This is a genomic window from Flammeovirga aprica JL-4, from assembly GCF_012844305.1.
In the GTDB taxonomy this organism is placed as follows: domain Bacteria; phylum Bacteroidota; class Bacteroidia; order Cytophagales; family Flammeovirgaceae; genus Flammeovirga; species Flammeovirga aprica.
The window spans coordinates 1-57,671 of the sequence record NZ_JABANE010000022.1 but is presented as its reverse complement, the minus strand read 5'-3'; the positions used below and the strand labels follow the sequence as shown (position 1 = coordinate 57,671).

The window sequence follows — 57,671 nt, the reverse complement described above, 5'->3', positions numbered from 1 at the left end:
TCTTTAGATTTGATGTCAGCTTTAGAATATTTTTTAGTAAAAAGAGCAATCTCATAGGTAGGCGATTCTGAAATCATCGTACCGTCCATATCAAATGTAGCCACTCTACCTTTTTTAGGTGCTTTTTTGACCATTTTGATCAACTCACTACGCATTGGTTCATTCCAGCTCTGTAATTCCTGTGCACTTACCATATTTGATACAAGTAAGGAAAATAATGCTACTAGGAAAAATTTCATTTTATTTATCATATCTCAATAATTGGGTAATTAAGTTACAATCAAACTAAACGTTTAATATCAAACAAAGTTTCATTTTATTGATAAAATTTACCAAATGAAATGTTTTCTATCTCAAAATGCGTGAATTGTTTATAGTATCTCTAAGGAAATTCACATAATTCAGTAAATAATCCACTTTTATCAAATTAGAACAAATCAGCTCATTTCATGAACAGATAAGTACATTCCACAGGATTACTATACCCGTTTTATCTAAGTGTATTATTTGTACAAACGTGATTTAATTATTCATTTTTAAATACGGAAATGAGAAAAGTATTATTATCTATCCTTTCATTTATCACTGTCCTTCCGGTATGGGCAGGTGATAATCCAACAAAAAAATCGCCAAAGAAACCCAATATCGTGATTCTTTGGGGTGATGATATCGGACAATTCAACTTGTCATTCTGGAACAGAGGACAAATGGGGTATATGACTCCTAACATCGACAGAATCGCTGAAGAAGGTATTGCATTTACAGACTACTATGGCGAGCAGTCGTGTACAGCAGGTAGATCTGCATTTATGACAGGTCAAAGCCCTATCCGTTCGGGTTTATCTAAAGTAGGTTTGCCTGGCGCACCTGCCGGATTCAAAAACGAGCACCCTTCTATTGCTTGGTTATTGAAGAGAGAAGGATATTCTACGGCACAATTTGGTAAAAACCACTTTGGTGATAAAGATGAGCAGTTGCCTACAAACCACGGTTTTGATGAGTTCTTTGGTAACTTATACCACTTGAACGCTGAAGAGGAGCCAGAGCACGAGGACTATCCTAAAGAGGAGTGGTTCAAAGAAAAGTTTGCACCAAGAGGTGTAATCCACTCTTTTGCTGATGGTAGAGTTTCTGATACAGGTCCATTGACAAAGAAAAGAATGGAAACTGTTGACCGTGAAATCACTGACAGAACTTTAGAGTGGTTAGACGAGAAAGCAGATGACGATAAGCCATTCTTCTTATGGTACAACACTGTAGGTATGCACTACCCTACTTACCCTGCGGAAGATATCAAAGGTATTTCTGGAATGGAAGGTGATACTTTCTATGCTGACGCAATGGTAGATCACGATAGAAACATCGGTAAGGTATTAGCAAAATTAGAGGAATTGGATATGATGGAAAACACGATCATCATGTACTCTACTGACAACGGTCCTCACTACAACGAATGGCCTGATGGTGCTGTAACTCCATACAGATCAGAGAAAAACACCAACTGGGAAGGTGCCTACAGAATCCCTTGTCACGTAATGTGGAAAGGCACTATTCCTGAGGGAAAAGTATTAAACGGTATTGTTTCTCACCAAGACTGGTTGCCAACATTATTATCAGCAGCAGGAGTTGAAAACATCAAAGAAGAAATTGAATCAGGTATTTCTTACATGGGAAGAGACGTTCAAACTACAATTGATGGCTACAACATGCTTCCTTACTTCAAAGGTGAAGTAGCTGAATCTCCAAGAGAAACTTTCATTTATACTTCTGATGATGGTGATATCACGGCAATCAGAATGGGTGATTGGAAAGTAGTTTACATGGAGCAAAGAGCGAAAACTTTAGCGTTATGGTTAGAGCCATTTGTAGAGTTAAGAGCTCCAAAAGTATTCAATATCAGAAGAGATCCATACGAACGTGCAGATACAGATTCGAACTCGTACTGGCATTGGATGTCAAAAAGACCATTCTTCTTATACAAAGGTGGTTATACTGCAGGACAGTTTATCCAATCATTATATAAATATCCACAAATCCAATCTATTGACAGTTTCACTATCGATAAGGTAATGGATCAGTACAATAAGTGGAATGAGGATAGATTAAAATCTCAAAAATAGCTTAGAACATGTTTGGAGCCTTGATTTCTAGAAATTAAAGGTTCCAAACTAAAGCTTCGCTAATTGTAGAATAAATGACTACTTAACTAAAAACTGAAACCAATTATTAGTACATAACTGGAACCTATATTTTAGAAATGAGGTTATAAACATTCTCTCAACAAAGAGCCTCTAGTTTTAATAACTAGAGGTTTCTTTATAAATTGGAAATATGAAAGTCTTAAACTTTAAAGAAGGTTCTATGAGGGGATTGATCGACCAACTACAAGAATTAGTTGGTGGCAATTACCACAAGCAACTTTTTACTGTAAATAGTAAATACTTAAAATGTAAAATCAGGTATTTTCAACTTCATCCAGGACTTGAAGTTTCGACCAACTCGTATACCTTTGATGAAGACACAAAGATTGTTTTCAAAGGAGACAAAGAATCGCAACGTTACCTATGTTTTCGTTTTTCTTACACTGGCGATCTTGTAAAAAGTAAAATATCAGAACAACCCGAACTTTCTCCTTCTGGTGGAATGATTGCTTATGACACTACCGTAAGTACTGAAATATTTATCAAAAAAGGGTTTCATTATCAATGGGTAGGTGTACGCATCAAAAAAGATATAGTCGACAATGAAGAACATCTATTTAAAGAGTTTTTGGGAGATTTCTTTTCTAATGATGAAGGACAGGAGTGGCTGATCTACGATAATATCCCTTTGGAAACTCATGTACTCTTAAAAGATACTTTTGCTATAGATGAAACAAAACCTAACCTTGTCATCAACCCTTTATTAGTGGCTAAAGCAAGTGAGATGCTGAGTATTTTTTATGATAGAATACTTAGCAGAAAGCATAAAATCACTTCTAAAAATCTGCATTCAGAAGATTTTGAGCAATTGATGAAAGTAAAAGATTACATCCTATCATCATTAGATTATGTCCCAACTCTTCAAGAACTTGCAGAAATGTATGGTTATTCTATTTCAAAACTCAGAAGAGATTTCCAGCAAGTTTTTGGAACTTCAGTGATTAAATTTCACCTTAATTATAGGCTGGAGAAAGCTAAAATCCTTTTGGCATCAGAGGCCAATAATATTCAGAATATTTCAAGAATGTGCGGATTTAAATCGAGCTCAAAATTCTCTTTTTATTTCAAAAAGAAATATGGCATCACACCAAAAGAGGTAGCTAAAAGGTATCAGAGTAATCTTCTCTAATTTATTAATGTCAATAATTCTTTCATGTCTTTAAAGACTTTAATGCCTTTAGAAGTGTACTTTTCTTCTTCTTGATGTCCCACATAAACCATCACATCAAAACCTCCATTTTGAGCGGCCACTACACCAGACATGCTGTCTTCAATCACTACACAGTCTGACGGTTGCATGCCTAAGTGCTGTGCTGCGGTTACAAAAACCTTTGGATCAGGCTTCCATGCTTGCAGGTCATAAGCACTAAACATGTTTCCTTCAAAATAAGGATATAATCCAGTAGTTTTTAAATTCAACTCCATTTTACGCATAGGACCATTAGAAGCTACCGCAAAAGGTACTTTCAAGTCTGCTACTACTTCCTTTATCCCATCAATAGGCTGAATATCGTTCTTGAAGGCTTCAAATGTTTTCTGGCGGAACTGCTTTTCAAAATCTTCGTTGAGTGTGATTTGATACTCTTCCTGCACATATTCCACAATTTGATCAAACGCCTTTCCTGTCAACGTTTTAATCGCATAATCATAGCTCATTTCCACTCCATAAGCACTAAAAAGTTCGATGAAGACATTCATAGTGATCGACTCTGAATCTACCAACACCCCATCGCAGTCAAAAATTATAGCTTTGTATTTCACGCTTCAAAAAAATAGTTATCAAAAAAAAGAGACTGACTCAATCTTATATTGAATCAGTCCCCATATTAAAAATCCTCTCAAAAAAGGATTATAGTTTCTTTACTTCCGGCAATTCAGCGTCACCTTCTTCTTTGATGATCTCAATAGAAAGGATCTTGTCGTTCGCACGGATATCGTCTACTACTTCAACACCTTCAACTACTTTACCGAAACAAGTGTGATTACGGTCTAAGTGAGAAGTTTGAGTACGGCTATGGCAAATAAAGAACTGAGAACCGCCAGTGTTTCTACCTGCATGCGCCATTGATAAAACACCACGGTCGTGGTATTGGTTATCACCATCTAATTCACAAGCAATTCTGTAGCCTGGTCCACCTGCACCTGTACCGTCAGGGCAACCACCTTGAATGACAAAATTAGGAATTACTCTGTGGAAAGTTAATCCATCATAGTAGTTATGCAACGCTAAGTCTACGAAATTCGCTACCGTGTTTGGAGCATCATTTTGGTAGAACTCTACTGTCATATCTCCTTTTTCAGTTTTAATGATTGCTTTCATCTCAATGTTTTTATGAATGATAAATTAATCAACGTGCAAATGTAATCAATTCAAGCGTTGAATAATAAGTACTTGGTCAAAATATCACCTAAACTGTTTTCTGATGATTAGGTCTTAATGGAGTAATATTGATTAAAGCTGAAATAACAACTTCCTCTCCTTCTAAATCTGTATACACTGAGTTGCCTTTCTCCAATACAAGAATCTTCTTTCCTTCTCTGAGTGTCAATGTGTAAGTTTCATAATACGACTTCCCATTTTTGACAGCTTCTTGGATATTTTGCATCGCCTTATCATATTTTTCCTCATCACCCACTTTTACAAATGGCTTCAAGTCAGAAGAACCTCCAAAATAGCTTTGCCATACTCCAGTAGTCTTTTTGATATCACTGATATCACTTACAGACCTATAAGCAATAGAAACTGGTACTTTATCAATACTTTCTTCAGCAAAATCTTCAAATTCCAATTGGGAAGCTATACTACACATCGCATAAATTTTACCCGATGAATTGACCATTGGGAATTTAACGTACTTGTATTTAGTACCATCTTCTCTTTGTTCTACATAAGAAACTTCTGTTTCCTGTTCAGAAATACCTTGGTCCAATTCCCAAATCAAGCTTCCTTCTTCTTCTCCAAAGATTTCAACGTCTGTTTTTCCTATGATGTCATAACCCAAGTTCAAGCGTTTTGTCAGCGTCTGATCTACCATGATGTACCTTCCTTCAAGGTCTTTCATATACACCTCGGCTTCATAAGTATCAAAAATAGCTTTCAACTGTCTTCTTGATTCTTCTAGCTCTTCCTCTCTCTTCTTTCTGCCTGTAATATCATGGAACATCACCGTAGCACCAATGGTCTCCCCATCTTCTCCATGAATTGGATAATAACGAGTATCCATAATTCTTTTAGAAGACCCGAACTGGAATGTCATTTCATCTGTAAATGCATGTCCTTCCAGTGCTTTCTTACAGTTCTCTTTATAACGAGCCTTGTTTTCCGAACGCACTAAATCAAGCATCACAGTTTCGCCTTCTACAATGATCATCCCTCTTCCTTTAAATACTTCCTTGATCGCATTGTTGGCTAGCGTAATGATCATTTTTTGATCTATGGCCACTACAAAATCACTTGTTACATCTAAGAATGCTTTTAAGTTGGCCTCTCTTATACTTAACTGCTCTTGTGATATTTTTAATTCTATCGTACTTGATATATCATTAATAGCACCTGCAAAACGTTGGGCTATTCCGTTGTCGTTGTGTTTTACTGCTCCTGTCACATAGAACCATTTAAAGGCTCCTGATTTCAATCGAAGTCTAACCTCTAAAGAGTTTGGAGCTATGCCTAAGTGATCTGCAATCAGTCCATTAAATAGTTTGATAGCTTTATCTCTATCTTCAGGGTGAATGTTACTGATAAACGACTCGAAATCATTTTGCAATTCACCTTCATCATATTCCAGCAACTCCTCAAATCGGTGCGACCACCAGAAGTTAGTAGTTTCATCCAGAGTGCCATTCACGAGAACTGCATCCCAAATACCTTCTGAAGTTCCTTGGAAAGCTAAATCAAAACGCTCTAATGTTTTGGCTAACTGCTCTGTTCTATCTTTTACTTGATTTTCAAGGCTAGTACGCAAAGCTTCCAATTCGTTCTGCCTTCTTTCCATCTCCTCCTGCGTCGCCTGAAGTTCTTCGTAGTTCTGACGCATCTCTTCCTCTTGGCTTCTCAAGTGATCTCTCTGCTGTTGAGAAGATAATAAGAGCTCTTTGGTACGTTGGTTGTTTTTGGCAGTTCTTAAAGTAGAAGCAATACTCTCTGCTACTCTTTCCACAAACTCAACTTCAAACGGCTCGATTTCTTTGAAACTAGCAATCTCCAATACCCCTTCTACTTCATCATTGATTTTTAAAGGAACAATCAAAACAGAACGAGGTGTAGAATCACCTAAACCTGATGTAATTTCTGTATAACCATCAGGTACGTCATTCAAATAAATCGTTTCACCTAAAAGGTAGGCTTGTCCTAACAGCCCTTCACCAAAACGGCCGTCAATATGTATTTTCTTATCAATAATTCTTTTTCTCTCAAAAGCATAAGTCGCTTCAAGATTTAAGAACTTCTGCTGATCTTCTGTTTCGTCTAAGAAGTATAATTCACCTTGGTTGGCATTGAGGTAAGCAACCAATTCACTAATAATGGCATTGGATAATTCTTTTAGATCTTGATTTGTTCTCAAGATTTCGCCAAAGTGGGCCATACCCTTTGTAATCCAGTTTCTTTTTTCATCTTGGTAAGCAACATCTTTCAGCTTATTTCTCATCTGCACCAACGCATTACCTAGAATGTCATAATCACTGGCAGGTTTGAATTTCGCTTCAAAATGACCTTCACCAATACTCAAGGCAAACCTACTGGCCCTGCCCAAGTTATCCCTCAGCTTATTACTCGATAAGATAATATCATTCATCTCATCGGTGGTTTCATCAATATCCTGTCCTAAATCACCTACTGACAAACGGTCCAATTGATTCACTGGTCGCTGAAGTGAGGTATTCAAGGTTCGGATTACAAGTAATGAAGAACCGATGGCTAAAATGGAGAAGAAAAATGTTACGAAGGCAATAGAGGAGTTGGCTGATGCAATATCTTCGTTGATTCTTTTCACATCATCCAGCATGGCTTTACGTTGCTGTTGTGATAAAGGACCTAAATAATCTCTGATTTCGGCTTTTAGAGGTGAAATTGTGGTCAATAGATAATCTACAATGTATTCGTCAACCTCTGATTTCTTTTTAAAGCTTTCCAATTTCAGACGCAGCGTAAGTGAATCATAAGTATCTACATCTTCCTGAATGGCCGCAAAGTCTGTGATGTGTTGTTCAAAGTAAAGCTCTAAATCATCCTGACCGTGTTTGTATTCTTTCAAAAGGATACCAAGGGCATCGATTGATCTACGGTCCTGTGATGTAAGTTGCTTTCCTAGTTCTTCCAATGTTTCTAATGCAGGAAGAATATCTGTATCCCATAAAGAGTTTCTTTCATCTTTATAGGAATCATCTTTCGTAATAAAATAACCTCGTTGAGCAGCAGAAACACGGTCCAAGCCCGCGTTGATTCTAGCAGTCATGACAGTGATAGGGTTTCTCGTTTGGATTACCCTATCACCTACATCACTGACCAAGTTGTTTTGATAAACAACCAGGATGGTAAATGTTATTAAGATAAATAAGTAGGAAGTAGTTAATAAAACATTTCTTCCTTGTATAGTTTTGAAACTAAAGTAACGCGAAAATTGACGTCCTAAATTATCTGTATCTATTCTTTTCTGCATCGAGAAGTTTATTTTTCTGCCAAGTCAGTGTAGAGAGCAAAGCATAAAATAACTTCAATATCTCTACAAATCAAGAGTTTGCACTTCGAGAGGACATGCCTTTTTGATAACATTTTCGACATCTCGCCTCATAAGAATCCGTTTCTCCTAAAAGCACTTGTTCATCTGAAGCGGATAGTCGGTATGAATATAGCGCAGGTTCACCACATTTTACACAAATAGCGTGCAATTTTGTCACATATTCTGCAATTGCCATCAATTGCGGCATAGGTTCGAAAGGTTTTCCTTGAAAATCCATATCCAAACCACAAACTATGATACGGTGCCCGGCATTGGCCAATTCAACACAAACATCTACTAATTTGTTGTCAAAAAACTGTGCCTCGTCAATAGCTATAACTTCATTTTTGCCAACATATTGTGTGATTTCCTCAGCAGATTTGACTGGAGTTGAAATAATTGAGTTGGCATTATGAGAAACCACATTTTCCTCATGATACCTTGTATCTACAGCTGGCTTGAAAATATGAACTACTTGTTTGGCGATAGTGGCTCTGTTTACTCTTCGGATTAACTCTTCTGTTTTACCCGAAAACATTGATCCACAGACCACTTCTATCCATCCGATGGGTTTGTCTTCGGTACGGTCTTGAAATCTAGGTTCTACAAACATGATCTTTAATTTATACTAGGATCGCAAAGGTAAGTTTTGTTTTCTTCTTTCCCTACTCTGTTTAGAATTGCTATCTTAAAAATTTAACCTGCCGGCTATGGTCTTGGTGTTAACCTTTGTATCTTTGTAACAAATTATTCAGGATATTGGAAAAAGAAAAAATATTAGTAGTTGTTGTTGGTCCTACCGCTGTGGGTAAAACCGACTTTTGTGTAGAATTAGCACGTAAATTATCCACGGAAATTGTTTATGCCGATTCCCGTCAGTTTTTTAAAGAAATGCAGATCGGTACGGCACGCCCCACGGAAGAGGAAATGCAGGAAATTCCGCATCACTTTGTCGGGCACTTGTCCATCGAACAGGAATACAGTTTCGGGCACTATGAAAAAGATACTTTACAACTACTAGAACAACTTTTCCAAAATCATAAATATGTCATCCTTTCTGGCGGTTCAGGAATGTATGTCGATGCGATCTGTAATGGCATTGACCCTATGCCAACCAGCGATCCTAACGTCAGAGAAGTACTGAATAATCGTTATAAGCAAGATGGAATAGCACCTTTGCTAGAAGAACTGCAACAAAAAGATCCTGAGTATTATAACCAAGTAGATAGAGCCAATTATCAGCGTGTAATCAGAGCACTTGAGGTGATTGAGATTACAGGCAAAAAGTATTCTGGACAGCGCAGTCAGTACAAAGCGAACCGTCCTTTTAAAATCATAAAAATTGGCTTGAACAGAGACCGGCAGGAGCTTTATGACCGTATCAATATGCGTATGGATATTATGCTCAACAATGGCCTTCTTAAAGAAGTGGAAAGTCTTTTTCCTCACAAGGATAAAAACGCGCTGCAGACTGTAGGCTACAAAGAGATTTTTGACTTCTGGGATGGAAAGCAGGACTGGAACACCACCGTTGAACTCCTTAAGCGAAACAGCAGAAGGTACGCTAAAAAACAATTGAGCTGGTTTAAAAGAGATACTTCCACCCATTGGGTACACCCTTCTCAATTAGAAGATGTAATTAAATATATCCACTCCCTCAACTTATAAACCATGTCATCAAAAATATTAGAACAGAACAACTTCCTCTCCCCTTTATTTTTCGCTGCTTCAGAGGGTATTATTATTTGTAATAAGAAAGGGGTAATCGTAGCCATCAATCCCATGGGATGCAAAATATTTGACTACAAAGAAGAAGAACTTATAGGTCAGGAACTGGAAGCACTGCTTCCTGATGCTATCAAAAATATGCATAAAGGGCTTAGAAATTCTTATTTTGAAAATCCTGAGGTGAGACCTATGGGACTCGGAAAAGAATTTATTGCCCAGAAAAAAAGTAAAGAAGTTTTCTACGTGGAAGTCAGCATCAGTCATATGATGATTGAAGAGGAATTTCATGTGGCCGCTTTTGTGCACGATATCACCAAAAGAAAAAATGGTGAACTTCAGGTCGTAAAGCAACAGCAATTACTGGAATATTACGCTGACTATGCTCCTGCCGCTATTGCTATGCTGGACAAAGATTACACTTATCTGATTGCTAGTAACAGGTGGAAGAAAACTTTAGGAGTAAATACCAATCTAGAAGGAAAAACAATCCAAGAAACACTGCCTAGTTTTAAAGACTCATGGTATAATGTGTTTGAAAGAGTACTGCAGGGTGAAAAGTCAGGTGTTCAGATGGACTATATTGAACGTATGGACCTCAGCAGTATCTGGATTGAATGGGAAGCACACCCTTGGTATAACAGTGACAATCAAATCAGCGGTACCATTATTTTTGCTGAAGACGTTACAGAACGACTTGAAAATGAGCAAAAGGTAAAACAGTACATGCAGGAATTGATTCTCAAAAACAGAGAACTAGAAGATTTTGCTTACGTCAGCTCACATGATTTGCAGGAACCGCTAAGAAAGATTCGTGCTTTTGGTGACCGTTTAAGTAAAAAAGAGAAAGAAAACCTTTCACCTAAAGGACAAGACTACATCAATAGAATGCTGAATTCGGCGGAAAGAATGCAGCAATTGATTACCGACCTTTTACGCTTCTCAAGAATCTCTTCCAAGGCCAAACCTTTTGAAGAAATTGATCTCAACGAAGTATTAAAAGATGTAATTTCTGACCTTGAAATTGCCATTAATGAAGCGGAAGCGATAATCCGTGCAGTTGAATTGCCAACTATAAAAGGAGATATTACGCAGTTAAGACAGCTTTTCCAAAATTTAATTTCAAATGCAATCAAATTTAGAAAAGATGATACTGCACCAATAATAAGAATCAGCTGTGAAGTTAATGATTCCAAATCCAATGAAATTGAAATTTCTGTAACGGATAATGGTATTGGTTTTGATGAAAAATATAATGAACGTATCTTCCAGATCTTCCAGAGACTAGAAGGACGAAAATACGATGGTTCAGGTATTGGATTAGCTATTTGTAAGAAGATCACACAACGTCATGGCGGTGACATTACAGCAAGCAGTAAAGTCGGAGAAGGAACCAGTTTCACCTTTACTTTAAGAACTGATTTAGAAGAAGAATAAATACATCATTTCAGACTAATTTTTTTATTTAATATTCACTTTATGACAACCACTATTCTTTACGCTGACGACGACCCGGAAGATAGAATGCTGACCGAAGAAGCTTTTGAGGAAAGCAACTTATCCGTTCAGCTCCGCTTTGTAGAAGATGGAGAACAATTAATGGACTATCTTTCTCATAATGGTGCGTTTTCAGATCAAGACAAATTTCCATTGCCCGATTTAATTCTACTAGATCTTAATATGCCAAAAAAAGACGGAGTAGAGTGCCTGAAAGAGATCAAAGACAATGATCTTTTAAGAAAAATACCTATAGTTATATTAACAACTTCAAATGATGAAGAAGATGTCGTAAAAACTTATAACTTAGGGGTCAGCTCGTTTATTACTAAGCCGGTAACTTTTGAATCCATGGTTGAAGTTGTGGAATCAATCAATAAATATTGGTTTCAAGTGGTAAGATTACCGAATTTATAGTTTTCAGAATTTATGCCTTTTTCGCAACATACGGATCAACATAATCAAATCGTGAAGGTACTCCTCATTGATGACGATGAGGATGATTATATCATTACTGAAGATGTATTAGATGATATTCCTTTCAGAAGTTATGAACTTGACTGGGTGTCTAGTTATGATGACGCCATTAAGATTGTTCATGAAGGAAATCATGATGTCTATATTGTCGATTATTTGCTGGGTGCTAAAAGTGGTTTAGATCTCATCATCGAGTGTTTAGAGGACCATCCTTTTAAGCCGTTTATCTTACTGACGGGACAAGGTGATGTGAAAGTCGATGAGCAAGCCATGGTAGCGGGTGCTTCTGATTATCTTGTAAAAGGTCAGATTACCCCTCAGCAACTGGAAAGAGCTATCCGTCATAGTATCCTGCACAGTAAACACCTGAATCACATTCAGGAACTCAACGAGAAACTTGAACAAAGGGTACAGGACAGAACACGACAGCTTGATAATGCCATTAAGACTTTACAGCGTTCCAATGAAGATTTGGAATTACAGATTTTCGAAAGAAAAAAAGCAGAAGATGAGCTTCTGAAAAGTCAAGCTATTTATAAAATCATTGCCCATAACTTCCCTTATGGTCTTATTGCCGTATTGGATGAAAACCTGCACTACCTCTTTGCTGATGGTACTGGATTTAAAGACTTAGATCTTGATGCAGATAAAATTGTAGGTGCTAAATACTTTAAATTTCTTTCAGAAAATGACCCTTCAAGAGCCGAGGAATATCAGAAGTGCTTTAAACTAGCACAAGAAGTGATCGAGACAGGTGAAGAGGCTATTTTCGAGTTTAAATATAAAAACCTCAACTATTCTACGATCATCGTTCCGATCAAGAATAGCAGGCAACAAACCAAACAGGTGCTTGTGGTGATGCTCAATGTCACACAGCAGGCTAAAGCAGAAGAAGAGATACGAAAAGCATTGACCAAAGAGCGTCAGTTGAATGAGTTGAAGAGTAGATTTGTTTCTATGGCTTCACATGAGTTCAGAACTCCTCTGAGTACAATTATGTCTTCTGTTTCATTGATTTCCCGCTATAATTCACCTGAACAGGAAGAGAAAAAAGAGAAACACATCAAACGTATCAAGTCAAGCGTTAATAATCTTACACAAATCTTGAATGATTTCCTTTCTATTAGTAAATTGGAGGAAGGTAAGGCGTTTGTACATCGATCGACTGTTGATGTGGATTCTTACATAGATAATTTGTGCGATGAGATGTCTTCTGTTACGAAGCAGGGACAGAAAATTATCATCAGTCATGAAGGGGAATCACAGTTTAAGACTGACCCTCAGATACTGAAAAATATTATTATAAATTTACTATCAAACGCCATCAAATACTCTGGTATAGGAAGCCGAATCTGGATCAGTTCCAGCATTGATGAAAATGAACTGAGTGTAAGCATTAAAGATGAAGGAATGGGAATTCCACAAAAAGATCAAGTACATTTATTTGATCGATTCTTTAGAGCTGAAAATGCGATTAATATTCAAGGCACAGGCTTGGGACTAAATATTGTCACAAAATACTTAGAAATGCTGAGCGGATCTATATCCTTCGAGAGTAAAGAAGACGTGGGTACAACATTCTCAATTAAAATACCGAAAAAGTTTATTCCAAATGAAAAAAATACTGTTGATAGAGGATAATTTAGAGATGCGTGAAAACACATCAGAAATTCTGGAATTATCAAATTACGAAGTAATTACAGCTGACAATGGTAAGGTGGGCGTTGAAAAAGCAAGAACTTCCAACCCTGATTTAATTATTTGCGACATTATGATGCCTGAGTTAGATGGCTACGGTGTATTGTTCGCTTTATCTAAAGACCCTAATACAGCTAGTATTCCTTTCATTTTCCTTACAGCGAAAGCCGAAAAGTCTGATTTCAGAAAAGGAATGAGCCACGGTGCTGATGATTACATTGCTAAGCCATTTGATGATGTTGAGCTTTTGGACGCTATTGAAAGCCGTCTGAAGAAGTCTGACACTGTTCGTAAGCATTATGAGCAATCTCCAGAAGGTTTTGATTCATTTATCAGCGATGCTAGAGGAATGAATAACTTGGATAAACTTTCTGAAAATAGAAAATCACGTACTTATAAAAAGAAAAGCGTGTTATTCTACGAAGGTGATCATCCAAATGCACTTTTACAGATCGTAAGCGGTAAGGTAAAAACATACAAAACAAACGAAGACGGAAAGGAATACATCACTGGTATTCACGGTCCGGGTGAGTTTTTAGGTTATGTGGCTTTATTGAAAGATGTTACTTACCCTGAAAGTGCAATGGTGCTTGAAGAGTGTGAGATCACTATGATTCCTAAAGAAGACTTCTTCTCATTGATTCACAATAACAGAGACGTTTCTCATGCCTTTATCAAGCTTCTAACAAAAGAGGTAATTGAGCAAGAAGAGAAATTATTGAAATTAGCATACGGTTCGGTAAGACAGCGTGTAGCAGAGGTGTTACTTCAGTTAGACAAGCGTTACCAACAAGGTCCAAACGAAAGAATGTCGATCACAAGAGATGACTTGGCGAAAATCGTTGGTACTGCAAAGGAAACTTTAATCCGTACTTTATCTGATTTCAAAGACGAAAAATTGATCGAAATCAAGGATAAAAATATTACGATTATCAATTTAGCAAGACTAGAAAGATTGAGTCATTAATCCTTCGTAAGGTCCTGAAATTGATATTTCAACCAACATTTAAAAAGCCTGCATTGAGAAAATGTAGGCTTTTTTTGTAATATTACATTACTAAAGTTGGAACAGATATATATTTTATTGGATTTTTTCTATTTGTAATCTTATTAGGAATTAACGTAATATTCTCACCTTCAATGTTGAGGGGTTGAATATTAATAAAACAATAGCATCTATTATAATTGGTTAAGGATAACTACTATGAAAACTAATTGGGTTTTTGTATATTCATATAAACAATAGGATTGAAGCTACAATACTTTTAGTATTCATCTATACAGACACAGAATTTTTAAAGCATCCAATTATTTATACTATCTTATATAGATAATTTATTTTGAAATAGCATATGGCAAGTACGAATGTACAATCACCGTTAAAAGATAAATTAAAGGAGGTATTCGGTTATAATCAGTTCCGTGGGAATCAGGAAGTGATTATACAGCATATTTTAGATGGCAAAAATACTTTTGTAATTATGCCTACTGGTGCTGGAAAATCTCTTTGCTATCAATTACCCGCAGTAATGAGAGAAGGAACTACAATTGTAATTTCTCCTTTAATCGCGTTGATGAAAAATCAGGTGGATCAACTTCAAGCTTTAGGAATTAATGCTAGTTTTCTTAATTCCACCTTGAGCAAAAGTGAATCTAACAGGGTAAAGAAAGAAACATTAGAAGGGAAGACAAAACTGCTTTATGTGGCTCCTGAATCACTAACTAAACCGGATAATATTGAACTTCTTAAAAAGTCTAATATTTCATTCATCGCCATTGATGAAGCCCATTGTATTTCTGAATGGGGTCATGATTTTAGACCGGAGTACAGAAGAATAAAACAAATTATAGAAGAAATTGGCGATTTGCCGATCATAGCGCTTACTGCCACGGCTACGCCAAAAGTAAGAGCGGATATACAGAAGAACCTTAGAATGGAAGATGCCAATATCTTCTTATCTTCTTTCCATAGAGATAACCTTTTTTATGAGGTGCATCCTAAGAAAGATCCTAAGGTACAGCTGATCAAATTTATTAGAAAACACCAGAATAAATCTGGTATTATCTACTGCCTCAGCCGTAAAAAAGTAGAGGAAGTAGCCGAGTTTTTGAGAATCAACGGCATCAATGCTTTGCCTTATCACGCCGGAATGGAATCTTCGCAGAGAATGGGCAATCAAGATGCCTTCTTGAATGAGGATTGTGATGTGATCGTAGCAACGATTGCCTTCGGTATGGGTATTGACAAACCTGATGTACGTTTTGTGGTGCACTACGATGCACCTAAGTCTTTGGAAGGTTATTACCAAGAAACAGGTAGAGCTGGTAGAGACGGCTTGGAGTCTTACTGTATGATGCTTTTCAGTCCTGAAGATATTTCTAAACTAGAAAAGTTCCATAAAGACAAATCGATCACTGAGAGGGAAAATGTGCATATTCTCCTTCAGGAAATGAGCTATTATGCTTATTCTTCTGTTTGTAGAACAAAGCAGTTGCTTCATTACTTTGGTGAACATGTAGAAGAAAATTGCGGGCACTGTGATAACTGTAAAGCCAAGCATTCTTCTTTCAATGCCAAAGAGCAAATTTTATTGGCATTACAAGCTGTAAATGAAACCGAAGAGCGTTTTGGTATTGAGCATATCTGCAATGTACTCACAGGTACTCGTACAGATTATGTGGAAAGCTACAATCATTTTGATTTAAAATCTTTCAGCAAAGGAAGTGAATTTGACAACAAGCATTGGGAGTCAATCATTCGTCAGTCAATGATTAATGGATTTTTGGCGAAAGATGTGGATCAAATCACAATCATTCGTACCACAGAGAAAGGAAAGGAGTTTGTAAAACGTCCTTTTGATATAGATTACACGCAAGATTATCAATGGCCTTCTGAGTTGGAAGCATTAAATGAAGAAGCTGTTGTTGCAAATGCTTTTGACAAGGAGCTTTTTGATATTCTAAAAGCGAAAAGAAAGAAAATCGCTCATCAAAAAGGTATACCTCCTTATGCAATCTTCCAAGAGCCTTCTTTAGAAGAAATGGCAACCACTTATCCTGTAACCAATGAGGAATTGATGCAAATCAATGGTGTTGGTGCGGGTAAGGCAAAGAAATTTGGTAAGCCTTTCTTGGATATCATTCAAGACTATGTGGAACAGAATGAAATCACTACCGCAAAAGATGTAGTGGTAAAAAGTACTGTCAACAAGTCGAAAGCGAAGATCGCAATCATCCAACAAATCGACCGTAAGCAAGATATTGAAGACATTGCTGAGTCATTAAAAATCTCTTTTGATGATGTGTTGGATGAAATCGAAAATATTGTGGATTCGGGTACTAAACTGAACCTCGACTATTACATCGACACCATCATGGATGAAGAACGATTGGATGAAATCTATGACTACTTCATGAGTTCTGAAACGGATGAACTTGATGATGCTTATGATGAACTCGATGAAGACATCGGCGAGGATGAGATTCGCTTGGTGAGAGTGAAGTTCTTGTCTGAGGTGGCAATGTAGTTTTTGAATAAAGAATTAACAATGAAGAATTTCACTTTTGATTCATTGTTTTAGACATAAAGAAGCCTTCAATATCCAAAAATATTGAAGGCTTTTTTTGTGGTTCGATGGGTAGACACATAGGTCTACCCCTACGTTATTTTGTTGGGAAACCTCTGTCTCTCATTAGGGCTTCGATGCGTGCATCTCTACCTCTGAATAATTTATAGGCTTTTGCTGGGTCGATAGCATTTCTTGGTGCAAATAGATATTTCACTAATTTATCTGCTACTTCTTTATCATAGAATCCTTTTGGAGCATTAGCGAATACTTCTGCTGCATCTGAAGTCAATACATCTGCCCATAAGTAACCATAATATGCCGCCGCATAGCCTTCTCCTGAGAATACGTGACCAAATTGAGTAGAACGGTGGCGCATTACAATTTCCTTAGGCATGCCTAAAGCCGTCAATGTTTCTTTCTCAAATTTTACTGGGTCGATTCCTGTTGGATCAACTGTATGGTATTTCATATCCATCAATGCTGAAGCCAAATACTCTGTAGTACTGAAACCTTGGTTGAATGAAGCGGCTGCCTCAATTTTCTTCACTAATGATTTCGGCATTGGCTCACCTGTCTTCTGATGTGTCAAGAAACCGTTGATAACTTTATCAGTCGATAACCAGCGTTCTAACAATTGTGATTGGAATTCAGTATAATCTCTTACACCGCTGTTAGACGTAGGATATTTTACGTTGGCTGATAAGAAGTGAAGTGCGTGACCAAACTCATGGAAGAACGTCTCTGCATCGCTCCATGATACCAATGAAACCTCACCTGGTGCAGGCTTGATAAAGTTAGAGTTGTTTGATGCAAGAACTACTTTCTTTCCTTCATAAGAAGTGAAGCTTCTGTACGTTGTAGCCCATGCTCCAGAACGCTTGCCTTTACGTGCGTAAGGGTCTAAATACCATAATCCGATAAGATCACCTGATGTTTTGTCCAATACTTCCCAAACTCTTACGTCTTCGTGAAATACTGGTACTTTACCTTTCTCAATGGCCTTGAACTGAAAATTGAATAACTCTCCAGCCACAAAGAACATTGCCTCCCTTAGTTTTTCTAACTGAAGGTATTGTTTCACTTCATCAGAATCTAAGTCGTATTTTGCTTTACGTACTTTTTCAGCATAGTAGCGGTAATCCCAAGGCTCAATTGTAATTTTATCACCACGCTTGTCGGCTACTTTCTGCATATCTGCCACTTCTTCTTTTACTCTTGCAGTAGAAGCCGCCCATACTTTCTCCATCAAATCCATTGCATTTTCAGGCGTTTTTGCCATTCTGTTCTGCAATCTCCATGTAGCATAGTTATCATAACCTAAAAGTGCGACTCTTTCATCTCTTAACTGAAGAATTTCAGCAATGATTTTGTTGTTATCATGCTCATCTCTGTTGTCCCCTCTTTTGATGTAGTTCGTCCACACCTGCTTTCTCAATGCTCTCTCATCAGAATACATTAAGAAAGGCTCCATTGATGATCTTGTATTTGTGATAGCGTACTCACCAGTGTGCCCTTTTTCTTCTGCTGTTTTAGCCGCTGATTTCACAAATGACTCAGGAAGACCTCCTAATTGATTTTTCTTCAAGTACACTACATAGTTTTCCTCATCAGCCAATACATTATTAGAAAATGCATTATATAATGAAGATAATTTTTTGTCGATGGCAGCATATTGCTTTTTCGTTTCAGCATCTAAATCTGCACCGTCCATTACAAATCCGGTGTAGATCAAGTCCACGATTCTTTGTGCTTCATCTTCTAATGGCTCTTTTTGTGAAGCTTCATAAACCGCTTTGATACGTTTGAAAAGCTTTTCGTTCTGCTTGATTTTAGAAGAATAATCAGAGATTTTAGGTGCTAAGTTTTTAGCAATTTCTCTTAATTCAGGTGAAGAAACATTACTTCTCCAAATACCATAATACGTGAACGCTCTATTTAAAGGAGCACCTGCTTTTTCTAAAGGGATGATGGTATTGTCAAATGTTGGTGCTTCAGAATTATTGGCTATGATATCAATTTCTTTCAGCTTCATGGCCATTCCTTCTTCGATAGCCTCTTGCAAATCTTTCAGCTGCATTTTATCAAATGCAGGCACACCGCCATAAGGGCCTTGCCACTCTTGTAATAATGGATTTTTTGACGTCAATTGTACTTCTTCTTGTTTTTCAGATGTGCAGGAAAAGAAGAGACACATCAGCATCCCTATTCCTAATAAAGGTTGAATTGTTTTTCTCATTTCGATGAATTGAATTGTTGTATTTAACAGAGCAGCGTTTTCAAGTGCTACTCCTTAGTTTAAGACATACCTGAAACCTCTCTAAAAAAATAAAGGCTTCAAATTTAATTTCGATTATCCAGACCCCAGTTTAATTTTTTCCTTAGGGTATCTAAAAAGTTATCCTGCCCTCCTATTTTCACCAATTTGGCTTTGAAAGGACATTTTCTAACGGCCAATTGAATAGATGCATCTACTGCCTCAGATCTTGAATCGAGAGATACGAGGAAGTTTTTGCTTCGGCCTTCTATTTCAAAAGATATAATACTACTATCTGAAACGATAAGCGGTCTCACATTTAAATTATGAGGACATACTGGCGAAATAATAAAGTTTTCCGATCCTGGAATGACTACCGGTCCACCTACACTTAAGGAGTAACCTGTAGAACCTGAAGGAGTGGAAACAATCAGCCCATCGGCCCAGTAAGAGTTTAAATACTCTCCATTCAAATACGTATGCACCACAATCATGGAAGAAGTATCTCTTTTCAGAATCGTAAATTCATTCAATCCGAATTTGATTCCCCCAAAAAGATCTTCTCTATCACTCACCAAAGCGAGCATGGTTCTTTCTTCAATGGAGTAATAACCATTGACCAAAGCATCAATAGTAGTTTGAAAATTTTCTCTTTGGATGGACGCTAAAAAACCTAAGCGCCCTGCGTTGACTCCAACAATTGGAATTTCAAGCTCCTGCACGTACGTCAGTGCTTGCAGTAATGTACCGTCACCACCTATGGAGATCATGAAATCTACTCCTCTAAGTTGTTCAGTATTACTAAATACTTTTAAACCTTTAGATAATTCAGGTTCTATTTTCTCCAAATAAGGAGCTAAGGCATCAGAAATTACCAATTCCAGTTCTGGTTTATCAATAATATATTTGATGGAATCGATAATAAATTTGCTACGTTCAGTTTCTAACTTGCGGCTATGTAATGCAATTATCATTGTTAAAGTTCTAAATACCTTAATAGGTTATCTAATCGGTCTTTGCTGTCATCTTTACCCTCTGTAAAAGTAGACGAGTAGATTACCTTTAAACTAAAGCGTTCAAATGTAGCTAAAACAGCATCTACTTCCACTTTATTCAACTTTAAAGTGACAATGACCATTAACGGATCATTAGGATCTGTTTCTACAAATGCACTTAAGATTTTCACATTATTGGATTCTACCCATCGGCTTAAATCCTCTAATGAATAATGAATTGCTTCTATGCGGAGTGCTACGATATTGCCCAGAATTTGATCGGCATGTAATCTTGCCAGCTCCTGCATCATTTCTTCTACTATAATCGACCCATGGTATTTATCTTCTTTATCTACCACAGGAACAATTTCTATCCCAAACTCATCTACTACTCTAAGTACATCATAAAGGTGAGTGGCGGGCAGAACAGAAGCTTCCTCATAAGACAATGGCAGCTTCACAGACTTTACTCCTTCGTTTATATCAAGGTCAAAAAAGTCACTCTCCACCACAAGTCCTAGGTACTTCTCATCCTTCACCACAGGAAGTGACTGAATATTATTTTCCTCAAAATAAGTAAAAACACATTCTAAAGTAGTACTTGGATCAATACTGGGTAATGTTCGTGAAATTAACTGTTTTGCTGTCTGCATACCATCGTATTTTTGATTCTAATGATAATTATAAACAAAAAGGGAGATAAACCATTGATTTTCACCAATTTTTACCTCCCAATCTGAGAATAGTTATCAACACTATTCTAAATTCCCTTTGTAAATTTAGAGAAATTATTTGAAGGTTTCTCTAAACTACATCATTGTTAGTTATTTCTCAAGAAATCATCCACTAACATGTTGAATCTATTTGGATGTTCCATCATCGGAACATGACAACACTTATCTATAAAATGTAATTCAGAGTTCGGAATTCTTCTGTTGAACTCATGTCCTGCTGTTGGAGGAGTGATGGTATCATTCAATCCCCAAATCAATAAAGTCGGGCATTTTATTTCATTCAACTCTTCTCTAAGGTTGTGCTTTTGAGCTGATCTTGCATAGTATACAATTCTCAAACATTTCGCACTGTCAGATGTTACTTCAAACACCTCGTCAACAAGCTCTTTTGTGGCTACTTCAGGATCATAGAAAGTATAACCTACTCTATCCTTAATAAATTCGTAACTACCTCTTTTCGGGTAAGACAATCCCATACCTGACTCATAAAGTCCTGAGCTACCCGTCAGAATTAGTTTTTCTACCTTATCTGGGTTTGCTAAAGTAAATAACAAAGAAACATGACCTCCTAAGCTATTTCCTAATAAAGAAAACTTCGATAACCCAAAGTCCTCTACAAACTTTTCAGTATAAGCTACCAATCCTTCTAAGTTTGATTCATTTCTTGGTGAATTATAAATCGGAAGCATTGGAATGATCACACGGTAACGTCCAGAGAAGTAACTCAACACCTCAGACCAGTTACTCAAAGCTCCAAACAGCCCATGTAACAGGATCAGTACTTCACCCTCACCTTCATCTATATACTTAAATCCGTGCTTTTCTCTAATTGTTAGACTCATATTTGTACTTAACTGTAATCGTTATTTCGAAAATACGTGCAAAGATAAGATTAAATTTGACCTTTATGCACATAAAGTGCATGTTTAAAAATTACTTCATCCTATTTTCAGAATTATTTGCAAATATTAATTTATCAAATTCTGAAAATGAAACTGCACCTTCGTTAAAAAGGGGTTTCAACTCACTCATAACATACTGAATGTCACCACCCTTCTCTTCTTTTACAATATAACTTTCAAATAAATGCATTCCAAAACCTCTTGCAACTCCTTCACCAATCGAAGAAGAACAAAAATCCACCATATTCTCGGCTTCACGTTCTGTTAATATTGACTTTTCGAATACATATTCCATTGCTTCTTTCTTGGTCCACAGGTAATGATGAATCCCTAAGTCGCAGACCATGAATACTAAATTGTGCACTTTCCATAATTGATACTTCACTTTTTCTTCTAAAGGAGCATCGGCGTAATGATAGTATAAAAAGGCATTCTTCCAGAATTCCTCAATGTAACGGAATGTTAATCCTCTTCTGAAATAAGGAAGGCTTGTATTTTTCACTCTCAAACTGCTCCATTGGTTTAAAGCAGAGAATCCAATTGCTGTAGGTTTTAAAACGAGTTTACTGTAAAAACTTACGGAATCTGAAAAGTAAATCTTACCGCACCTGCTCTTGTCATAACTTCCTTCATAATAAAAAGGTTCAAAAAAAGTGGTACTGATAGAGGGTGGAAAATGTGTGAATTCTACTTTTTCATGAGGTGTAAATAAAGTAGAAGACTGCAGTAACGTTTCTTCAAACTGCTTCAAGTATTCTGTATGTGTGATATGGTTCTCTCCTGTATATAATGAATCAATTTTAGTACGCAATGAACCACTTCCTGCTCCTATTTCCGAGAGCATCTGATGCAATTTGGCCGTTTCTCTGTAAAGCAGATTTTTTCCAAGGAAATATAATTTTTTAGGTCTATGCTTAAAATCCAAATGAGAATCACTCATTCCCAGTTTATTTCTCAAGCTATGCTGATAATACATTTCTCCAAGAGGATATTGTAAAGAAGTGATTTCCTCTGGCGCCTGCATTTCCAGTTCAGCTACCGTTCTATACAATGCATCAAAAGAAGGAATTACCGATCCTTCTATTGCTTTTTTTATTTCATATTTTAATTCCGAGCGATTGTTAATCAATTCATCATTATCTACATGATCCAGCTTACTCATAAAATCTTTGTAAAAGACATTATTCTCTACTCCTCCTTCTAAAAAAATATGAAGCTGTTCCCTTACTCTTTTCAATACGCTCTTTGGTGGTATAGTCAGTCCCTCATTAATATGAAAATGATGAATACACTCTTCAAGCGTCTCTCCCTGTCTTCTGTAAAGAATATTTTTAGTGGTGATATCAGCATACTCTTCCGCTGGATTAAGACGGTTTCCTGCAATCAATTCCGCTATTTTATCTTGAGCATCAATCAGTCGGCTAATGTAGTTTTTGGCATCACTGATATCTTTGATGGTATGGCAATTCAGCATCAGTAAAGGTAACTGCACTTGTATACCTGAAATATGATCGATAGGGTATTTTGTATTCTTAAAAAGCAGTTTTTCTAGTATTTCCTGCTCGATTAAATAACGAAAAGTTTGGGCTGACAACCTTTCTTGAGGCGTCATATTTTTCAGATCATAGCGATCGAGAAACTCATATTCTTTCTGTACATAAAGTGAATCATACTCCACCTGAAAAGTAGAAACATCGTTTAGTTTACTTTCTGATTCATTGGTTATATATGGCCACTTAAATGCCTTTGTTCTTGTCAGTACCTCTGGATGTTCTTTAGCATAATCATAAAAGAAACGGTCCAGCAAGGTATATAATTTGGATGGCTTAAAGTACCAAACATTTACTCTATCGGCCACCACAGATAAAACCCCAATAAAAATAAGCACACGCAAGTACCAACCCCATTTTATGAGAAAGTGCTTTTTCACCTTTGAGAGGTAGTATTTCTTATAAGCTTTATTGAGTTTATAATTGTTCATTATAGTGAAATACAGTCTTATTTAATCTAACCTAAGAGCTTATTCTAACAAAATTGAAGCCACGAAGTGTATATTATTAACAAGTTTATTAACATGCCATAGGCAAAAATCAACCTTATTCTGATAAATTTGCAAATACTAGGCTAATAATTGCTAAATGAATATAACTATATCCTTCATATTTTAGTTATTCATATAAAGTAAGTGACCAACAATACTTAGTATAAACAATTTTTGGATTAAGAACATAGAAAATAAAGACGGCAATTTTAGGTTGTTATTTTTATTCTAATCGATGTAGAGCTGTAAAACATCGTTTTTACAATGTGATAAAATCTACCGAGGAGTAAGATAAAATGCCCCTTTTTTATATCCTATGTGATTAATGCATGAAAGAATAGAATAGATTTGGAAAACAGAGTAGATCAGAAGATTACGGAAGTAAATAATGCTCCTCTTCATTTTGATGAGGTGCTTGGTACAGCGTTGGATAGTGGACAACCTTTTGCTGCTTGGAAAATGCCTCAGGAGGCTGTTCAACAAATTGTAGTATCCTTACAGAAGGAAGCTTTGAGAGTGGAGGTGGATTTAGAAGAACTTCCTAAAGGCTTTTTAGCAAGGCCTTTCCAAGATAAGGAAGACAAAGCCTACTTTATTCCCGCTGATATTTATTACACTTCAGATCTTGCTCAACTTGAATTTTCTAATAATTATGATTTTGAGACAAAACAGAAAGTAGAAAAAGCCCTCAGCCGTTTTGATCATCAACAGCATAAAGACCGTTGGAAAAGGCAAATGCTTAAAACTCATTTTCCACCAACTTCTAAGGAACACTTCACGAATATTGTTCAGGAAAGCGTAAATGCGATGAATAATGAAGAGTTTCTGAAAGTCGTTCTGTCTAGAACAAAAGAAGCACCTCTAAAAGAGGACTTCTCTCCTATTGAATTTTTCCATCGCCTTTGTGAGGCCTATCCTAATGCCTTTGTTTCTATGTGCTACCTTCCTAATGTTGGACTTTGGATAGGTGCATCTCCTGAAACATTAATCAGCATGGATGAAAATGGAATTTTCAGAACTGTAGCTTTGGCAGGAACACAGGCTAGCAATGGAATGTTGCCGAAAGATGCTTCATGGAAAAGTAAGGAAATTGAAGAACAAGCCTTAGTTAGTAGATATATTATCAACTGCTTTAAGAAAATTAGATTGAGAGAGTTTGAAGAAAGAGGCCCTAGAACTGTAGCGGCTGCACATCTTCTTCACCTTAAAACAGATTTTAAAGTAGATACCAAAGCGACTAATTTCCCTCAGTTAGGCACTGTAATGCTCAAACTTCTACATCCTACCTCTGCGGTATGCGGAATGCCGAAGGAAATCGCTACTCAATTTATTCTGGACAATGAAAAATACAACCGTTCTTTATACAGCGGTTTTATCGGGCCTGTAGGTATTCAAAACAGAGATCACCTGTTCGTGAACTTAAGATGCTTGCAATTGTTCGAGGACCACGCATTGTTATACGCAGGAGCAGGAATAACTTGTGACTCTGACCCTGAGAAAGAATGGAAAGAAACAGAAATTAAAATGGACACCATGCTGAAACATTTGAATGGTTAGTCCTTCATTATACATGATATTCAAGCCCTGTCAAGAAGTTATTTTTGATAGGGCTTTTTTATTTGCTGTGTCATCACCTACTCTATCAATTGTCTTTAAAAGTAGAAAATATGTAAGGATCTAAGTTTTATATTGACTAATTACCAAATTATTCACTTTTTAAAACTTAATATTCTATATATTAAATCAGAATACACTTAAACCTATGAAATACATCATCTTATCACTGTTGCTTAGCGTCAGCACTTTCGTTTTTAGTCAAGAAAAAGATATTTATAAAAAATATGGCATTGAAGTAGAAACATTACAGCCCGGTTTGAAAGTGGGTGATTTTGCTCCCGATTTTGAAGGGGTTGATCAAAATGGAAAAACTAGAAAGTTATCTGAAATGATAAAAGAAGGACCCGTTGTAGTTAACTTCTTCAGAGGAAGCTGGTGCCCCTCATGTTACAAACACCTTAAAAGTATTAGAGACTCTTTAGAATATATAACCGCTACAGGTGCTCAAGTGATTATGGTGAGTCCTGAAGAAAAAGAAAGTTTAGATGCTTTTGCTAAAAAGAAGAATTTTACTTTTCCTATGATCACCGATCAGGACTTAGGGATTATGAACAGCTACAAAGTAACCTTTCAAGTCACTGAGAAGTATCAAAAGAAAATCAAGACATTTATGTTTACAGATATAGCGGCCAATAATGCCATCAAACAGGCTTCTCTTCCTGTCCCTGCCACTTATATTATTGGTCAGGATCAGAAAATTATTGCTATGCAATATGATCCAAAATATTCAAACAGAATGAGCCCTACGGCAATTATTAACGCATTGAATCAAGAATAAATAGAATTTTTATATTGAATTGCGTAATATTGAAGCGAGTTACTTTTATTTATAAGGTAACTCGTTTTATTTTATAGGGTCTTCCCCCATTTATACGAAAGATAAAAAGCTACTTCCCAAAAGGTTAAGTACAAAAAAACATAAATAAATAGAATATGTCTGCATCAATAGGAGCTGGAGAATTTATTGTTGAAGGAGGACACCAATTAAGTGGTGAAATTACTCCTCAAGGAGCTAAAAACGAAGCGTTACAGATTTTATGTGCTGTCTTGCTTACAGAAGATAAAGTAACAATCCACAATATCCCCAATATTATTGATGTCATGAAACTGATTGACATCTTGGCTGATTTGGGCGTTAGAGTAGAGAAGTTAGGTGAAGGCTCTTATGAGTTTGAAGCAAAAGATATCGATATTGAGCATCTTCAAACAAAAGCATATTCTGAAAAGGCATCTAAGTTAAGAGGTTCAATTATGGTATTGGGTCCACTTTTGGCTCGTTTTGGCAAAGGTAAAATTCCTAAGCCGGGTGGAGATAAAATTGGTCGCCGTCGTTTGGATACCCACTTTTTAGGTTTCAAAAAATTGGGTGCAAAGTTTAATTACACTTCTGATGGGTTCTTTGAAATTGACGCTACTCACTTAGAAGGTACTTACATCTTATTGGATGAGCCTTCAGTAACGGGTACTGCCAATATTATCATGGGTGCTGTAATGGCCAAAGGTAAAACCACTCTTTACAACGCAGCTTGCGAGCCTTATATACAACAGCTTTGTAAAATGCTGAATCGTATGGGTGCAAATATCAGTGGTTATGGCTCTAACTTATTGACGATTGAAGGTGTTGATAAATTAGGAGGTACTACGCATACTATGCTTCCTGATATGATTGAGATTGGTAGTTTTATTGGTATGGCAGCAATGACACAGTCGGAGTTGACCATCAAAAATTGCCGTATTGATGAACTAGGACAAATCCCTACTGTATTCCAGCGTTTGGGTATTCAAATGGAATTCAGAGGTGACGATATTTATATTCCTTCTCAAGAGCATTATCAATTAGACCGTTTCATTGATGGTTCTATCTTGACAGTAGCAGATGGTCCTTGGCCGTTGTTCACTCCAGATTTATTGAGTATTGTTTTGGTGACTGCCATCCAGGCAAAAGGTACTGTTTTAGTACACCAGAAAATGTTCGAAAGCCGTTTATTCTTTGTGGATAAACTAATTGATATGGGTGCTCAAATTATTTTGAATGATCCGCATAGAGCTACAGTGATTGGTTTGAACCGTCAGTCAAAATTAAGAGGTATTCAGATGACATCTCCTGATATCAGAGCCGGTCAAGCTTTATTGATTGCAGCACTTTCTGCTGAGGGAACAAGTGTGATTTCAAATATCGATCAGATTGACAGAGGTTATCAGTTTATTGATGAGCGCTTGAGAAATATCGGAGCTAAGATTGAAAGAAGATAGTTTTCTAAAAATAGAAAATGAGAGGGATGAGGAAGAATAATAACTTTCTCATCCCTTTTTTTATCTAAATAAATATCGCAACAAGAACAAATTGTAAAACTTTCTCATTGCATAAGAATATGTTTGAAACATCTCTAAAAAAATTGATTAACTTCAAGGCTAAATATAATATTAAGAATAGCGATGAGTGTGAAGTATTCTAAAGGAAACAGTTATCCTCTTGGAGCTACTGTCAAGAAAAAAGGTACTAATTTTTGTATTTACTCTAAAGGTGCTACAGCAATCGAACTACTGCTTTTTGCAGACAAAGACAGCCCCAGACCTTATCATGTAATACGTTTAAATCCCGAAACCAACAAGACTTTCTACTATTGGCATGTATTTGTTGAAGGTGTAGGTCATGGTCAAGTATATGGTTATAGAGCATTTGGTGATTTCCTTCCGGAAAAAGGCCAATGGTATGATGGAAGTAAAGTATTGGTAGATCCTTATGCAAAGGCAGTTTGCATGAATGACAAGTACTCAAGAAAAGCGGCGATCAGACCGGGTGACAACTGTCTTCACGCTTTGAAAAGTATTGTGATTGATGATAGTCAATACGATTGGGAAGATGATAAACCATTATCAAGACCTTACTCAAAAACCATCATCTACGAAATGCATGTAGCTGGATTTACGAAAGATCCTTCTTCAGGACTTTCTGATGAAATGAGAGGTACATATAAAGGCTTGATTGAGAAAATTCCTTACTTACAGGAATTAGGAATCACAGCCGTTGAGCTTCTTCCTATTTATCAGTTTGATCCTCATGATGCTCCAAAAGGAAGAATTAATTACTGGGGATATAGCCCTGTGAACTTCTTTGCTCCTCACTCTGCTTATGCCATGGATCAAAATGATCCTACCAGCCCTGTGAACGAATTCAAGGACATGGTGAAGGCATTGCACAAAGCAGGTATTGAAGTGATTCTTGATGTGGTATATAATCATACTACAGAGGTTGGGCCAAAAGCAGGACCAACAATCAACTTCAAAGGACTGGACGCTACAACGTATTATATTACGGATAAAAACAACAATTACGAGTTCCTTGATTTTTCAGGATGTGGCAACTCTTTCAATGCCAATCATTCTGTAGTAAGAAGAATGATCATGGACTCTTTAAGATATTGGGTATCGGAAATGCACGTAGATGGTTTCCGTTTTGATTTAGCTTCCGTTCTCTCAAGAGACGAAGAAGGTAGACCTTTAGAAAACCCTCCTATTTTATGGGAAATTGAATCAGACCCTATTCTAGCAGGCACAAAAATGATTGCCGAAGCTTGGGATGCCGCCGGTTTATACCAAGTAGGTTCATTTGTTGGTGACCGCTGGAGTGAATGGAATGGTGTGTACAGAGATGTATTAAGACGATTTGTGAAAGGAGATATGGATCAAATTGGTCCTTTTGCCGGTTGTGTTGAAGGTTCGCATCATATTTTCCAAGATCAGGAACACCGAGACCCTAACCGTAGTATCAACTTCATTACGTGTCACGATGGATTCACCATGAATGATTTGGTTTCATACGACCAAAAACACAACCTTGACAATGGTGAAAACAACAATGACGGAAGTAATGACAACTTCAGTTGGAACCATGGAGAGGAAGGTCTTTCGGATCAACCGCAAATCAATAATTTAAGAGAGCGTCAAATCAAAAACTTCTTCACTCTTCTTTTATTATCACAAGGTACGCCAATGATCTTGATGGGAGATGAAGTGAGAAAAACTCAAAACGGTAATAATAACGCCTACTGTCAAGACAATGGTTTAAGTTGGTTCAATTGGGATGATCCACAAAACAATGCTGAATCATTACGTTTTGTAAAAGAGCTTATCCAATTCAACTTAAAACACGGTGTTTTCCAAACTGAGCGTTTCTGGAGTTCAAAAGCTAGAGCTAGAAGACCTATCATTTCATGGCATGGTGTGGAGTTTGATTATCCAGACTGGAAAGGTAACTCTCACGCGATCGGTTACATGCTGACTTCTCCAAACACAGGGGAACAGCTATATATTATGGTCAACACCTATTGGGAACCTTTGAGTTTTGAGATTCCAGAACCTACCATCAACAATACCAAAACACAATGGAAACGTATGATCGATACCGGTCTGCCTTCTCCTCAGGATATTGTTCATTTTGATGATGCAGTATTGATCGTTCCGGGGCATTATACTTTAGCGCCAAGATCAGTGGTTGTATTACAGTCGTTTTAGATCAAAATAGCATAAATGAAAAAGCCAACTTATGACATCAATACATAAGTTGGTTTTTTTGATTTTGTGGGATAATTTAATGCACCAAGATTTTTTTAGTGATACTATTTTTCCCATTGACAATTTTCAATAAAACAATACCTTCAGGACATTCTGGCATCAAAATACTTTTTGTAAACAATCCTTCTTCTCCACTTGAAATTTCTTCTGTTCCAAGTACTTTTCCATCACTAGTATAAAAAGTACCAACAACAGGTGCACTGATATTCACGCCAGATAATTGTACTGATAATTCTTGCCCATTTGAAATTTCTGTAGGGTAAATGGTGACATTAAAATCTACACCATCATTATTCATACTTACCACACCATAGTAATTGACCGAGTGATCCAAATCATACTGAGCCAATCGGTAATACTTATGCGTCATTTTAGTATCTAGAAAGTTATAGATCAATGGAACATTACTATTACCAGCTGCCATCACTGTACCCTGCACACTCCAGTTTCTTTTATCATTCGAAACTTCTACATCAAAGTGGCTTGTATTCTGTTCCGTTCCCGTTTTCCATGACAATAGGTTTCCTTCTGCTGTTTTCTCTCCTTTAAAGTATAGGAGGGTTACTGGAAGGTCTATTACATTTTTACACAGATCTAAGTCTTCAGAACAAGATGTGCATCCTCCTCCTACAGTCACATTACAAGCTCCAATAATATTATTTGAATTGTTACAATTAAAATCAAATGCTCCGTTAATTTCAAGTCTCCCAAATTCATGACTAGGTTCCCCCACACATTCACAAGCAGCTTCATCAAAGTTCGCACAATCACAAGTTACATCTATAGTTATCCCGCCATTTAAATTCACATTCTTGCTCACGATCATTTCTCCACAAACCTCAAACGTAAGATCCCAATTTGTATGAGATACAGTACCTTGAATTTCTAAAGTACCTGTTTTAAAAACTTCTACAATGACACCCGAGTTGGCAAAATATAAGTCATTTTGAATGATTACAGAACCACCTATATCAAAGTTAGGAGAAGCATTGTTAAAGTTTACACTTCCATAAACAGTCAAAGACCCTGTATCATTTACTATAACTGAAGTACTTGAATTACTTAGTGTTAAGTCCCCATGGATAACAACATCTCCAGTTATATCCAAAAAAGTACCAGACTGATTATATGAAAGTGCTCCACGTACAATTAACTCTCCTCCATCTTCTACAACAATTCTAGACACTTGAGATGGCTGAGCAACTGCATTCAAAATTTCAAATGAACCATTATTCTTAACAGTCAGATTAAGAGGAGTTCCAGGTGTAAAGTTCACTTTAACATTACTGCTAATGATAATATTAGTTCCACTCCCGTCCCAGCTTGTATTTAAAAATGATATTCCGTTTAGATTATCAGGAAAATCAAAATTAATTTCAATTGTATATTCGTTCAACTCTAAATTATCAGCAGAGGTAGGAAAACCACTTTCATTCCAAGTATAATTTTGCCATTCAGCGTATGTATCAAACTTGACATTTCTCTCTAACTTATAAGTAGTGGATGAATACGTGTTGATTGAGATGATTAGAAAAAGTAGCAGAAAAAAACTATTTAATTTAGTAGTGTTTGTTAGATTCATCATTTTCGTTATAATTTAGTTATTTTCAAGTAGTGCAAAAATTGATATTTTTCATAAAAATATTACCATTTTTAACATTACTTTACATATTAATTTACTCTAACAGAACACCTTAGAATCTTTCCCACCAACTAAGAAAGTATGAATATTAACGTTTAAAGATGTAAACTAAATCTTTTAGTAATGAAGAACTTAAAGAAAAACACAAACAACAACCTAGTTACTAACATCTTATACAAGTATTTATCAGTAAAAATAAAAAGGATAATATCATATCAAGAAATCAAATAAGATCAACCTCTAACATATTACCTTAAATCATTCTTTAAAAATGACTTTACAAAAAACTGAATCCTTGCTTATCCATATTAGTTCTTAATTCTATAAAACAAAAAAGTTCTACACCAATACATCTTGATGTAGAACTTCCCTGTAAATAATTTATCTAGTTTTATAGCTATTCTTGTACTAATAGAAATTCAATTCTTCGGTTTTCCAAATGCTTCTGATTGGAACATCTTACGCCATTGCCACATTCATTGAGCAACTCTGACTCACCTGCCCCCTGAGCGACTAGTTTAGTGGCTAATAATCCTTTCGCCATCAAAAGCTCACGGATGTATTCAGCTCTTTTTCTTGTCATCTCTTTATTGAATTCATCCGCACCTCTTGAGTCCGAATGAACAGTGATGTATAAAGTAACATCAGGAAAATCTTTGAGTAGTTCGCCTAAAGCATCAATTTGATCAGAATTCTTTATTCTAAAAACGCTATTGATTTCAAAGTCTACAGTATTGAGCATGTAAGGGACATTCAATTGCACCTCATTAATAGTGTAAGTAACGTCAATCACTTCACTTACATCTTTTCCTATTGTAGAAAATGAATGTACTTTCTGATCAAAGTATTTTTTCTTGGTGCCATGCACGGTGAAGTCTGATTCACCATTTAGCGTCAAAACAAATTTTCCTTCCTGATCGGTGTAAATAGTTGTCTTGGCACCACTTTTGGTATTTACAACACATACCTTCACACCTTCGACAGTCAAACCAGTATTGCTGTCAAGATAAAGCCCTTTTAGGGTATACTCTTTTACGGATGCGTTTGTAATTAATGAAAAACAACAAATAAAAAGAGTGATGAGTGGGTATAAAAAACGATTGGTAATTCGCATAACAGTAAGTTTATCAACACACAAGGAGATTGATTATCTAGAAGTTCTAATTACAAATATACAAATTTAAAACGTTTGTTAATAAAATAAGTTGTTTAAACTTCAAAATAATCTTACTCATTTTTAATTTAGGTATTCATCAGATTATCAATACTTCGCTCAAAATAGATATATAAAATCAATCAAACCAAGCAGTAATGAAGAGCAGTACTTTTAAGAAATATTTCTTTTTTCTTTATTTTCTTACTTGTTCCTATTGTTTCGCAAGTAATAAAGTAGCTGTTCATGGTGTAGTTTATTCTCATAAATCAAAAATTATTGACAACGTTGAAGTTGTGGTCTATTCCTATTCAGAACAGAAAAATATGACCCTGCTTACGCCTATAAAAAGTACTTTCTCAGATAAAGATGGAAAATTTGAGCTGGAATTAGAAAATCATTCCAATTATCAGATCAAGTGTTTTAAGAACGGCTGGACAATGGACAATAATGCCATCATACTGGCCAAAGAAGCACATGGCACCCAAAAAATTAAAATCAACTGCCGTCTGAAAAAAGCAGATAACACTTACGAACTGCTTGGAGAGTTACATCAAAATAAGAAAGATAAATACAGGGTAGAACTTTTCAATCCTAACTCCAATACAATCATCACACTTGAGGAGAAAATATTTGATTTTAAATTCCTGTTAGACCAAAAGGGCGACTATATTCTGAAAGTCATCAATCAAGAAGATCATATTTTATATATGAACAGAATTGAAATTAATCAATCAGTCAGTAAGATTATTATTGACCTTCCTGATGACCAGAAAAAACGCTTTGCTGTCTATCCTTTTACCGTCAATACTTCCAATATCAATGAAAAAGCACATGAGGAACTGAACCTGATTGTGGAAAGAATGAAGGAGAAGAAAAATATTGATGTGAAAATAGAGTGTCATACCGATTCTAGAGGTGATGATGATTTTAATTTAAAAATTTCTCAAGAACAGGCTAAATCCATCAAAAACTATTTAATTTTACAGGGAGTATCTTCTGAAAGAATCTTTATTGAAGGTTTTGGTGAGAACTTCTTGCTCAATGGGTGTAAGAATAATGTAAAATGTTCTAACTTGAAACATCTTGAAAACAGAAGAGTGGAATATTTATTTTTAGTAAGTTCGACAAGATAACTTACGTTTTTTAAACATTAGAATGACCGTCAACACACTGCAAAAATATACAATAGGCTACGCAGCAAAGAAAGAAGAGGTATCCAAATACTGGGTGGATGACCTTAGTGATGACAGCCTGCAAATAGGTGCCGTTTATACTGATGAGTTAATCAATTCTGAACAGGAACTCAATATTTCTACTGCTTTTAAAGAAAGTCATAAACCTCAAATGGCTTTGAAAAATGCAGCAAAAGTGATCAAGGAAAATACCGGTGATCATTACGCTTTGGTTTATATCAAGGACCGTAGAATGTGGCATACCCGCAGTGGTGACATCCGTGTTTTCGTTTTCAGACAAGGTCGTTTCTTATCTCCTCCTCATCATAAAGCCACTTCTGTTTCTACTCCTTTTCTTCTGAAAGAGGAAGATCAATTGATTTTAGCTACCTCTTCATTGTTATTTGACAATGATCCTAAAATATTAAAAGAGATTTTCCACTCTTCTCTGCCACAGGAAATTGCTGAGAAATTGCTTGCCACGGGAACACCCGCCGGTGAAAACTCTATCTGTGCGATTCTTCCTTGTGAATTTTTAAGGGACAACACACCTTCTCGTGATAGAATGAAGGTGCTTGAAGAAGTTTTTCCTTTTGAAAAAGAGGCTGAAGCAAGACTAGCAAATCCAAATCAGCAACGTAATACCATTTACAATTTTGCAGGATTTGTGCTTTTTACTCTTCTTGTCATTTTTATGTATAATAAGAACAAGTCGAACTGGGAGGAAGAAATCACACTCAAACAACAGGAAATTGCACAGCTTCAGAAACAGCTGAACAAAGCAAATGATAAGATCAGTTCTTACGATAATTACCAAAAACTGCACACTAAGTCTATTGCTGAAAGAAATTTTGATGCTTTTGACAGCGAAAGATACCGTATGTATGCACTTTTCAGAGACGTTAGAAATAAGTTTGACAGAAATCAGGTAGCTGAAAAATTCAACATCTATAATCCACTGGCCATTGAAGCTAAAGTGGTGATGGGTGAGAATTGGTTTATTATTCCTGTGAAAGGATCCCACCTTGTTCAGAAAGGAGAAACCTTGAAAAAAATTGCATCTCTTTATTATGATAATTCAAAAGAAGGCATTCAACTTATACAGCAATTTAATCCGCAAGTAGTTGAAGGTCACTCTATTTTCCTTCCCTTTGAGAAAGAAAAGTAGAACATGACGTAGTCTTTATTTTGATAAAAAATAAAACAATACTGCACCACAAACGCTTACCGGCATACAGCTTTGCTACTTCAATTCAATATTAAAAATCAAAAGGAACGTTAATACACTCATTCCATTAGGGGTTAACTAACCTCTTTCGTAATTTTGCGTGCAGGTTAACAACCACCTACATTTCAAACAAAATTCACAATGATCCACTCGTTTATAGGAAACTTAGGACACACATCAATCATTGTAGCATTTGTCGCGGCAATTCTCTCGGCAATTGCATACAGACTTTCTGCTATAGAAAATAACTCGGTTGAAAAGAATCAATGGCTAAAACTAGCCAGGGGAACATTCTTCCTTCATGGGTTCTCGATCTTCAGTATAGTATGTATTTTATTTTATATGATTTTCAATCATTATTATGAATACCACTATGTTTGGAGTCACTCTTCAGATAATTTACCAGCTTATTATATAGTATCCAGTTTCTGGGAAGGTCAAGAAGGTAGTTTCTTGGTTTGGGCTTTCTGGCATGTATTAGTAAGTATTTTTGTCATCAAAAAAGGTGATCAATGGGAAGGTAATGTAATGTTTATTATTGCAGCCGTTCAAGCTTTCTTAATGTCAATGGTATTGGGAATTGATGTTTTCGGCAGCAAAATCGGTTCTTCTCCCTTCATTTTATTAAGAGATGCAATTGAAGCACCTGTTTTTGCAAGCAATCCTAATTTCGTTCCCGAAGATGGTACTGGATTGAATCCATTACTTCAAAATATTTGGATGGTGATTCACCCTCCTACCCTTTTCCTTGGTTTTGCATTGACCATTGTTCCATTCGCTTATGTGATTGCGGCATTGATTCAAAAGCAATATTCTGAGTGGGTAAAACCTGCTATGGGATGGGTAGTTTTAGCCGTTTCCGTTTTAGGATTAGGTATCATGATGGGTGCTTACTGGGCCTATGAAACACTAAACTTTGGTGGATATTGGAACTGGGACCCTGTAGAGAATGCAGTGTATGTGCCTTGGCTTATTTTATTGGCTGGCCTTCACCTTATGATCATTCAACATAAGAGTCATACCGCTTTAAAAACAAGTATGGTCTTGGTAGTAACAGCCTTTATCCTTGTTTTATATTCTACTTTCTTAACAAGAAGTGGTGTACTAGGAGAAGCCTCTGTTCACTCATTTACAGATTTAGGCTTATCAGGACAGTTATTATTATACCTTGTCTTCTTTACAGCAATTGCCATTGTTCTATTCGCCATACGATGGAGCAAGATGCCAAAAGATGAAGATGAACCAAGTGTATACAGCAGTGAATTCTGGTTCTTTATTGGTGCCGCTACTTTAACATTAATGAGTTTCCAAGTATTGGTACCTACTTCAATCCCTGCCTGGAATGCATTGGTTTCTAACTTCGGAATTCAATCCAACCTAGCTCCTCCAGCAGATGCCGTAGCTTTCTACACGAAATTCCAACTTTGGTTTGCGGTAGCGGTAGCTATTATTTCTGGTACTACCCAATATTTCTTCTGGGTAAGAATTGATAAGAAAAACATTTGGAATACTTTATCTGTCCCTTACGTAATCACTTTATTAGGGGCTGCGACACTTATCGTTTTAGGTAATGTATACCAACCGCATTATATTGTTTTACTGACAGCAGCAATTTTCTCTTTAGTGGCCAATATTCAGGTATTGTTCCAGTTTGTTAAAATGAAAATGGCTATTTCAGGTGGTGCTGTATCACATATTGGCGCTGCATTGATGCTATTGGGTATCTTAAGTTCAAGTGGATTTGAAAAAGTCGTTTCATTAAACCTTTCAGGAAAAATTTACAACAGTGAATTCCCTGAGGAAATGAACAAGGAAAATGTATTGCTTTTCAGAGGTCAGCCTAAGAAAATGGACCGCTACCTACTTACTTATAAAGGTCCACGTTTGACTTCAAGAGATCTTCCTGGGTATTTCGATAAAGAAAAAGTAAGACAGAAAATCAACGACCCTTACCGTGCCATAGTAATGGAAGATATTATTTCCAACGGTGAAACAATTGCAAAAGCAGGTGATGATATTCAGATCTACAATGAAAATATCTATTACGAAATAGAGTATACTGACGATAAAGGAAAATCATTCTCTTTATACCCAAGAGTGCAGGACAACGAACAGATGGGCCCTATTCCATCTCCGGATATTGCCTCTTTCTGGAATAAAGATATGTATACGCACATCACAAACCTTGCGGTGGATGATGAAGAAATAGAGTGGAGCCCTGAGGAATCATTAAGCATGTCGCTTGGTGACACAGTTTTCTTAAATGACTATGTAGTAATCTTTGACGGCGTAAAACCGCTTGACAAGGCTCCTGGATATGTCATCAAAGATGATGATGTAGCATTGCAAGCTAATCTTAGAGTTCTGGTTGGAAATGGTAGAAGTATTGACCTGAAACCTTCTTATATTCTTACTAAAGTAAAAAGAATGGGAATGGGTGGTGTAACTGAAGACTGGGACGCTGGTATTATTTCCGACACCAACAGAGAGCTTGGTTTGAGAATAGCATTGAAGGAAATCAAACCGAAGGAAAATAAGTTTGTTTTCGCTGCAGAAACTACTCAGAAAGACTGGGTAATTATGAAGGCTGTTGAAAAGCCGTTTATCAACTTACTTTGGATAGGTACTATTTTACTGACCATTGGTACTATTATGTCTACTGTAAGAAGGTTTAAAATGAGTAAGACAAGTGCTAATCAACCGAAGTTAAAAGAAAAAGAGCTTCAATATTAGTACGTTTTTTGTAATAAATTAAAGAGGTAAATCATAACACATTTAGAGGGTTAGATTTACCTCTTTTTTATAAATGGTTATTAATTCCTTACATACTAAAACTATACTTCATTAAATAACGTTTAAATTTCTTAACTATTTATCTCACTAAATATGAATGCTGAAGAACAACAACTAACATGGAAAAGCGGAACTTTCAGTCATAAAATCAAAGTATATGAAGATAATAATCTCATAGGTTCCCTTGACATGAGTATGATGTCTAAAAACTCTAAAGTGACATTATACAATAACTCATTTTGCATCGAAAATAAAAGTATCTGGAACAGTGACTCAAGAATTGTAGACCTCAACACCAATGATGTGATCGGGGAAATGATCTACACAAAATTGTTGGGCAAGGCCAAAATTACTCTAGATGGAAAATCTTATAAATGGAAATCAAAAGATATTTACACCTCAAAATGGGACCTGATCGATGATCATGAAAGGGTATATGCCTCCTATCATTCTGCACAGACTTCTGGTAGAATCAACATCACTACACCCCACCCCACACTCATTCTAATAGGCTTGTATTCTTATGTTTACATGAATCAAGTCAGTATGCTTTCCGCCGCCGGTATCGTATAAAAAAAATCCCTTTGACTGTAAAAAAACAATCAAAGGGATTTTTTCTTTGGCTTAAAATTAAAAACTAAATCTTAATTACTCTTACAGCTAAAATCACATCCAAACCTAACAACAACAATGCGATTGCTAAGAAGTAATAGTACTTATTGGCTGTCACATCCGCCATTTTTGCACCTTTCAATTCTCCTTCAATTTTGTTGATAGAACTGATCAGGCGGTTAATATCGTTTTGCTTGTCGCTGATTTCAAAATACTCTCCACCAGTCACATTCGCGAGTCTTTCCAAAGAAGAGGAATTTAATTTTGTAATGATGTCATTCCCCATTTTATCTCTCTTGAAACGGTAACCCGCAGGAATTTTTGATCCTGTTTCAGTACCAATACCCATAGTGAACAGCTTCACTTCCTGATTTTTGATCTCTTTGACCATTTCCTCTGTGTCCTCACCAAAATCTTCACCATCGCTGACTAGAATAATCACCTTAGAAGCCTTCTTAGCAGAAGGAACTCCCTCTTCAGCGTCTTCTAGCTTGCTGATAGCCATTTCAAGCGGTGGACCGAAGTCAGTACCCGAATTAGAGATCAATGAAGTAGACATCGTCTCTATAAACATATTCAAGGCGTTGCCGTCATAGGTTAACGGGCATTGTAAAAAGGCATCACTTGTAAATACAATCAACCCTATACGGTCAGAATTGAACGACTTTACAATTTGTTTCAGTTCAAATTTTAATTTCGCTAAGCGTGAGGGTCTGATGTCCGTTGCATCCATTGACTTTGACAAATCCACACAGATGTAAATATCTTTACTGACTGCCTTCACTTCTTTTTTCATTTCACCAAAAGAAGGTCCCAACAACGCCACTATAAAAAGCCCAAAATAAATTGTTCTTATTATTAGCTTATAAAGCGTTGCTCCACCTTTTGCTCTAAAAGATTTACGTGCTCTTAGAATTCTATAAAGATAGAGGCAATAAAACAGGAAAAATACTGCAATCAGTGCAAATTCTAACCCTCCGAGTTCCCTTGCTAACGTCATACTTTATGTAAATAGAATAAACTTGTTCATTAATATCGCCTGCTAATTTAAAAGATTTATTGATGCAATAGAATAGGTAAAAGAAAATTGTACTTTTTACTCATTGAATATCAGATTAATGCATAAATCCTAAATTTAATTAACACTTTTTTATGGATTTCAATTTGGAATAATGGAATTTGACCGCTTATATTTGCATCGCATTAAACGGAAAGGGCGTCAGAAATGACAAACAAAATCGTTAATGGAGAGTTGCCAGAGTGGTTAATGGAGCGGTTTGCTAAACCGTCATCGGGAAACCGATGCATGGGTTCGAATCCCATACTCTCCGCATCGTTCGGGATGTAGCACAGTCCGGTTAGTGTACCTGGTTTGGGACCAGGGGGTCGCAGGTTCGAATCCTGCCATCCCGACAAAAGAGACCTTCTAATTTTTGAAGGTCTCTTTTTTTTGTTCACAATTATTACTCTGGATTAATATTCAACTGCTTCTATTTTTCATAAACTTCATTCCTGCTTCATTCGCAGTTAAAGCTTTTACCCGACATTTACCCACAGAAACAAACAATTCAATTCAAATTGAAGCAGAAACATTTTATTATACTACTGTTAGGAGTCTTGAGCGTAAATGCCTTCGGACTTTTCAATGACGTTTTTGATGTGGACTCCGCTTTATACGCTTCCATTTCAAAACATATTGTTGTTACCAGCGACTACATTAACCTCATTGTTCAGGAAAAGGATTGGTTAGATAAGCCTCATTTTCCTTTTTGGGTGTGTGCTATATCCATGAATATTTTTGGGATCAATGGCTTTGCCTACAAGCTTCCCTCATTTATATTCTTCTGTATAGGCCTTTGGTATACTTATAAGTTAGCAGAAGTACTATACAATAAGAAAATAGCACAGTATAGCGTCCTGATTACGGGTACCGCTCTTCACATAATGCTATCTAATAATGATGTCAGAGCTGAGACGATTTTATTAGGTTTAATTATGGGCGGCATCTACCACCTGTACCAGTTTTCCAATAAGAATATCATCCTTCATCTGTTTGCAGGCGCTCTATTTTCGGCATTTGCAGTAATGACAAAAGGAATTTTCATTCTTATTATACTTTATTCTGCCATTTGGGGAGATCTTATTTTAAGGAATAAATGGAAAAGCATTCTCCACTTCAGGTGGCTGTTGGTTTTATTTCTCACCTTAATATTTACCCTTCCTGAAATTTACGCTTTGTATGTTCAGTTCGATGCCCACCCTGAGAAAGTCGTTTTTGGCACCACCAATGTATCAGGAATTAAGTTTTTCTTCTGGGATAGTCAGTTTGGTCGCTTTTTCAATTCGGGGCCGATAAAAGGCGAAGGAGACCCCTTCTTTTTCCTTCATACTGTTTTGTGGGCATTTGCACCTTGGGTATTGATTGCATACTCAGGAATAATTGAAGCCGCTTACCAAAGAATAAAGAAAGGAATATCTGCTGATGAATACGTAACAGTATGTGGCTTCACCTTTATTTTCTTTATTTTCTCCATTTCCAAATTCCAGCTTCCACATTACACCAATATTGTTTTTCCACTTTTAGGTATTCATGCCGCCCATACCATTGTCAATTGGTCTGAAAAGAAAACGTGGATCAATAAAATAACCAAAATCAGTATACAGCTTTATGCCGGCTTATTCTTACTGGTCTGCATTGGTATTATGTCTTTTTATTTTAATGAGATCAACACGCTAGGCATTGCTCTGAGCATCGCTCTTTTGAGTTGTATTATTTTCTTTAAACTAAAAATAGCTGATAACATACAACAGAAGTTCATTGTAATGGGCGTAATAAGCAGTTTAATCTTAGGCACTTTTGTCCATGAAGTATTTTACAAAGACGTCCTCACTTATCAAGGAGGAGTAAATGCTGCTAGATACATCAATGATGAACATCAAGATAGAGAAGTGCACTTAGGGCTGGTCAGCTGGCCTGCTCAATTTTACTTAAAAGGAAATTACCGCACTCAAATTGAATTGAATACACTCAAAAACCAACCCATAGAAGACAGACCCTTACTTGTCGCTAACTCATCTCACATCAAAACACTTAGGGAAAATGACATTCCTTTCCGCTTAATAAAGAGATATGGATCTTTTCACATTACAACACTGAACGCTGAGTTCTTAAATGCTAATACTAGAGAAGCATCCTTAGACACACTATTAATTATAGACCTAAATACAAAACAATTTTTCAAAACAGATGAATACGAAGAAAAAAATCTATAACACGTTTGGGATTATCTTGCTATTTCTTATTATCCCAGTTGTTTTAGCGTTAGTGACAAAAGAAAGAGATACCGCTTGGATGGTACATTTATTAAATGACAACCATACCATAACATTGGATTATTTCTTTAAGTACATTACCAACCTTGGAGACGGAATATTTTTAATTCCACTTTTAGGGTTAGTATGGTTAGTTAAAAAGGAATATTGGCCTGTGCTTGTGATGTCTTCTGCCTTGCATGGCATTTTAGTAGCGGTGTTGAAGAGAGTAATTTTCACAGGAGATAATTTAAGTTTAAGGCCAGCAGGCAAATTCGGAGCTGAAAGTTTCCATCAAGTATTGGACGTACATTTTCACACCGTAAACAGTTTCCCTTCTGGTCACACCACTACTGGATTTGTAATTGGGGCTATAATTATCCTGCTTATTCCAAACTGGAAAGGAATTACAATAGGTATGCTTTATGGAATTGTAGTAGGTATTTCAAGAATGTACCTTGTACAGCACTTCTTTCTTGATGTAGCAGTAGGCAGTGTGTTAGGAATACTATCTGTAGTTATCAGTTTATACATTTGTGAGCGTTATTATTTATTGAAAGTAAAGCCATGGAAAAAAAATCTTCCATCGTTATTCCAACAACCTTCAATACAGAATATTTAACATCAGCAATAAATTTCAAAATAATCAACACCACAAGGTATTTAACTTTGTGGTGTTTTTTTATCACTTTTGTAGATTGAAATCAACCTATACCACAACAAATGAACAAAGCTGTATTGATAGCCAACCCTGTTTCAGGTAATGGAAAAGCGAAAAAAGCGGCAGAAGTGAGTGCCTCAATACTCAAAGAAAAACAGTTTGAAGTCAGTATTGAATACACTGAATATGCTGGTCATGCTACTTTGCTTTCTAAAAAATTTAGTAATGAGTTTGACATTATCATTGCAGTTGGTGGGGATGGCACAGTCAATGAAGTCGCTACAGGATTAGTAGACAGTCAATCCATATTAGGGATTATCCCTACAGGTTCTGGAAATGGACTAGCACGCCACTTGAAAATTCCTATGAATACGGTAAAAGCGGCTGAATGTATTGCTCAGAAAAAACTAATTCCTCTGGATGCACCTACGATTAATGGAAAGTACTTTTTCTGTACGGCAGGTGTAGGATTTGATGCTCACATTTCACATGTATTCGCTAAAATGGACGGTAGAGGTCTAAAAAACTATATCAAAGCCATTCTCAAAGAATATGGAAGCTATATTTCCGCCCACTATCAACTTCATTTAGATGGAAAAGATGCTGGAAAGAAACAGGCATTTGTCATGACTGTTGGGAATGCTGCTCAATATGGAAATGAAGCGTTTATAGCCCCTTCTGCAAAAGTAGGAGATCAACAACTAGAAATTACCATGCTTCCTGCTCCCAACCTTTTAAGAGGATTGTCTTGGGGGATACGTCTCTTTCTGAAGAGTATTGATAAAGATGCTTCTGTTTCTACTTTCAGTGGTAAAAATATTATTATCAACAGTACCGAAAAATCAGTAAATGGACATAGAGACGGCGAGCCTGACACATGGGAATATCCACTTGTTTTTAATGTTAAAGAACAAATAAAGGTGATTGGAAACAGTGATAATTAGAGACCAATTAATAATATTTAAATTATTATTCAATGGATCATCAAAAAAGATAAATACCTTTGAAGAAAAAAGAAGATCAGATGCAAGATAAAGAATCAAAAATACTACTCTATTCTACCTTGGCGATGCTTGTTCCTTTTATCATCTCCATCGTTACAAATGAAACTGCAACCGCTTGGTGCGTCCATTTTTTCAACGATATAAATACCCCTTTCTGGAACGCATTTTTTGCCTACGGAACGCATTTAGGAGATGGACTTGTTCTTATTCCTTTATTGTTTATTCTTCTTTGGCTGAAGAAAGAATATTGGAGTGTACTCGTTATGGCATCGGCTATTCATGGAATCATTGTTTACGTTGTTAAAGAACAGATTTTAAAAGGTACTGAGTTTGCATTACGTCCAGGTGGTTTGCATGGCACTGATGCGTTTAATCAAATAATGGATCATCATATTCACACCATAGATACATTCCCTTCTGGGCACACCACTACAGCTTTCGTGGTAGGCGGAATGTTTATCCTTATGCTTCCGAACTGGAAAGGTATTCTTATAGGGTTGAGTTATGGAATTATTATCGCTATTTCAAGAATGTATCTTGCTCAACACTTCCTTGTTGATGTTTCAGCGGGTGCTATTGTTGGTCTTCTGACGGTATGGTTTTCATGGACTATTGCAAAGAAGAAAAATTGGTTAAGGCTTAAACCTTGGGAGAAATCAAGTGCTGAACTAAAATAATTGACAACTAATTTTGGTTTAGGACTTTACATAAAAAATAAAAAAACACTCTGCTATTCCATTCGAGATAACAGAGTGTTTTTTTATAAACAGTACTAAGACTATTTTTTATCTTTTACGATCATGCGGTTTTCAATAGCTCTCTCTGAGTATTCTTGCATAATCCCCTGAGCTAATCGTTTTAATTTCTCTTCTTCCGGTAAGCCTGTCCCCTTCAAATCGTTCTCCTGCATTCTATCCGTTTTGAAATTATACATATAGTTTACTTTTTCTCCATCAAAACCTAATGTATAATCACCCTCCGTTACTTGGAAAACATTTGGTCCTAAGAAGTTCACTGCAAAATGCTGTTTTGTGGTATCGAGTGCTGAAGTACCAAAAGAAATATAATCTTGTTTTACGCCTAAATAATCAATCAACGTAGGGAAAATATCTATTTGCTGTGTGATGGTAGAGTCAATTCCCACAAAGCTTTCATCTCCTGGAGCATAATAAATGATAGGCACTTTAAATAAACCTAAGCTTGTATTATAATCTGGATAATACACTTGATTGGTATGGTCGGCTGTGATTACAAAAATTGTATTTTCAAACCAAGGCATTTTAGAAGCTGTCTCGAAGAAACGTTTTAAAGCATAATCGGTATACTGTGTACCTTTATTCAAAGGAAGCGGACCTCCTTTAAATACATCTTCGTATTCTTCAGGAATCTTGAATGGATGGTGAGAAGATAATGTAAATAAAGAAGTCACAAAAGGCTCTTCAAATGTATTCATGGTCTCAGCAAAATACTGAAGGAAGGGCTCATCCCAAATACCCCAAGTACCATCAAAATCATCATCATTGTCATATTCGGTCATGCCGAAATAATCATCAAAGCCAGCCAAGTTCATAAAAGCTCCAAAGCCCATTGATCCATTAGGTGCTCCATGGAAAAAAGCGGAATAATATCCTTCTTTCTTCAACACAGAAGCAATACTGTTTATTGAGTTGGTAGAATAATGCGAAAGCACGTAAGGGGAATAGAAACTTGGAATACTAGAAATTACCGAAGGTAAAGCGGAAATTGACTTTCTACCATTGGCAAATGCATTGACATATGCTTTTGAATGCTGTATCAAAGAATCAGTAAAAGGTGTATACCCCACGTAATTGGGATCCAATGGATCTTGATTCATTGCTGCAATATATTCTCGACCAAAACTCTCGATCACAATCGTCACCACATTCATTTTCTTTTGTGGTTTTTCCTGATCAGGATGATGATATGCCGAATATACTTCTGCTAATTCCTCCTTGGTAAAATAGTTGTGTTTGTGTGCTGTAGATTTATTGATCGTTCTCAACATAGAGAAAGGTGTATTCAGCACCACCGACATTTCTAATGGTTTTTTCACAAATTCCCCAGCATTATTCAATGAAATAGGGCGAGTAGTTCCATCAAAACCACCTCTTGCTCCGCCAGCTAAAAGACCGGCAAGGATGATAAAAAATACAGTATGTACTAAAGTGTACTGTATGACAGGCTTCTTATATCTCGGCTTTTTTAATACAATGGCATTATAGGCAAGTACAAATAAAAATAGAAGCACCACCCACGTTACCGTCATGTACCAGTAATCCACAAATAAGAAACGGAACAATAAAACGGCTCCATTTCCTTCATTAGAGAACTCTTGGAATATAGATGCTGTAGTTCTTTTGGATGTGAATTGGAAAAAAATAGTATCTGCCAAGTTCATCGCCAGAGTGATGGCATTTACTATAAATACTGAATACTTTATCACATTCTGATAGGTCTTATTATATCTCACTTGAGATGGAAATAAACCCATCAGAACAAATATTGCGTTTGTGTAAATCGCCGCAGGCAAATCAAATTTCACACCTCCTAAAAACAACGTACTGACATCAGCATCAGGAAAATAGGAACTATTGGTAAAGAAAAAGATAAATCGTGCAGCTGAGTACAAAATTAATATCAAACAAAATCTATAAATATTGACAAATAAAATATTTGTGGTTTTTCTAGGCATACGTTTAGTTCATTAATAATCATGCAAAGTTAAAAAAAAAGATGTCAGAAAATCAGTATTTAAAAAACAACTCTTTTATTTTTGTCATCTAATGTTGTTTTAAAAAATTTTCATGGCAGATTCACAAGACCTACACCGAATAGAATTAAAGGAATTAATCAAAGCTTATCAGTCTGATAGTAATACCGCACTCCTAATCAACAATTTAAAAAAGGAAAGTAGTACTACTTACTTAAAAGGACTGTGTGGAAGTTTAGATTCTATTATAGCTTCATCTGTTTATTCCAAAATAAAAGGTTGTCATGTTTTTGTGATGGACAATGTGGAAGAGGCATTGTACTTTTTCAATGACCTTCAGAACCTTCTTCCTAACGCGGATGTACTTTACTTCCCTTCCTCTTATAAGAAGCCTTTTGAGTTTACAAATGTTGAAAATGCCAATGTGTTACAACGTGCTGAAACGCTCAGCTCACTCAATGAAATAAAAAATAAAGGGGCACTGCTCGTCACTCACCCTGATGCTTTAACAGAAAAAGTAATCAATAAGAAATCTTTGGTTGAAAATACGTATGTGGCTAGAGTGGGTGAAGACATAGATCAAGCATTTATTAGAGAACTGCTGATCGAATATGGTTTTGAACCTTCTGAATTTGTCTATGAAGCGGGACAATTTGCCATTAGAGGCGGCATCATTGATATCTATTCTTATGCCAACGAGCTTCCTTTCAGAATTGAGCTCTTTGGTGATGAAATAGAAAGTATCCGTACGTTTGATCCTATTACTCAACTTTCTCAGGAAAATAAAGACCACGCCCCTATTGTCCCCAATGTTCATAATAAACTATTGCAGGAAGTGAGAGAATCCATGCTGGACTTCTTGCCTAATGCTACAGTTTGGATCAAGGATTATGAATTGCTGACGGATACAATTGAACAATATTTTGAGAAAGCCACTGAAAAATTTGAAGATATACTTAAAGTAAGTGGAGGCACTCATGTTATTAATAAACCGGAGGAAATCTTTGAAACTAAAAAAGGATTTACGCAACTCTTAAATAAATCCCACAGAGTTCTTTTTGGAAAGAAGAAAGGTGTCAGAAATGCGGAGACCATTATTTTCGAAAGCAAACCTCAACCTTCATTTAATAAAAACTTCCATATGCTGGGCGAAACCCTAGAAAAGCAACAGCATGATGGGATTCGAAATATTATTATCTCTGATCTTCCAAAACAGCTGGAACGACTTCAGACTATTTTTGAAGAGATCAAGCCCGACCTTTTCGTTCAGGAATTAAACTTAAGTTTAAGAGGCGGTTTTATTGACAAGCAAATGAATATTGCCTGTTTTACCGATCATGAGATTTTTGAACGTTTCCATGCTCCAAAAGGCAAACAGAAATATTCCAAAACAAAATCCATGACGCTGAAAGAGCTTCGTGAATTAAAAGCGGGTGATTTTGTGACGCACATGGATCATGGCGTGGGACGTTTCGGTGGTATGGAAAAAGTGGAAGTCAACGGAAAAATGCAGGAAAGCATCCGTTTGATTTATAGAGATAACGATTTACTTTATTTGAGTTTACATGCTCTTCATAAAATCTCAAAATACTCTGGTCAAGAAGGAAGACAACCTACAATAAGTAAATTAGGTTCGCCAGAATGGGAGAATAAAAAGAAGAAAGCGAAGAAGAGAGTTAAAGATATTGCCAGTGAATTGATTCAACTTTATGCAAAAAGAAGAGAGTCTAAAGGCTATCAATTTGATAAAGATGGCTACTTGCAAGCTGAATTAGAATCTTCTTTCCTTTTTGAAGACACGCCTGATCAGGCTAAAGCTACGCAAGAGGTAAAAGAAGATATGGAAAAACCTTATCCTATGGACCGCCTAGTTTGTGGTGATGTGGGTTTTGGTAAAACTGAAGTGGCGGTGAGAGCCGCATTCAAAGCGGTTTGTGATAGTAAACAAGTAGCGATACTGGTTCCTACTACTATCCTAGCCATGCAACATTACAAGACTTTCCTGAATAGAATTGGTGATTTACCTTGTACGGTGGATTATATCAATCGTTTTAGAACTCCAAAACAAATTAAGGAGATTCTGAAAAAAGTGAAGGAAGGAAAAATAGACATATTAATAGGTACACATAGAATCACAAGCAAGGACGTAGAATTTAAGGACCTTGGCTTGATGATTATTGACGAGGAACAGAAGTTTGGTGTAAAAACAAAGGAGAAGCTGAAAGAAATGAGAGTCAATGTGGATGCCTTGACCTTAACGGCCACTCCTATTCCACGTACATTACACTTTTCACTGCTAGGAGCAAGAGACCTTTCTGTGATCGAAACTCCTCCACCTAACCGTCAGCCTGTAACTACTCAAATTTCGACATTAAATGATGAAGTGATCCGTGATGCCATACATCATGAATTACTGAGAGGTGGACAAGCCTTCTTTGTACATAATAGAGTAGCAGACATTGAGCATTTCGCTAATAAAATCATGACATTGGTGCCGGACGCAAAGGTGACTTATGCCCATGGTCAAATGGACGGACCTCAATTGGAAAAAATAATGTTACGATTTATACAAGGCGAATACGACGTATTAATCTCTACCAATATTATTGAATCCGGCTTGGATATTCCTAATGCCAATACCATTATTGTTAATCAAGCACACATGTTCGGTCTGTCTGATCTTCATCAGATGAGAGGGCGTGTAGGTAGATCCAATAAAAAAGCTTATTGTTATTTATTAACGCCTCCTACTATTGCTTTAACTTCAGATTCAAGAAAACGCCTTTCAACCCTAGAAGAATTCTCTGATTTGGGTGATGGCTTTAAAGTAGCGATGAGAGACCTTGATATTAGAGGTGCAGGTGATTTATTAGGTGGAGAACAATCTGGCTTTATTAATGACCTAGGATTTGACACTTTCAATCAAATCCTGGAAGAGGCAGTACAGGAAATCAAACAAACTGAATTTGCCAGCCTATTTAAAGAAGAACTCGAAAAACAGACTATTACAGTAAAAACGGTAATAGAAACCGATTTTGAAATTCTAATACCAGACACTTACGTTTCCAATATTTCAGAACGACTCAATTTATATATGAGAGCTGATAAGTTGAAAAACGAAAAGGAAATGGAAAAATTCACCCAAAGTCTTAAAGACCGTTTTGGTCCAATTCCAAAACCAGTGGAAGATTTATTAAAAACTGTGAAGATGCGATGGGTGGCTCAAAAGATAGGTATGGAAAAACTAATTCTTAAAAATGAGTCGCTAAAAGCCTACTTATTAGAGCATACGCACGCTGCTTATTATCAATCTGATGAGTTTGGTAAAATTTTAATGTATGTTCAAACTCACCCTAAAATCTGCCAAATAAAAGAAACAAAAAAGCGTTTAATCCTTAATATTGAAGAGGTTAACGACTTAAACAAGGCTATTGAAGTGCTGGATCTCCTAAGAAAATAAATACTTTATTTTTAAAAATATTCACAACTTCGACTTTTGGGTACAATTATTGAATAATGTGTATTTGTCGCGGTTTCATTATGGGAATGAAACACACTTTTTGAAAATTAGTATGTACCGTACTGGGTACATTGAAAAAATAGAGATCTGAATATCATGAGCAAAAGGAATCTGCTTTATTTGGCTACGGTACTACTAACGGCTTTTTTAGTTACTAGCTGTGCCAAAAGTTCAAAGCCTGACGCAAATAACCCAGGTGGTTACAGTACAATAACTGGAATGGAATACAATGGTAAAGACGACAATAGTTTTTCAGTAAGAGACTATAGCGGAATGCCAGAAGTACCCAATATGAAATACATTGAAGGTGGTCGTTTTGTATTAGGTTCTTATGAAGAGGACTTAATGAAATCCCGCGATAACATTGAGCGTACGGTGTCAGTTGCCTCATTCTGGATGGATGAAACTGAAATCGCCAACGTTCACTGGTTAGAATACCTTCACTATGTAAGTTCTGATTCTTCAGTTTCTGGTGTTTCTTATGAAGAAGCATTACCTGATACTACTGTTTGGGCTGAACAATTAGCATTTAACGATCAATATGTTGATCACTACTTACGTTACCCTGGTTTCCGTTTCCACCCTGTAGTTGGTGTAACATGGACACAGGCTCAAAACTTCTGTGTTTGGAGAACAACAGTAGTAAACAAGAATTTAGCCATCAACGATGGTACTGATGAGGAAGCAGAAGCTGCAGAAAACGGCGAATCTATTCCATTAGAATCAGGTGTTGTACTTCCTGCTTTCCGTTTACCTACAGAAGCAGAATGGGATTATGCATCACAAGCCTTAATCGGTTTACAAGATATTGACGAAAACTACTCAGAACGTCGTATTTATCCTTGGTCAGGTCACTCAGTAAGAAACCCTTACGGTGAGCAAATGGGTGATATGATGGCCAACTTCAAACGTGGTCGTGGTGACTATGCTGGTATCGGTGGTAAACTGAATGACGCAGCAATGGTTACAACTTGGGTATATGACAACCCTCCTAACGACTTCGGTCTATTCAACATGGGTGGTAACGTTTCTGAATGGGTGGAAGATATCTACCGTCCTTTATCATACGCTGATATGGATGACTTAAACCCAGTTCGTAAAAATGATTACCTTGACGGTCCTAACCAAGGTTACAACTACCAATCATATGGTTATGTTCGTCAGTATGACTCATTCATCTCCAACTCGATCCGTGTTTACAAAGGTGGTTCATGGAAAGATGTTGCATACTGGATGGCAGCAGGTACTCGTCGTTTCTTAGATCAAGATTCAGCAACAGCAACAATTGGTTTCCGTTGTGCGATGATTAACCCAGGCGAAAATTAAAAAAATCTCCTCTTAAGGAGTTAGATATAAAGTAACAAGGCCTTCAATTTCGGTAACGAAGTTGAAGGCCTTGTTGTTTATAGACGTTTTTTTTGAGTTAAGAGTTAAGAATGTAGAGTTAAAGTGGTTCTTGTTGTGGTTTGTGAGGGGATCTTTCAATCTACCATAAATTAAAACAGAATCGCTATCTAAAACTACATGACTCAAAACCATCATAAACACCACTTTACGGACCACATCACGATCCATTTTTTCTTCATTCTTCATTCTTAACTCTTCATTCAAAACCCTAGTTTTGGCTTTTTGAATGTACAGTAATAATGTAAATTTCAACCCTCCATCCTTCTGCTAAAAATTAGCTCATAAGTTTTAATAAATTATTTTGAGTAGGCCTTTAAAAAGTTTATTTTCGCATTCTATACCCTTCTTAAAAATGTATATTTTTTACTTTTAAAGAAGCTTGTCAAGCATTGAGGTAGCTGGATAAAAATGGACAGACATTTTACCTTTTCTTTTTTCTCTAGTACCTGTAAAAATGCTTTTTTAAACGACCCTTTTGCATCGTAATAATACTATGGTGAATATCACAAACAAAATTGCTCAAGCCTTGAGCATAGCAGAAAAGCAAGTCAGAGATACCCTTGCTTTATTGGATGAAGGTGCTACTGTTCCTTTCATTTCTCGATATAGAAAAGAAGTAACAGGTAGTTTGGATGAAGTTCAAGTTGCTGATATCAGAGACAAAGCACTCCAACTCAGAGAACTTGATAAGAGAAGAGAAAGTATTCTTAAGAGTATTGAAGATCAGGGGAAATTAACGGATGCATTAAAGGATAAAATCCTTGCTACAGAAACAATGTCTGTGCTAGAGGATATTTATCTTCCATATAAACCTAAAAGAAAAACGAAAGCAAGTATCGCTAAGGAAAGAGGTTTAGAGCCTTTGGCTGATATTCTACTTTCTCCAGATTTATCTACTGACATCGAAGCTGAAGCGGCTAAATTCATTGATGCTGAAAAAGAAGTTGAAGATGTAGAAAAAGCTCTTGCTGGTGCTAGAGATATTATTGCTGAGAAACTTAACGAAGATTCAGAAACTCGTGCTGAAATGCGTGAGCTGTTTATGAGTAAAGGTACTTTCAAAGCAAGAGTTATTCCTGGTAAAGAAGAGGAAGGTGCGAAATATAAAGATTACTTCGAGTGGAGTGAATCATTGAAAAATGCTCCTTCTCACCGTGTTCTTGCAATGAGAAGAGCTGAAAAGGAAATGATCATTTCATTGGATTGTTCTCCTGAAGAAGAAGATGCTTTATTCTTAATGGAAGATCTTCATGTCGATCAAAGAACACCTAGCGCCGCACAAATCCAAATGGCAGTGAAAGATGCTTACAAACGTCTTTTAAAACCATCTATGGAAACAGAATCTCGTTTGGTTTCTAAAAAAGGAGCAGATGAGGAAGCTATAGGTGTATTTGCTGAAAACTTGAGACAGTTATTATTGTCGGCTCCACTTGGACAAAAAAGAGTTTTAGCGCTTGACCCTGGTTTCAGAACAGGTTGTAAGTTGGTTTGCTTGGACAGACAAGGTAAGCTTTTAGAAAATACAGCAATTTACCCTAACGAACCGCAAAGAAAAGTAGCAGAGTCAGGTTCTATTGTCAAGAGATTATGTGAGAAACATGATATTGAAGCTATTGCTATTGGTAATGGTACTGCAAGTCGTGAAACAGAATCATTTGTTAGAAACCTTGGACTTTCTGGTGTAGAAGTAGTGGTTGTAAACGAAAGTGGTGCTTCTATTTACTCTGCTTCTGAAACTGCTAGAAATGAATTCCCAGATCTTGACCTTACGGTAAGAGGTGCTGTTTCTATTGGACGTAGATTAATGGACCCATTGGCTGAATTAGTAAAGATTGATCCTAAATCCATTGGTGTTGGTCAATATCAGCACGATGTAGATCAGTCTGCATTAAAACAAAGCCTTGATGATGTAGTAATGAGCTGTGTGAACGCCGTAGGTGTTGAAGTAAACACAGCTAGTAAGGAATTACTTTCTTATGTTTCTGGTTTAGGACCAAGCATTGCGCAGAATATCGTAGATTTCAGAAATGAAAACGGTGCTTTTACAAATAGAGCACAGTTGAAAAAAGTACCTCGTTTAGGACCAAAAGCGTATGAGCAATGTGCTGGTTTCTTAAGAATCAGAGATGCTAAAAATCCTCTTGACGCAAGTGCCGTTCACCCTGAAAGCTATAGCATTGTAAAACAGATGGCCGATGATTTGGGAGTAACTATTGGTGAGTTGATGTCAAATGAGAATCTTCATAAGCAAATCAAACTTGACAATTATGTTACTGAAAATGTAGGTATTCCTACTTTAACCGATATTCTTAAAGAATTAGCAAAGCCTGGACGTGACCCTCGTGAGAAATTTGAGGCATTCCAGTTTGCTGATGGTGTAGAAAAAATCACAGACCTTACTGTGGGTATGAAACTGCCGGGTATCGTTACAAACATCACTAACTTTGGTGCGTTTGTGGATATTGGAGTACACCAAGATGGTTTGGTTCACTTAAGTCAAATGGCTGACCGCTATATTTCAGATCCAAATGAAGTAGTAAAAGTGCATCAAAAAGTACAAGTTGTGGTGACGGATGTAGATATTTCAAGAAACAGAATCGCTTTATCAATGAAAAGCGGTGATGGTGCAGGAAGTTCACAAGGACGATCACAAAACAGAGGGAAGTCTAATTCTTCAACAAATAGAAGACCTTCTAACCAAAACAATAGAAGAAACAACTCAAACGATAATGATGAGAACTTATCTATGCAGGATAAGTTAGCCATGTTAAAAAATCGTTTTAAATAATAGTTTTCCCCTATTTTCAGTTATTGAAAGTAGGGGAATTCTCTTTAAGCTCTAACTTGAAGAGAAATGGCTGAATCTTCAAAACCAATTACCCGAACAAGACATATTTTACTGAAAATTGTGATACTAATTTAAAAGTATCACAACACAAAATTTCATAAATCAAATGATTACATATAAAGAAAAAGTAGAAGAGTGTGTACAAAAAGTACAGACACTTTGTGATGGTTTTCAACCTGAAGTGGGTATTGTACTTGGAACAGGACTAGGTGGTCTAGTAGAAGAGTTAGACATCAAATATGATCTTTCTTACGAAAAATTACCTCACTTTCCATTATCTACTGTAGAGTCTCATAAAGGACGTTTGATTTTTGGTTACCTCAATGGAAGAAAAGTTGTGGCTATGCAAGGCCGGTTCCACTTTTATGAGGGGTATGACATGAAGGAAGTCACTTTCCCTATCCGCGTTTTAAAGTTATTGGGCATTTCAGCACTGATTATTTCAAATGCGGCAGGTGGCATTAACCCTAACTTCCAGAAAAGTGATTTGATGATCATCAACGATCATATCAACCTGATGTTTGCCAATCCACTTATCGGTAAAAATGTAAACGAATGGGGAGACCGCTTCCCTGATATGTTTGAACCTTACAGCAATGATCTTATTGAAAAGGCAAAAGAGGTAGTTAAAGAACATAACTTGCCTGTTCATGAGGGAGTATATGCAGCAGTAACAGGTCCAAACCTTGAAACTAAAGCAGAATATAAATATTTAGGGATTATCGGTGCTGATGTTGTTGGCATGTCAACAGTGCCTGAAGTGATTGTGGCAGTGCAGATGAAACTCCCTGTTTTTGCTGTTTCAGTAGTGACTGATTTATGCTACGAAGGAGCGTTACAGCCTGTTGATTTACCTGAAATTTTGAAAAATGCTAGTAATGCAGAACCTCATCTTTCAAAATTAATTGGTGGTTTATTGACAAAAATCATATAAATATGTTAAATTAATGAAAATAAGCACGTAATTTGCATATTTAAATCCATAATTTAATCGGAACAACCTTCTTACTACTGAAAGAATAGTAGAATATGAACAAAGCACTATCAGCACTATTACCTATAGACCTAACGTATATTGACGATGCCATTATGCGTTATTCTCTAACAGCCGCACCTGTATTTCTAGTACAGAAAGTCATCCTTATGCATGTCATCAGGGACGGTTCTGCTAAAGAAGAGGTAGAGTATAAAGGAAAACTTGTGACTAAGAAAGACATGGTTCTGCAGAAAATGCAGGCACTTGTTGAAAAATTTCAAGACTTGAATGACAGAAACATCGAATTTGTTTTCCAAGTTGCTGAATCAAGCGATCCTACATCGAAAATCTTGAAGGCGATTCAAAAGAATAAAGTAGATCTTGTAATCGCAGGAAAGAAAAATATCGCCGAAGGGAGTGGTACAATTGCACGTCTTCTAACTAGATATGCGTATTGTACTGTATTGACAGTTTCAGAAAACCCGCAAGTACCAATTAAAAAAGCCATCGTTCCTGTTGACTTTTCTGAGATGTCTAAAATGGCCATGAAAAACGCCATTCAGATTGCCAATAGAAATCACATGGAATTGACAGTTCTTCATGTGTACGCCCTGCCTACAGGTTACACAGCCTCAGGCAAAACACCTCAAGAATATGCTCAAGTATTACAACAGCATGCTGAGAAAAGATGCAAGAACTTCTTGAAACAGTTTGATTTCGGAGACATCTCTTACAAAACAAGATTGCACTTTGACATCTACGGAAATAATGAAGCGAAAATCATTTCAAACATTTCCCTTGTCGAAGACGGTGACTTGATTGTGATGGGATCAAGAGGTAGATCGGCATTAGCGGCTACATTTATTGGCAGTACTACAGAAAGCTTATTAAAACAACATACTACAATCTCTACTATGGTCGTTAAAGACAAAGTAAGAAACTTAGGTTTGTTTGGAGCTTTACTGGAAATCTAATTCCCCCTAAGTAATTGTCAGAATAAATCATTTTGACGGTATACTTACACTACAAAACACTACTTGAAAAGCTCTAAGGTCTACCTATGATTTTAGAGCTTTTCATTCATTTATATTGCTATGAGTACTTGAACTATTTTTTTCTACTCTGTAGCTATTTTTCAACTTTAAATACTAAAATGGAAGCACTCTTCACAACTGCTGGATTGATCAGCTTAGTTACACTAACATTACTCGAAATTGTCCTTGGCATTGACAATATTATTTTCATTTCTATTGTAAGTGGAAAACTCCCCCCAGAACAGCAAGACAAGGCTAGAAGCTTGGGTATCATGATGGCTTTAGTCGTTCGTATTGGCCTTTTATTCTCTATTTCATGGCTTGTTGGTTTGGAAGATCCGTTAATTACTATTCCTTTCTTAGACCTTATTGGTGTAGATGGAGCATTGAGTGGTAGAGACCTTATTCTTCTTGGTGGTGGATTATTCTTAATCGCCAAAACTACAAGCGAAATTCATGTGCATGTAGAAGGTGAAGACGAAGAAGAAATGCAAGTCAAAAAAGTAAAATCGTTCTGGAGCGGCGTAGTTCAAATTGTATTGATTGATATTGTTTTCTCTTTTGATTCAATACTAACAGCAGTTGGACTTGTAAAAGAATTACCAATTATGATTGCTGCTGTAATTATATCACTTTGCGTAATGCTATTCTTCTCTAAGAAAATTGCCAATTTTGTAGACACTAACCCAACAATCAAAATGTTGGCACTTTCATTCTTAGTAATGATTGGTTTCCTATTAGTGATCGAGGCATTTGGTGTTCACGTCCCTAAAGGATATGTTTACTTCGCAATGGCTTTCGCATTTGGAGTTGAACTTCTTAATATCAGAAGTAGAAAAAAGAATCCTAAAGTAAGCAACACAGAAGAGGAATCTGTATCGGCTTAATCTTGATGATTATATCCAAAAATCCCCATCAAAATTTATATTCATTTTGATGGGGATTTTTTTATTAGAGGATAGCTGTTGTATCTGGTTTATTAAAATAAATATAGGTATCTAAACTTAGATCGCCCTAAATAGTAAAACGTACTTCTGTTACGGTTAACTGATTTACATTAGTGTAAAAGTAACCAAACAACCAGATGTATTATGATCAATTTTGAAGGTTTTGACGATAGAACATTTTATTCAACATTTCAAAAAGAAGAAGATTGTCTTGAATATTTATCGACACTAAAGTGGAGTGATCATTACAAATGTAGGAAATGTGAACATACAAAATATATGAAAGGTAAAAAGTTACATTCCAGACGTTGTCAAAAGTGTAAATATGATGAGTCTGTTACGGCTCATACCCTATTTCATAAGCTGAAATTTTCAATTCTAACTGCTTTTGAATTCATATTTAAAGTTAGTTGTGATAAGAAAGGCATGTCCACTTTAACTTTAAGTGAGAAACTGTCCTTGAGTTATCAAAGCTGTTTAAATTTCAGACGTAAAGTGCAATATGCTATGCAAAGTAGTTTACAGCATCCTTTGAAGGGGTATGTTGAGGTCGATGAGTTTGCTGTAGGTGGGTATGACGCTGGCAGTCAAGGTAGAGCCAAAGGAGATAAAAAGCTTGTCAA

The 57,671-nt window shown here is 36.4% G+C and carries 42 protein-coding genes and 2 tRNA genes (1 of these 44 running past the window's edge); 29 read left to right on the top strand and 15 right to left on the bottom strand.

Features of this window, described 5'->3' with window-relative positions:
- Window positions 1-239: the 5' end (the start) of an HAD family hydrolase gene (locus tag HHU12_RS10195; RefSeq protein ID WP_169656637.1), read on the bottom strand. 487 nt of this gene lie to the left of the window's left edge; 239 of the gene's 726 nt are visible here — the first part of the coding sequence; the start codon lies at window positions 237-239; the stop codon falls past the left edge of the window.
- A 309-nt stretch (window positions 240-548) separates the two neighbouring features.
- Here HHU12_RS10195 and HHU12_RS10190 point away from each other — a divergent pair, with 309 nt between their 5' ends.
- Entirely contained in the window at window positions 549-2,120 is a 1,572-nt protein-coding gene (locus tag HHU12_RS10190; protein WP_169656636.1) for an arylsulfatase, read from the top strand.
- Window positions 2,121-2,331: 211 nt separating this feature from the next.
- Window positions 2,332-3,330: a helix-turn-helix domain-containing protein gene (locus tag HHU12_RS10185; protein ID WP_169656635.1), complete on the top strand. Its 999-nt coding sequence runs from the start codon at window positions 2,332-2,334 to the stop codon at window positions 3,328-3,330.
- On the opposite strand, the gene HHU12_RS10180 is transcribed toward HHU12_RS10185, so the two are convergent.
- The 4 genes from HHU12_RS10180 to HHU12_RS10165 form a co-directional block, all read right to left on the bottom strand.
- Window positions 3,327-3,962, bottom strand: coding sequence for an HAD family hydrolase (locus tag HHU12_RS10180; RefSeq protein WP_169656634.1), 636 nt, complete (start codon window positions 3,960-3,962; stop codon window positions 3,327-3,329). The two genes, HHU12_RS10185 and HHU12_RS10180, sit on opposite strands and share 4 nt — an antisense overlap.
- Before the next feature lie 88 nt (window positions 3,963-4,050).
- Window positions 4,051-4,521: a peptidylprolyl isomerase gene (locus HHU12_RS10175; protein ID WP_169656633.1), complete on the bottom strand. Its 471-nt coding sequence runs from the start codon at window positions 4,519-4,521 to the stop codon at window positions 4,051-4,053.
- An 88-nt stretch (window positions 4,522-4,609) separates the two neighbouring features.
- Window positions 4,610-7,861: a PAS domain-containing protein gene (locus tag HHU12_RS10170; RefSeq protein WP_169656632.1), complete on the bottom strand. Its 3,252-nt coding sequence runs from the start codon at window positions 7,859-7,861 to the stop codon at window positions 4,610-4,612.
- A 70-nt stretch (window positions 7,862-7,931) separates the two neighbouring features.
- Window positions 7,932-8,534, bottom strand: a complete 603-nt coding sequence (locus tag HHU12_RS10165; RefSeq protein WP_169656631.1) for a thymidine kinase — start codon at window positions 8,532-8,534, stop codon at window positions 7,932-7,934.
- A gap of 146 nt (window positions 8,535-8,680) precedes the next feature.
- Here HHU12_RS10165 and miaA point away from each other — a divergent pair, with 146 nt between their 5' ends.
- The 6 genes from miaA (at window position 8,681) to recQ (ending at window position 16,845) form a co-directional block, all read left to right on the top strand.
- The gene (miaA, locus tag HHU12_RS10160; RefSeq protein WP_240970898.1) at window positions 8,681-9,589 is read left to right on the top strand and encodes a tRNA (adenosine(37)-N6)-dimethylallyltransferase MiaA; all 909 of its coding nucleotides are present in this window, start codon (window positions 8,681-8,683) and stop codon (window positions 9,587-9,589) included.
- A 3-nt stretch (window positions 9,590-9,592) separates the two neighbouring features.
- A complete protein-coding gene (locus HHU12_RS10155) occupies window positions 9,593-11,083 on the top strand; it encodes a PAS domain-containing sensor histidine kinase (RefSeq protein WP_169656629.1) in 1,491 nt (496 codons plus the stop codon).
- Between the two features lie 42 nt (window positions 11,084-11,125).
- Window positions 11,126-11,560 (top strand): response regulator, encoded by a 435-nt coding sequence (locus tag HHU12_RS10150; RefSeq protein ID WP_169656628.1) that lies wholly within the window; start codon window positions 11,126-11,128, stop codon window positions 11,558-11,560.
- A 12-nt stretch (window positions 11,561-11,572) separates the two neighbouring features.
- Window positions 11,573-13,261: a sensor histidine kinase gene (locus tag HHU12_RS10145; RefSeq protein WP_205959847.1), complete on the top strand. Its 1,689-nt coding sequence runs from the start codon at window positions 11,573-11,575 to the stop codon at window positions 13,259-13,261.
- Window positions 13,233-14,285, top strand: a complete 1,053-nt coding sequence (locus HHU12_RS10140) for a response regulator (protein ID WP_169656626.1) — start codon at window positions 13,233-13,235, stop codon at window positions 14,283-14,285. The genes HHU12_RS10145 and HHU12_RS10140 overlap by 29 nt, the downstream gene beginning before the upstream one ends.
- Before the next feature lie 385 nt (window positions 14,286-14,670).
- Window positions 14,671-16,845, top strand: a complete 2,175-nt coding sequence (gene recQ / locus HHU12_RS10135) for a DNA helicase RecQ (protein ID WP_169656625.1) — start codon at window positions 14,671-14,673, stop codon at window positions 16,843-16,845.
- 136 nt (window positions 16,846-16,981) lie between these two features.
- Here recQ and HHU12_RS10130 read toward each other — a convergent pair whose 3' ends face one another.
- From HHU12_RS10130 to HHU12_RS10110, 5 genes are all read right to left on the bottom strand, one after another.
- Window positions 16,982-19,123 (bottom strand): M3 family metallopeptidase, encoded by a 2,142-nt coding sequence (locus HHU12_RS10130; RefSeq protein ID WP_169656624.1) that lies wholly within the window; start codon window positions 19,121-19,123, stop codon window positions 16,982-16,984.
- 104 nt (window positions 19,124-19,227) lie between these two features.
- On the bottom strand, window positions 19,228-20,115 hold the full coding sequence (locus HHU12_RS10125) for an NAD kinase (protein WP_169656623.1): 888 nt from the start codon (window positions 20,113-20,115) through the stop codon (window positions 19,228-19,230).
- Between the two features lie 2 nt (window positions 20,116-20,117).
- The gene (locus HHU12_RS10120) at window positions 20,118-20,789 is read right to left on the bottom strand and encodes a CBS domain-containing protein (RefSeq protein ID WP_169656622.1); all 672 of its coding nucleotides are present in this window, start codon (window positions 20,787-20,789) and stop codon (window positions 20,118-20,120) included.
- Window positions 20,790-20,956: 167 nt separating this feature from the next.
- Entirely contained in the window at window positions 20,957-21,712 is a 756-nt protein-coding gene (locus HHU12_RS10115) for an alpha/beta fold hydrolase (RefSeq protein WP_169656621.1), read from the bottom strand.
- A 91-nt stretch (window positions 21,713-21,803) separates the two neighbouring features.
- Window positions 21,804-23,753 carry a DUF885 family protein gene (locus HHU12_RS10110; protein WP_169656620.1) on the bottom strand — a complete coding sequence of 650 codons (1,950 nt, stop codon included), beginning with the start codon at window positions 23,751-23,753 and terminating at the stop codon, window positions 21,804-21,806.
- Window positions 23,754-24,161: 408 nt separating this feature from the next.
- Here HHU12_RS10110 and HHU12_RS10105 point away from each other — a divergent pair, with 408 nt between their 5' ends.
- The 4 genes from HHU12_RS10105 (at window position 24,162) to glgX (ending at window position 29,945) form a co-directional block, all read left to right on the top strand.
- Window positions 24,162-25,370 carry an isochorismate synthase gene (locus HHU12_RS10105; protein WP_169656619.1) on the top strand — a complete coding sequence of 403 codons (1,209 nt, stop codon included), beginning with the start codon at window positions 24,162-24,164 and terminating at the stop codon, window positions 25,368-25,370.
- 205 nt (window positions 25,371-25,575) lie between these two features.
- Window positions 25,576-26,208, top strand: a complete 633-nt coding sequence (locus HHU12_RS10100) for a peroxiredoxin family protein (protein WP_169656618.1) — start codon at window positions 25,576-25,578, stop codon at window positions 26,206-26,208.
- 155 nt (window positions 26,209-26,363) lie between these two features.
- Window positions 26,364-27,683, top strand: coding sequence for a UDP-N-acetylglucosamine 1-carboxyvinyltransferase (murA, locus tag HHU12_RS10095; protein WP_169656617.1), 1,320 nt, complete (start codon window positions 26,364-26,366; stop codon window positions 27,681-27,683).
- 183 nt (window positions 27,684-27,866) lie between these two features.
- Window positions 27,867-29,945 (top strand): glycogen debranching protein GlgX, encoded by a 2,079-nt coding sequence (gene glgX / locus HHU12_RS10090; protein WP_169656616.1) that lies wholly within the window; start codon window positions 27,867-27,869, stop codon window positions 29,943-29,945.
- A gap of 76 nt (window positions 29,946-30,021) precedes the next feature.
- On the opposite strand, the gene HHU12_RS10085 is transcribed toward glgX, so the two are convergent.
- Together HHU12_RS10085 and HHU12_RS10080 are read right to left on the bottom strand one after the other, a co-directional pair.
- On the bottom strand, window positions 30,022-31,590 hold the full coding sequence (locus HHU12_RS10085) for a translocation/assembly module TamB domain-containing protein (protein ID WP_169656615.1): 1,569 nt from the start codon (window positions 31,588-31,590) through the stop codon (window positions 30,022-30,024).
- A gap of 454 nt (window positions 31,591-32,044) precedes the next feature.
- Window positions 32,045-32,761, bottom strand: coding sequence for an OmpA family protein (locus HHU12_RS10080; protein ID WP_169656614.1), 717 nt, complete (start codon window positions 32,759-32,761; stop codon window positions 32,045-32,047).
- Window positions 32,762-32,958: 197 nt separating this feature from the next.
- Here HHU12_RS10080 and HHU12_RS10075 point away from each other — a divergent pair, with 197 nt between their 5' ends.
- The 4 genes from HHU12_RS10075 to HHU12_RS10060 all read left to right on the top strand — a co-directional run bounded on the left by HHU12_RS10075 (window position 32,959) and on the right by HHU12_RS10060 (window position 38,569).
- The gene (locus HHU12_RS10075) at window positions 32,959-33,936 is read left to right on the top strand and encodes an OmpA family protein (protein WP_169656613.1); all 978 of its coding nucleotides are present in this window, start codon (window positions 32,959-32,961) and stop codon (window positions 33,934-33,936) included.
- A 22-nt stretch (window positions 33,937-33,958) separates the two neighbouring features.
- The gene (locus HHU12_RS10070) at window positions 33,959-35,143 is read left to right on the top strand and encodes a hypothetical protein (protein WP_169656612.1); all 1,185 of its coding nucleotides are present in this window, start codon (window positions 33,959-33,961) and stop codon (window positions 35,141-35,143) included.
- Between the two features lie 201 nt (window positions 35,144-35,344).
- Window positions 35,345-37,936: a cytochrome c biogenesis protein CcsA gene (ccsA, locus tag HHU12_RS10065; protein ID WP_169656611.1), complete on the top strand. Its 2,592-nt coding sequence runs from the start codon at window positions 35,345-35,347 to the stop codon at window positions 37,934-37,936.
- 153 nt (window positions 37,937-38,089) lie between these two features.
- Entirely contained in the window at window positions 38,090-38,569 is a 480-nt protein-coding gene (locus HHU12_RS10060) for a hypothetical protein (RefSeq protein WP_169656610.1), read from the top strand.
- Between the two features lie 64 nt (window positions 38,570-38,633).
- Here the strand turns inward: HHU12_RS10060 and HHU12_RS10055 are convergent, their stop codons facing one another.
- Window positions 38,634-39,608, bottom strand: a complete 975-nt coding sequence (locus HHU12_RS10055) for a vWA domain-containing protein (protein WP_169656609.1) — start codon at window positions 39,606-39,608, stop codon at window positions 38,634-38,636.
- 246 nt (window positions 39,609-39,854) lie between these two features.
- Between HHU12_RS10055 and HHU12_RS10050 the strand changes: the two genes are divergently transcribed.
- The 6 genes from HHU12_RS10050 to HHU12_RS10025 all read left to right on the top strand — a co-directional run bounded on the left by HHU12_RS10050 (window position 39,855) and on the right by HHU12_RS10025 (window position 44,262).
- Window positions 39,855-39,939 (top strand) — tRNA-Ser (locus HHU12_RS10050).
- Between the two features lie 7 nt (window positions 39,940-39,946).
- Window positions 39,947-40,021 (top strand) — tRNA-Pro (locus HHU12_RS10045).
- A 165-nt stretch (window positions 40,022-40,186) separates the two neighbouring features.
- On the top strand, window positions 40,187-41,881 hold the full coding sequence (locus tag HHU12_RS10040) for an ArnT family glycosyltransferase (RefSeq protein ID WP_169656608.1): 1,695 nt from the start codon (window positions 40,187-40,189) through the stop codon (window positions 41,879-41,881).
- Window positions 41,856-42,542: a phosphatase PAP2 family protein gene (locus tag HHU12_RS10035; RefSeq protein WP_169656607.1), complete on the top strand. Its 687-nt coding sequence runs from the start codon at window positions 41,856-41,858 to the stop codon at window positions 42,540-42,542. Before HHU12_RS10040 ends, HHU12_RS10035 begins: the two co-directional genes overlap by 26 nt.
- Window positions 42,543-42,643: 101 nt before the next feature.
- Window positions 42,644-43,525, top strand: a complete 882-nt coding sequence (locus HHU12_RS10030; RefSeq protein ID WP_169656606.1) for a diacylglycerol/lipid kinase family protein — start codon at window positions 42,644-42,646, stop codon at window positions 43,523-43,525.
- A gap of 59 nt (window positions 43,526-43,584) precedes the next feature.
- Window positions 43,585-44,262 (top strand): phosphatase PAP2 family protein, encoded by a 678-nt coding sequence (locus HHU12_RS10025; RefSeq protein WP_169656605.1) that lies wholly within the window; start codon window positions 43,585-43,587, stop codon window positions 44,260-44,262.
- Window positions 44,263-44,363: 101 nt separating this feature from the next.
- On the opposite strand, the gene HHU12_RS10020 is transcribed toward HHU12_RS10025, so the two are convergent.
- Window positions 44,364-46,235 carry an LTA synthase family protein gene (locus HHU12_RS10020; RefSeq protein ID WP_169656604.1) on the bottom strand — a complete coding sequence of 624 codons (1,872 nt, stop codon included), beginning with the start codon at window positions 46,233-46,235 and terminating at the stop codon, window positions 44,364-44,366.
- A 175-nt stretch (window positions 46,236-46,410) separates the two neighbouring features.
- Between HHU12_RS10020 and mfd the strand changes: the two genes are divergently transcribed.
- On the top strand, window positions 46,411-49,776 hold the full coding sequence (gene mfd, locus HHU12_RS10015; RefSeq protein ID WP_169656603.1) for a transcription-repair coupling factor: 3,366 nt from the start codon (window positions 46,411-46,413) through the stop codon (window positions 49,774-49,776).
- A 156-nt stretch (window positions 49,777-49,932) separates the two neighbouring features.
- Window positions 49,933-51,162, top strand: coding sequence for a gliding motility lipoprotein GldJ (gene gldJ / locus HHU12_RS10010; RefSeq protein WP_169656602.1), 1,230 nt, complete (start codon window positions 49,933-49,935; stop codon window positions 51,160-51,162).
- Between the two features lie 12 nt (window positions 51,163-51,174).
- Here the strand turns inward: gldJ and HHU12_RS10005 are convergent, their stop codons facing one another.
- Entirely contained in the window at window positions 51,175-51,429 is a 255-nt protein-coding gene (locus tag HHU12_RS10005) for a hypothetical protein (protein WP_169656601.1), read from the bottom strand.
- Between the two features lie 307 nt (window positions 51,430-51,736).
- Here HHU12_RS10005 and HHU12_RS10000 point away from each other — a divergent pair, with 307 nt between their 5' ends.
- The 5 genes from HHU12_RS10000 to HHU12_RS09980 form a co-directional block, all read left to right on the top strand.
- The gene (locus HHU12_RS10000; protein ID WP_205959846.1) at window positions 51,737-54,031 is read left to right on the top strand and encodes a Tex family protein; all 2,295 of its coding nucleotides are present in this window, start codon (window positions 51,737-51,739) and stop codon (window positions 54,029-54,031) included.
- A 166-nt stretch (window positions 54,032-54,197) separates the two neighbouring features.
- Window positions 54,198-55,025, top strand: coding sequence for a purine-nucleoside phosphorylase (locus HHU12_RS09995; RefSeq protein WP_169656600.1), 828 nt, complete (start codon window positions 54,198-54,200; stop codon window positions 55,023-55,025).
- A 95-nt stretch (window positions 55,026-55,120) separates the two neighbouring features.
- Window positions 55,121-56,041: a universal stress protein gene (locus HHU12_RS09990; RefSeq protein ID WP_169656599.1), complete on the top strand. Its 921-nt coding sequence runs from the start codon at window positions 55,121-55,123 to the stop codon at window positions 56,039-56,041.
- 179 nt (window positions 56,042-56,220) lie between these two features.
- Window positions 56,221-56,988, top strand: a complete 768-nt coding sequence (locus HHU12_RS09985) for a TerC family protein (RefSeq protein WP_169656598.1) — start codon at window positions 56,221-56,223, stop codon at window positions 56,986-56,988.
- Window positions 56,989-57,192: 204 nt separating this feature from the next.
- Window positions 57,193-57,671 (top strand): transposase (locus HHU12_RS09980; protein WP_169656597.1); only part of this gene is annotated, 479 nt, incomplete at its 3' end.

Excerpts from the sequence above, each read along its gene's own strand:
- HHU12_RS10190 (WP_169656636.1), top strand. The coding sequence starts at position 549 with ATGAGAAAAGTATTATTATCTATCCTTTCATTTATCACTGTCCTTCCG.
- HHU12_RS10185 (WP_169656635.1), top strand. The coding sequence starts at position 2,332 with ATGAAAGTCTTAAACTTTAAAGAAGGTTCTATGAGGGGATTGATCGAC.
- HHU12_RS10175 (WP_169656633.1), bottom strand. The coding sequence starts at position 4,521 with ATGAAAGCAATCATTAAAACTGAAAAAGGAGATATGACAGTAGAGTTC.
- HHU12_RS10170 (WP_169656632.1), bottom strand. The coding sequence starts at position 7,861 with ATGCAGAAAAGAATAGATACAGATAATTTAGGACGTCAATTTTCGCGT.
- HHU12_RS10165 (WP_169656631.1), bottom strand. The coding sequence starts at position 8,534 with ATGTTTGTAGAACCTAGATTTCAAGACCGTACCGAAGACAAACCCATC.
- HHU12_RS10155 (WP_169656629.1), top strand. The coding sequence starts at position 9,593 with ATGTCATCAAAAATATTAGAACAGAACAACTTCCTCTCCCCTTTATTT.
- HHU12_RS10150 (WP_169656628.1), top strand. The coding sequence starts at position 11,126 with ATGACAACCACTATTCTTTACGCTGACGACGACCCGGAAGATAGAATG.
- HHU12_RS10145 (WP_205959847.1), top strand. The coding sequence starts at position 11,573 with ATGCCTTTTTCGCAACATACGGATCAACATAATCAAATCGTGAAGGTA.
- HHU12_RS10140 (WP_169656626.1), top strand. The coding sequence starts at position 13,233 with ATGAAAAAAATACTGTTGATAGAGGATAATTTAGAGATGCGTGAAAAC.
- recQ (WP_169656625.1), top strand. The coding sequence starts at position 14,671 with ATGGCAAGTACGAATGTACAATCACCGTTAAAAGATAAATTAAAGGAG.
- HHU12_RS10130 (WP_169656624.1), bottom strand. The coding sequence starts at position 19,123 with ATGAGAAAAACAATTCAACCTTTATTAGGAATAGGGATGCTGATGTGT.
- HHU12_RS10125 (WP_169656623.1), bottom strand. The coding sequence starts at position 20,115 with ATGATAATTGCATTACATAGCCGCAAGTTAGAAACTGAACGTAGCAAA.
- HHU12_RS10120 (WP_169656622.1), bottom strand. The coding sequence starts at position 20,789 with ATGCAGACAGCAAAACAGTTAATTTCACGAACATTACCCAGTATTGAT.
- HHU12_RS10115 (WP_169656621.1), bottom strand. The coding sequence starts at position 21,712 with ATGAGTCTAACAATTAGAGAAAAGCACGGATTTAAGTATATAGATGAA.
- HHU12_RS10110 (WP_169656620.1), bottom strand. The coding sequence starts at position 23,753 with ATGAACAATTATAAACTCAATAAAGCTTATAAGAAATACTACCTCTCA.
- HHU12_RS10100 (WP_169656618.1), top strand. The coding sequence starts at position 25,576 with ATGAAATACATCATCTTATCACTGTTGCTTAGCGTCAGCACTTTCGTT.
- murA (WP_169656617.1), top strand. The coding sequence starts at position 26,364 with ATGTCTGCATCAATAGGAGCTGGAGAATTTATTGTTGAAGGAGGACAC.
- glgX (WP_169656616.1), top strand. The coding sequence starts at position 27,867 with ATGAGTGTGAAGTATTCTAAAGGAAACAGTTATCCTCTTGGAGCTACT.
- HHU12_RS10085 (WP_169656615.1), bottom strand. The coding sequence starts at position 31,590 with ATGATGAATCTAACAAACACTACTAAATTAAATAGTTTTTTTCTGCTA.
- HHU12_RS10080 (WP_169656614.1), bottom strand. The coding sequence starts at position 32,761 with ATGCGAATTACCAATCGTTTTTTATACCCACTCATCACTCTTTTTATT.
- HHU12_RS10075 (WP_169656613.1), top strand. The coding sequence starts at position 32,959 with ATGAAGAGCAGTACTTTTAAGAAATATTTCTTTTTTCTTTATTTTCTT.
- HHU12_RS10070 (WP_169656612.1), top strand. The coding sequence starts at position 33,959 with ATGACCGTCAACACACTGCAAAAATATACAATAGGCTACGCAGCAAAG.
- ccsA (WP_169656611.1), top strand. The coding sequence starts at position 35,345 with ATGATCCACTCGTTTATAGGAAACTTAGGACACACATCAATCATTGTA.
- HHU12_RS10060 (WP_169656610.1), top strand. The coding sequence starts at position 38,090 with ATGAATGCTGAAGAACAACAACTAACATGGAAAAGCGGAACTTTCAGT.
- HHU12_RS10055 (WP_169656609.1), bottom strand. The coding sequence starts at position 39,608 with ATGACGTTAGCAAGGGAACTCGGAGGGTTAGAATTTGCACTGATTGCA.
- HHU12_RS10035 (WP_169656607.1), top strand. The coding sequence starts at position 41,856 with ATGAATACGAAGAAAAAAATCTATAACACGTTTGGGATTATCTTGCTA.
- HHU12_RS10030 (WP_169656606.1), top strand. The coding sequence starts at position 42,644 with ATGAACAAAGCTGTATTGATAGCCAACCCTGTTTCAGGTAATGGAAAA.
- mfd (WP_169656603.1), top strand. The coding sequence starts at position 46,411 with ATGGCAGATTCACAAGACCTACACCGAATAGAATTAAAGGAATTAATC.
- gldJ (WP_169656602.1), top strand. The coding sequence starts at position 49,933 with ATGAGCAAAAGGAATCTGCTTTATTTGGCTACGGTACTACTAACGGCT.
- HHU12_RS10005 (WP_169656601.1), bottom strand. The coding sequence starts at position 51,429 with ATGAAGAATGAAGAAAAAATGGATCGTGATGTGGTCCGTAAAGTGGTG.
- HHU12_RS10000 (WP_205959846.1), top strand. The coding sequence starts at position 51,737 with ATGGTGAATATCACAAACAAAATTGCTCAAGCCTTGAGCATAGCAGAA.
- HHU12_RS09995 (WP_169656600.1), top strand. The coding sequence starts at position 54,198 with ATGATTACATATAAAGAAAAAGTAGAAGAGTGTGTACAAAAAGTACAG.
- HHU12_RS09990 (WP_169656599.1), top strand. The coding sequence starts at position 55,121 with ATGAACAAAGCACTATCAGCACTATTACCTATAGACCTAACGTATATT.
- HHU12_RS09985 (WP_169656598.1), top strand. The coding sequence starts at position 56,221 with ATGGAAGCACTCTTCACAACTGCTGGATTGATCAGCTTAGTTACACTA.